The organism is Betaproteobacteria bacterium (assembly GCA_016713305.1).
GTDB lineage: Bacteria > Pseudomonadota > Gammaproteobacteria > Burkholderiales.
Window position 1 is genome coordinate 173,014 of sequence record JADJPK010000031.1, and the last position, 57,671, is coordinate 230,684.

Sequence of the window (57,671 nt, forward strand, 5' to 3'; positions counted from 1 at the left end):
AACGCGATGCTGCCGGTGAGGCCGCCACTGAAGTTCAACGCCATCACACCGAGATCGCTGCCGGCATCGAGCAGATCGAACTGGAGCTCCGTCACCCCGGCGGCCTGGGTCAGTGACACCGGCAGCACCGCAGTCTGCCCGGGTCCACGTACGAGATCGGGCAGGCCGAGCGTCGAGCCATCGGTCGCGCGGACCGTGAAGTGTCCCGTGAAGTCGTCACCGGCCGTGCCGTCGCCGTTCCCGTCCAGCCGGCCGCCGAACCCGCTGCGTACACCAAGTTCGTCACCCCGCACGGTCACGGTGTACGTGTCCGGGGCCAGCGCGCCGCCGGATCGGACGAAGGACAACCCGCGTCCGTCGGGATCGACGATGACCGATCCGCGTACGCGCCCCGACGTGCCCCCCACGAGTTCGAGATCGGTGATACCGGCGGGCCGCCCCGCCTCTCCGAACGGTTGAAGCGTCGAGGGGTCGATCGCCTGATCGAAGGTCATGCGGAATCCGCTGACGGTCGGCGTGAATGCGGTGACCACGAGCGGACGCGGGATCACGTCCAGGGTGACGGTACCCAGCGTGACGTCCCCGAACACGTCCCGGACGCCATACGTGAAACCCGTCGTGCCGGTAAAGCCGTCCGCCGGCCGGAATTCGAAACTGCCATCGGAAGAGACGAACGTCAGGTCGCCCTGGAGCCCCGTGGTGTCCAGCGCACCGAAGTCCAGGAACAGCGCATCACCGTTGGCGTCGGTGTCGTTGCCGAGCATGCCGGGCCCGGCCACCTGCAGCGTGACGCCCGGCTCGGCCACGTAGCGGTCGGGCCGCGCCACGGGCGCCGCGTTCTCCACCTCGACGGTGAAGCCCGCTTCATCGTCCTCGGCCACGCCGTTGTTCAGCGTGCTGTCCGGGTCGGGCGACGTGGACTGCACGATCGCGGCGTGCATCTCGAACGTACCGCGGCGATGCGTGCGTAGTTCCACGTCGAAGGTGACCGCATCGCCGGCCTCTAGCGTGCCGACGTTCCACAGGTAGCCGAAGTCGTCGCGCACGAGATCCGCGTCTTCCGGCAGCGTGCCGAGCACGTCGAAATCCTCGCCGGACAGGGGCAATCTCACCACGACGGCGTCGGCCGTGCCCGGACCGTCGTTGCGCGCCACGAGTCGCAGCGTGAACGTCTCACCGGGATCGAAGCCGAAATGCGCGCCCGTCTGGACCACCCCGCCCACGACCATCTGCATCGCGAGCGACAGGTCGGCGGGCACGATCACGTCTCGCACGACGATCGACACCTCGACCGGATCGGAGAGTTGCCCGGACGCATCGCGCAGCGTGTACACGAACGTGGCGCGCTGGTCGCCCACCACGTGCCGCGGCGGCGTGTAGGTGAAGCTGCCGTCGGACTGGTGCTGCAGCGTGCCGAGTGTCGGCGGCGTGACGCTGTCCACGATCGTGAAGCGCGACTGCCGATCGTTCGAGAGCAGGCCGGTCGCCTCGGGTACCACGAGGGCAACGCCTTCGTCCGTGGTGTAGTCGTCCGGCAGGCCCGAGGGGCGCGGCGGCAGCGGGACAGACCACTGTTCGCGATCCTCATTGTTGTTGGTGTTGCGATCGACGTTGGCCACCCCGTTGACCGTCACGGGACTTGCAAACACGCTCACCAGGACCCATCCGGCTGCAGGACTGTTGCCCACGAGACGCATCCCCACCGCGTCGTTCGGCCCCAAAGTGCCCACCGTCCACACGCCGGTCGCGGCGTCGTAGCTGCCACGTTCCGGCGTGAACGCAGTCACCTGGAAATTCACGAAATGGACCCGCACGACAGCGTTGTCCACCGTGAGACCACTTCCGTTCCAAATGCTCACGGAGGTCTCGACACTCTCGCCAACGATCGGCGTGCGTCGTTTCGACTCACGAAGGCAGCCAGATCCGCGCTCGGTGCAACAGCAGACCACTGCTCGCGATCCTCGTTGTTGTTGGTGTTGCGATCGACGTTGGCCACCCCGTTGACCGTCACGGGACTTGCAAACACGCTCACCAGGACCCATCCGGCTGCAGGACTGTTGCCCACGAGACGCATCCCCACCGCGTCGTTCGGCCCCAAAGTGCCCACCGTCCACACGCCGGTCGCGGCGTCGTAGCTGCCACGTTCCGGCGTGAACGCAGTCACCTGGAAATTCACGAAATGGACCCGCACGACAGCGTTGTCCACCGTGAGACCACTTCCGTTCCAAATGCTCACGGAGGTCTCGACACTCTCGCCAACGATCGGCGTGCGCGTCGTGCCTCGACTCACGAAGGCAGCCAGATCCGCGCTCGGTGCAACAGCAGACCACTGCTCGCGATCCTCGTTGTTGTTGGTGTTGCGATCGACGTTGGCCACCCCGTTGACCGTCACGGGACTTGCAAACACGCTCACCAGGACCCATCCGGCTGCAGGACTGTTGCCCACGAGACGCATCCCCACCGCGTCGTTCGGCCCCAAAGTACCCACCGTCCACACGCCGGTCGTGGCGTCGTAGCTGCCGCGTTCCGGCGTGAACGCAGTAACCTGGAAATTCACGAAATGGACCCGCACGACAGCGTTGTCCACCGTGAGACCACTTCCGTTCCAAATGCTCACGGAGGTCTCGACACTCTCGCCAACGATCGGCGTGCGCGTCGTGCCTCGACTCACGAAGGCAGCCAGATCCGCGCTCGGCCGGCTCACGGTCCAAGTGGCCGTCGCCTCGTCGTCCTCGCCCCGCCCCGTGCCGTTTCCGGCGGTGCTGTCGGGATCGAGCACGACCTCGCCCGTGCGACGCACCTGCATGATCTCCGCCGTGAGGCGCGGCGTGACGCCGCCCATGGCCGTTCCCGTGGTGATCACGAGATCGGTGCTGGCGCCGGCCGCAAGCGGTCCCACGGTCCACGATCCGATGCCGGTGTCGAACGCGAACGCGCCCGAGGCCGTGATGGCACTCACCACCGAGAAGTCCTGGTACCCGAACGCCACCTGCATCTCGTCGACCGCGCTCGGGCCGTCGTTGCGCACGCGCACCGTGACCGACTGCTGCGTCGTGCCGAAGTCGTACACCGATTGTGCAGGCAGGACCTCCACCGACACGTCGGCGTACAGCTGGCGGTTTGCGACGAGCACGGTCACGGGGATCGGCGCCGAGCGTTGCCCCTGCGCATCCACGAGCACGTAGTCGAAGGTGGCGTAGGTGTCTTCGGTCACCGCGGCCGGCGCGACGAAGGTGAACGCGCCATCGGAATTCACCGTCACCGTGCCGACCGATGGCGCGGCTGTGGCTGGCGACCTGCGTGCCCGGCGCCGGCGCGTCGTTGGCGAGCAGACCGAGCAGCGCGGAGACATCCAGCGTCTCGCCTTCGAACACGACGTAGGCGTCGGACTGCCCGATGGGGCTCGGCCGGTCGTCCACCTGCACGGTGATGGTCGCCGGGGCGCTGGTCTGTCCGAACGCATCGGTGACGGTGTAGCTGTAGACGTACACCGACGTGGCCGTGATGCCGCTCGGTGCGACGAACGTGATTCCGCCGTCGGCGGCGACGTTCAACGTGACGCCCGGGTGGCTACCCGAGACGGTGATGATGCTGCCACGGAGCACATCGTCGTTGACGAGCAATCCCTGGCTCGGCGGCAGCGTGAGCGTGCCGCCTTCCGCCACCGTGAAGCTGTCGGCGCGCACGACGGGCGCCGCGCCAGGGGTGCCGTAGAACACGACCTTCACTTCGTCGTCCTCGGCACCGAACGCATGGCCCGCCCCGTTGCCCGGCGTGCTGTCCGAATCCGGGACACTGCTGCTCACGATCTCGGCGCGGAACAGATTCTCCAGCGGCACCAGCGGCGACACGACGAGATCGAGTGTCGCGGAGGCTCCCGCATTCAGTGCCCCGGGTCGCCACGTCAGCACCTGCACTCCGTCGCTGCCGACCGGCTCGTACGTCAGGTCCGCCGTCTCGGGCAGGACACCGCGCAGGTCCAGCGCCCCGATGGGGAACGTGAGGCGCACTGCGGATTCCGCCGCGCGCGCGATCGCCGCGTTCTCCGCGACGAGCCGGAGCGTGAACTCCGTTCCGGCCGCGACGCCGATCTCATCGATGCCCACCGGGGCGCCGTCCACCAGCAGCACTGTGGACAGCGACAGGTCCGCAGTCGGCGGAATCACCGTCCACGCGGGGCTCTCCAAGATCAAGCTGTACTGACTGGCGGAGAGCACGTCGCCGTCGATCGTGGCGCCGGTGATCTCAAGTCCGACCCGCCCGACGCCACCCCGCGGACTGAAGCCGGTGAACACCACCTCGGCGATCTCGCCGACGGCCAGGTCGGTGAAGGAGAAGGTAGCGGTGTCGGGAAGCAGGCTCGCAAAGACGGCGGCGCTGCCGGGAAGCAGGGTCACGACCCCCGTACTGCGCACGTCCGTCACCGTGAAGTTGTCGAATCCGAGGCGCAACGACCCCGCCTCGATGGTCTCGGTGCCGACGTTCTCCAACCAGAAGCGCAAGGTCTGGACGCCAGTGATGGCGTCGATCGTCGGCGATGCGACATCGATCCCGACGGAGTAGTTGAAGGTGTGCGGACGATCCTGCACGTGGAACGTGACAGCCGTCGGCGCGCTCGTCTGTCCGAACGCATCCGTCACGACATAGGAGAACGCGTAGTCCGTGTCGACCGAGTCCACTCGCGGCGCGTCGAACGTGAAGCTGCCGTCGGCGGCGACGTTCAGCGTCGCGCCCGGATGGCTTCCCGACACCTGGAAGGTGCTTCCGGGCGACAGCGTGTCGTTCGCCAGCAGCCCCTGGCTCGCCGGCACCGTCAGCGTGCGGCCCTCGCCGACGGTGTAGGTGTCCGCCCGCGCGATCGGCGGGTCGCCCGGCGTCGCGTACAGCACGACGGCAAGCGCGTCGTCCTCGTGAGCCCCCACGCCGTTGCCCGGCGTGCTGTCGGCGTCGGGCGCGGTGCTCTCCCACACCTCGGCGAGCAATTGCACTTCCGTCGGCAGCAGCGATGCCAGTTGAAGGTCGAGGTCGGCGGACTCGCCGGGCGCGAGCGCGCCCACCTGCCACCAGAGGGTCTGCATCCCGCTCGCCGAGATGTCGTCGACCTGCACGTCGGCATCCTCGGGCAGCAGGCCACGCCAGTCGATGGCCGCGTCGGGGAAGGTGATGCGGACGCGAGCGTCCGCCGCGGCATCCGCATCCGCCGCGTTCCGAGACGTGAGGCGCAGCGTGTAGGTCGTGCCGGCCCGCGAACCGAATTCGTCGACGCCGACGATGTCGCCGTCCACCAGGATCCGCGAATCCAGCGAGATATCCGAGGTGGCAGGATCGTCGTTCGTGATCGTCACGACGCGGGAGCTGCCGGCACCGATCGTCCCGCCCTCGACACTCGTCACCCTGACCACGAAGGTCTCGTCGGGCTCGCGGATCCGGTCGGCCGTGGTGGTGAAATCCACCGTCCATTGGTCCCGGCCCGCGGGAATCGTCACCGTCCGGGTGCCGAAGCCATCGACCAGATCATCCGCGCTCGCGCTCGATGCGCCCGCACGCGCATCCGCCTCCAGAACATACGTGACCGTCGTCGGTGCGCTCAGGTCCCCCGAGCGGTGGAACACGACGGTCCCGGCCGCACCTGCGCCCGGTGCCGTGCCTTCGAGCACTTGTTCCGTCACGGTCGCGATCTCGACCACGGGGGAGTCGTCATCGAGCACGTGACCGATGGCAGCACCCTGTTCGAACCAGTCGACGTGATGGAACACGAGCGAAAAAGGCAATCCGACGCCGGTGCTCCGGATCATTCTGAGACTGATCATCTCATCCGGCTCCAGTGCCGTATCCGGTGCGGTCACGACTTCGATCACTGCCTCCGTCTGACCGACGGCGAATGTGACGAAATAGTATGGAAACTCGTCGAATGACATGGGGTCCCGGGTCGCTCCCCGCACCTCGGCAACGTCGGTCAGATCCGCGGGGGCGGTGTCGAGGTCGATGTTGCCCACAAGATCGAGGGTCACAGTCGCGATCGAACTGGTATCCCCGGATCGCACCAGAGTGAAGAACAGACTGCCACCACCCGACACACCGGGCGTGCCCTCCCGCACGGCACCGACATTCCGGTTGCTCCAGGCGAGCTTCGGACCAGTGACGTCGACCGTGATGGTCGTCACTTCCCCAAGGGCGGTGCCGTCGAAGGGCTGGTACCTGATCGTGTCGGTGCCGACGAAACTGGCATCGGGCGTGTAGAGCAGCGACCTGGAATCCTCGGACATCCGGACCACCCCACCGCCTCCGGGCCGGTCCAGCAAGAAGATTAGAAGCGCATCGCCCTCGGCGTCCGTGTCGTTGACCAGCGGCGTGATCGACACGAGTGTTTCCAGAGTCGTCGTGACATGGTCCGGCGTACCCACCGGCGCATCGTTGACGGGGGCGACCTGGAGGGTGATCGTCGCGCTGTCCATGGCGCCAGTCGCATCGGTGACCGTCCAGTCGATGCGGGCGACCCCGTTGAAGTTGGTTGCGTACCGGAAGACGCCGAGCCCCGTGAGGGGATCGAAACTCGCGAGGGTGCCGCCCGCGACCGCGCTGACGGTCCAGCGGGCGACGTTGCCGTCGGCATCGGTCGTCAGACTCGCCAGCGAGAAGTGCAGGTCCGGTCATCCTCGAAGACCGCGAGCACGAGGTCCTCGGCGAAGGGCGCCACGGACGTCACCGGAACCGACGCGGCCGCGCTGTCGTCCTCGCCGTTGGTCGTGCCATTGCCAGGCGTGCTGTCGGGGTCCAGGACCGAGGCCGTGATGATCTCGGCGACGACATCGGGCGTGCCGACCGTGGCGAAGATCGTCTCGATGGCGATCTCGACGAAGCCGCCGGCCGCGATCGGGCCGAAGGTCCAGAGTCCCGTGGCGGGGTCGAAGCCTTCGCTGGTGCCGAGGAAGCTCACCCCGAGGCCGGGCGTGAGCCGGACCGTGCCGCCTGCGCTTGTCGGGCCGGCGTTGTCCACGCGCACCACGACGTCGGCGGTGCCGCCTGCCACGACTTCTTCGGCGTTGACGACAAGGCTGAGGGAAAGGTCGGCCGGCGCCAGATCGTCGTTGACGATGGTGAAGTCGTAGGGCGTCGTGTCCGTCGTGCCGTAGGTGCTGCCGTCGAGCGTGATGCGTACGCTCTCGTCGGTCTCCAGCGTGCTGTCGGGCGCAATCAGCACGCTGCCGGTCCCGGTCAACTGACCCTGCGCGAAGTCGACCCAGAAGAGGTTGCCCATCCCCTCGACCAGGTCGTCGAGGACGGCCGACGGCGCAGGGCCGCCCTGGGTCGAGAAGAACACCTGCGCTGCGCCCAGATCCCCGCTGACCCGCGAGACGGTGAAGGTGAAGACTCCGCCCGTATCCGCCGCCGTCCCCTCGGCCACGCTGCGCGGGCCGGTCGAAGTGATGGCAAACACCGGCGGCGGCAGGTCGTCGTTGAGGATCACCGCGGTGACCGGCGTCGTATCCACCGTGCCGAACGTGCTCGACACGAGCGCGACCGACACGCTCTCGTCGGGCTCGAACAGCGCATCGGGCACGAACGGCAGGGAGAAGGTGAGGAAATCCGCCCCCGCGGGGAATTCGATCTGCCGGACCGCGAAGCCGTCCACCAGGTCGTCGGCACTTGCGGGGTTCGTCCCGGCCGCGGCGACCGCGACGGTGACCGTCGCCGCGCTCAGGTCGGTCACAAGACTGCGCCGGATCAGGAAGGCGGCCGTACCGCCATTGCCGGCCCCGGTGCCCTCGGTCGTCACGTTCTCCGCAAGCTGCAGCGTGAACACCGGCGGCGGCGCGTCGTCGTTCAGGATCACCGCGGTGACCGGCGTCGTATCCACCGTGCCGAACGTGCTCGACACGAGCGCGACCGATACGCTTTCGTCGGGCTCGAACAGCGCATCGGGCACGAACGGCAGGGAGAAGGTGAGGAAATCCGCCCCGCGCAGGAATTCGATCTGCCGGACCGCGAAGCCGTCCACAGGTCGTCGGCACTTGCGGGGTTCGTCCCGGCCGCGGCGACCGCGACGGTGACCGTCGCCGCGCTCAGGTCGGTCACAAGACTGCGCCGGATCAGGAAGGCGGCCGTACCGCCATTGCCGGCCCCGGTGCCCTCGGTCGTCACGTTCTCCGCAAGCTGCAGCGTGAACACCGGCGGCGGCGGCGCGTCGTCGTTCAGGATCACCGCGGTGACCGGCGTCGTATCCACCGTGCCGAACGTGCTCGACACGAGCGCCACCGACACGCTCTCGTCGGGCTCGAACAGCGCATCGGGCACGAACGGCAGGGAGAAGGTGAGGAAATCCGCCCCCGCGGGGAATTCGATCTGCCGGACCGCGAAGCCGTCCACCAGGTCGGCGGCACTTGCGGGGTTCGTCCCGGCCGCGGCGACCGCGACGGTGACCGTCGCCGCGCTCAGGTCGCTCGCAGGACTGCGCCGGATCAGGAAGGCGGCCGTGCCGCCATTGCCCGCCCCGGTGCCCTCGGCCGTCACGTTCTCCAGAAGCTGCAGCGTGAACACCGGCGGCGGCGCGTCGTCGTTCAGGATCACCGCGGTGACCGGCGTCGTATCCACCGTGCCGAACGTGCTCGACACGAGCGCCACCGACACGCTCTCGTCGGGCTCGAACAGCGCATCGGGCACGAACGGCAGGGAGAAGGTGAGGAAATCCGCCCCCGCGGGGAATTCGATCTGCCGGACCGCGAAGCCGTCCACCAGGTCGTCGGCACTTGCGGCGTTCGTCCCGGCCGCAGCGACCGCGACGTTGATCGTCGCCGCGCTCAGGTCGCTCGCAGGATCGCGTCGGATCAGGAAGGCAGCCGTACCGCCATTGCCCGCCCCGGTGCCCTCGGCCGTCACGTTCTCCAGAAGCTGCAGCGTGAACACCGGCGGCGGCAGGTCGTCGTTGAGGATCCCGCCGCTGGCGCTCAGCGGCCCCGTCGTGGACAGCGTCACGCCCGTCCCGCCCGTGAGCGTCAGGCGCACCGCCTCGACGGCCTCCGTCACGAGATCGCCCGCCGCGAAGACGGACACAGTGACGCGGTCCTGCCCCGCCGCGAAGTTCGCGGTGAACTGGCCGAGACCCGCGCCGACGCTGTTGCCCCCCACCGTCACCCGCCCCACGTCCGCCGCCGTGAGCGTGCTGCCCGGCGCGGCGTCCAGCGCGAACTCGACGCTGCCCGCCGAACCGAGGTCGCCGCTGCGCACGATCACGAAGTCGAGCCGTCCGTTCGCGGCCGGGTCCGCAGCGTTGCCTTCCAGCACGCTTCCCGCATCGGCCGCCGCGAGGGCGACCGTCGCACCGCCGGTGGCCGCGGCGAAGCGCACGAAGGTCGCCCCTCGTCCGCTGCCGCCGTCCGCGCTCAGGTCGATGAAGCCGATGAAGAACGCATCCTGGCCGAGCACCGTGTTCACGTCGGGCGTATAGGTGAAGCTCAGGTAGTCGCCCGTGACGGGATCGACGTTCGCCGACAGGACCCCGCTGTCCTCGTCGAAGCGGATGGCGTAGCCCGAGAACTTCACCGGCCCGCCGACCGTGGAGTTCGCCAGCAGTGCAGACACCGGGAATGTCACGCTCGTCGCGCCCGCGGGGACGGGGATCACGGTTTCCGGGATCACGGGCCTCGGGACCGACACATCGAACGTGAGTGTCGCGGCGCTGCGCCGGCCGAACTCGTCCACGAGGTCGTAGGTGACCGTGTCCTGACCCGAGAACCCCACATTCGGGATGTAGCTCAGCATCAGGTTCAGCGGATCGGTCGTGGGGACGACGCTGTTCGGGTTGCCGGGCTCCACGTACAGGATGCCGTGGGCCGGCTGCGTGAAACTGGCGAAGTCGGCGAACACCCGGGTGCCGGGCGCGATCACGTCGTTCGCGAGCAGGCGCGACAGGCTGAGGGTGCCGAAGGCCTCACCCGGGCCACCGCTGACCGCCCACCGCAGCGTGTCGGCCACGGCCACCGGCGCGGCAGGCGTCGTCGTGAGGAAGCGGAAGCGTCCCGCGTCCTGCGCGCCCGTGGGGTCGGCGAGTGCGAAGTCCAGTGCGTAGTCGTCGGCATAGCCCGCGGCGAACGTGAACTCGATGCGGTCCTCGAAGCCCTGGAGCGTCACGGTGGACGGCACGGCCGTCGCGTAGAAGGCCATCGACAGCGCATGGCCGTTCTGATCGAACGTGCCGGGGAACGCCGCCAGATCAGCGAAGCGCAGCGTGTAGGTGCCGCCGGGAGCCACGACGGCGGCACCGTCGGCGACGACCGGCGCGCGGTTGAAGACTTCGACCGTGACGTTCGCCGTGGCGAGGTTGCCGTAGGCATCCTCCGCCTCGTACGCGAAGCCGACGCTCGTGGGCGTCGTGCCGAAGCTGGCGACGCGCAGGGTGCTGCCGTAGTCCTCGACCGCAACGTTGTCGCCCAGAGTGACGCTGCCGGGCACGATGCCCCGGAACGTGAGCCCCGGGCTGTCGTTGGCAAGCAACGCAGCGAAATCGAAGTAATTGTCCTGACCGAGCGTCGCCCGCAGCGTGTCGTCCGCCGCGGTGGGCAGCGCGCTGGGCCGGATCGTCACCGTCGCCGCATTGCCGATCACTGCACCGGTCGCGGCGTCCGCGAGGCGATAGTCGAACGTCACCGGCGCCGTGAGCGGTGCATCGAGCAGCACGCGCACGAACCCCTCCGGAAAGTCGGCGGCGAACTCCGCCGGCACGTCGGGCAGCAGGCTCGACGGATCGTTGTCGAAGCCCTCCACCGTGACGCCCGGGGGCCCGATAAGTTCGGCGAGGACGAAAGCGTCGCCGTCGAGATCGAGGTCGTTGCCGAGCAGCTGCGGCAGCGGGATCAGGATCTCGCTCGCACCGCGTCCGCCGGTGATCGTGTCGGCCAAGGCGATGGGGGCGCGGTCCCCGGCGAACCCCGGCACCAGTTGCGCCACGTCGACGATGGCGAGCGCCGCCGCCGAGCCGTCGGCGTAGTCCAGCAGGGCACGCCGAAGGCGACGCGTTCCACCTCGAAGGCGGCCACCTGCCCTTCCGGCGCGTTCGACCCGATCGCATTGGCGATGAAGCCGCCGCTGTAGTCGAAGAAATCGTAGTCGGTCGGCGCGCCGCGCAGGAACAGGGTGTCGGTGCCGTCGCCCCCCCTGACGGTCTGGTTCGCCGTCACGGGCGGATCCATGGGGCCGGGTTCGAGCCAATCGTCGCCGTCCTCGCCGTCGAGGTAGTCACGACCGTTGCCCCCCACGAGGATGTCGTCGCCGCCGCCGGCCCCGCTGCCCCCGCCCCCGTCGGCGTAGATCGCGTCATCGCCCGCAAGCCCGTCGATGATGTCGTTGCCGAGGGTCCCGTAGATCGCCGGGTTCCCGGACACGTCGTTGTCGTCGAGAATCGTCCCGAGCAGTGTCGGGGTGGCTGACAGCAGCAGGCGCGGTTCGAGCGTTTCGAAGACGGCCCGACGGCGGAACGGGATGCCCGGAGGCACGGCCGGGCGAACAGAGCGAGAGCGCCACCGATCGAACCAGTGCCGCAGCCTCATGGCCTGCTCCCGGACTGGCAATCGGCAGGCACGGCACATCGGTCGTGCGGACGCACTGGCATGGGGGTCTCCGTTGTTCTTGTGTCGACGGCGCACGAAGCCCGGTAGCGAAATGCATACCGGAACGCGCGCCTGAATGCTATGCCACCCGGCGCGGAAAGCCCATCTGCACAAGCTCAAATCACCCATCGTCGGTCCGGTACATACCAAGGTCTGCCCACCTTGGTATGTGCCTGCTGCAACTTCGTGGCTTGCGCCCGGACCTGTCATCACCGACCATGCGCCGGACCCTTCGTGACGACATGGCGATGCCGACCGACAACGAGGCAGTTTCCCCGCGCTTGCCCGACCTGAACCTGCGCATCGAACGGGAGATCACGCGCCTGCTCTACGAGCAGGACATTCCGGGCATCGTGACGAACTACGGGGCGATGCTGCTCGCCGTCTGGCTGCACTGGCGCGGTGCGCCCGCTTCCGTGCTGCTTTCCTGGCTGGGCCTGTGGCTCGCGTGCAACACGGTGTATCTCGGCTTCCATCTGGTGCAGCGCCGGCACGGGGCCGGGGTCCATGACGATCCTGTGTTCTGGCGGCGGCTGCACGTGCTGTTCGCGAATGTCGTGTCGGTCGCCCCCGCCGGATGGATGCCGTGGTTCCTCCGCGACGTGCCCGATGTGCTGTTCCTCAACACTGCGCTGGTCATCGTCTACGCCGCAGGCGTCTACGCGTCCAATGCGATGCTCTGGCCCCTGTCCTATGTGATCGGCGCGGCGACGGTGCTCGCGCCGCTCGCCGCGGTCCATGCGGCACAGGGCAGCCGGACCGCCCTGGGTGTGGCGCTGGCGCTCGGCGCGTTCTACGTACTGCTGATTCCGTTCGCGCAGGTCCAGGCCCGCGCACTGCGACGTGCGATCCGTGTGGGCTTCGAGAACGAGGAACTTGCGGCCCGGCTCGCACGCCAGACGGCGCGCGCCGAACGGGAGAGGGAAGCGGCGGAATCCGCCCGTGCCGAGGCCCTTGCGGCCAATCGGGCGAAGGCACGGTTTCTCGCCGCGGCAACCCACGACCTGCGCCAGCCTCTGCACGCCCTGTCGCTGACCCTGTCGGCGATGGAATCGCCCGCCGCGAACACCCCGGACGCAAACGCCATCGCCCGTGCCCGCGACTGCACGAACCGGCTCGCGTCCATGTTCGATGCCTTGCTGGACCAGGCCCGGCTCGATGCCGGAACGCGCACGGCGCAGTTCGAGTGGATCGAACTGGGTCCCTTCCTGCGGCAGGTGGAGATGCAGTTCCAGCCGCTGGCGGAGGAGCGCGGTCTGTGGTTCCGTTGCCGTCCCGCCAGTGGACGTGTCAACGGCGACCGCCTGGCCCTGTGGCGCATCGTGTCGAACCTCGTCACCAACGCGCTCGACGCCACGGAGGAAGGCGGGGTGCTCGTCGCGTGGCGGGCGCGCACGCATACGCTCGAAGTCCGCGACAGCGGCCGCGGCATCGAGGCTATCCATCATCGCGCCGTGTTCGAGGAGTTCCGCCGCTTCGATGGTGGCCGGGCGGGAGTCCAGGGCCTCGGACTGGGGCTCGCGACGGTCGACCGGCTCGCCCGCCTGATGAACGCCCGCGTGGCATTGCGATCGGCTCCCGGGAAAGGCAGCGTGTTCGGCATCGTGTTCGCGCCGGAATCCGTGGCCGCGTCGCCGGACGTGACGGACACTCCCGTTCCTGCGGATGCAGCGGCGCCGGTGCGGCGTTCGCGTCCCGGGGCCCGCGTGCTGGCGGTGGACGACGATCCGGCCGTGCTCGACGCCCTGGAATCGCTGCTTCGTGCAGAAGGATGGGACGCGCGATTGGCCAGGGGCGCAGCCGATGCGCGGGCCCAGCTTCAGGACGGCCGCTGGCGTCCGGAACTGGTCATCCTGGACCGGCGCCTGGGCGACGGGGACGGATTGGAACTCGCCCGGCAACTCGGGCGCGAGATCGAGCCTTCGCCGGTGTTCCTGATCGTCACGGGAGACACCGCGCCGGAAGCGCTGCAGGAGCTTCTCGCCTCGGGCCTGGAGATCCTGCACAAACCCGTGGTGCCCGACCGCTGGAACGCGTCGCTGGCCAGGCTGGGATTCTGAGCGCCGCGTCTGCGGCCGGATTCAGCGGATCTTCGCGAGCAGTGCCGCCCGTGACTGCACGCCGTGGGCGCGCAGGATGGCCGTGACGTGCATCTTCACCGTGGCTTCGGCGATGTTCAGCCGGGCGGCGATCACCTTGTTGGGCAGGCCTTGCAGGAGCAGGTCGCGGATCTCGTGCTGACGTTGCGTCAGCAACCCCGCGGCCCCGTCGCCGGTTCCTGCCGGATCCGCGCGAGGCCCTCCCTCCAGCGCCTCCGCCGGCACGTATCGCCCGCCTGCGAGAACCAGTTCGATCGCTTTCAGCGTGAGGCGTCCATCGGTGGCCTTCGGCAGGAATCCGGCCACGCCCAGATCGAGCGCGCGCCGCATCACCGCGGGATCGGTGTTTCCGGAGACGATCAGGATCGGCAGATCCGGCGCCACCTGCCTCACCGAGCACAGATCAGCGTCCGGGTGGAACCCCGGCATGGCGAGATCGAGCACCAGCAGATCCCATGGTCTCCCGTCGCCGAGAAGCGCTCGCAACGCCGGGCCGTCAGCCGCCTCGACCACCGTGACGGAAGGATTCCAGCCGCGCAGCAGCTCGCGCATCCCGATCCGCACGAGGTCGTGGTCGTCGGCGACGATGATAGCCACGGTTCCCGACCCGACTCCGGCCGAAGCCACATCCTGGATCACGATCGCGAAGGGACCTCGCCGATGGGCGGCATGGGAAGGATCTAGAGCGCACCAACGAACGCGGCGAGCGCATCGCGGTCTTCCTTGCTCAACCGGGCGAACCGGTCCCGCGAACGCTGCGCCTCGCCGCCGTGCCAGAGAATCGCTTCCGTGACGTTGCGGGCACGCCCGTCGTGCAGCAGGGCCGTGCTGCCGCTCACGGTCTTCGACAGGCCCAGGCCCCACAGGGGCGGCGTGCGCCAGTCCTGACCGCCCGCTTCGAAGTCGGGCCGCCCGTCCGCGAGATCCGGTCCCATGTCGTGCAGCAGCAGATCGGTGTACGGATGGATGACCTGGCGGGACGCCTCAGGAAGCCGCGGGAAATACTCCGCGGTGACGAGCGTCGGCACGTGGCACACCGAACATTCCAGGGCCTCGAACAACCCGGCGCCGCGCTGGACCGTGGCGTCGTTCCACTGCCGGCGTGCGGGCACGGCAAGCCCGGTGGCCCACATCTCCATGTCGTTCCAGGCGGCATCGGAGAGTTCAGGATCGTTGCCGGGCACTTCCCGCCGGCAGTGGTCCTGCACGTCGGGACAGTTCTGCTTCGGAAACAGGGCGGACGTCACCCCCATGTCGCCGATCGCGGCGGCGGCGATCTGTTGCCGGAGGGTCGGCTGATTGGCCTTCCAGCCGAAACGGCCCATGGCCACCCGCTGGTTGATGCCGTCCCACACGCGGTTGGGACGGCCGTTGTAGCCGAGCGTCCGCTGCCGGTCCGCGATCGCCAGGAGGGCATCTTCCGGCACCGCCTCGAGCAAGCCCAGCCCGATGAGCGGCGAAGCATTGCGCAGCGACGTCAGGATGTCGTCACCGAGCGCTCCAAAGGCCAGATTCGCGATGCGGATCCTGGGGCGGCGCAGCGGAACGGCAGTACCGTCGGCGAGCGCCACCGAGGTCTCGTCCCAGTCCAGGCGAACCGACGCTTCCGCGGGGATGGGTGCGTAGGCGGGCATGAGATCCAGCGTCTGTCCCTGCAGCGACCGGTTCTGCAACTGGTCGCCGTAGTGCGGATGCGGCTTCGGTCCGCCGTGGAAATCGGTGCCGGGAACGCTCAGCCGCACGAGCGTGGACAGGAGTTCCTCGTCCGGATCTTCCGGCGGCTCGCCCCGTCCACCGCGCGTATGGCAGCCGCTGCAGCGGTCGGCGATGAATGTCGGCCCCACCCCCCAGTCGCCCGTGCTGATGCTGAACACCACCCAGGGGCGGTTGAAACCGGCCTTGCCCCGCTGGAACGCGTCCAGCTGGCGTTCGGACAGGACGGGCGCCGGATCGAAATAGGCGCCCTTGTCGGCACGCCTGATCGTGAAGGTTCCGGCGGAGAGCTCGTCGAGGCTGTTGTCGGCGACACCGAGGACGCTGAATCCGCCCGCGGCGAGGGCCATCGCTGCCGCCCGGGCGATTCTCTTGAACGAGGGCTGCCCCACGCCAGTGGTCGCGACAGAGGTCCATCTGGCGAATGACGCGAAGGTGCGTGCCGCGGCGTGCTTGAGAGGTCTGGAACGCTTTGTCGAGTGCATGCGAGTTCGCTGGCGCGGGTACGCGATCTTGGCGGTGCCGGACGATCCATGCCACGCCCGTACCCGCGTTTCGTTCGTCGTGCGCCTGACGTTCCGGACGTGCGGATACGCGAGGCGCAACCGGGCTGCACTTTACACCAGTGTCCCGGTCGCCCGGCTGCTCTCGCGCCAACTTGCCGCACCACGATGCTCCGGAGTGCGGGCGAGCCACCGCTTACTTCCGCGTCAGTGCCGCGAGCAGGGTCTTGAGCATTCCTGTCTTGCCCTGGGCCTGGGGCTGGGCCGCCGCCGCCGGGCTCAGCTGCGCCAGCCGCTGCGTCAGGTCCTTCGCCCACGCCGTCTTCTTCCAGTCGTCTCCCGTCGTGACCGTCACCGGGTTCGGGGCCGTAGGCTCGGTCTGGGCGAGCGGTACGCTCCAGTTCACCTGCGGCGCGACTCCGCCGTTCGTCTCCGGTCCCGGCACCGGCAGCACCAGGTTCGTCGTCTCCACACTCGCCGTCGTGCTCCTCAGCATCACCGGCGCCGGCGGCTCGACCGCCACCACGGTGATCTGCGCATCGGTCCCGTCCACCCCCACCTGGCTCGCCGGACTCTGGCTGAGCTTCCCGTCGTTCAGGGTGAGCACCTGCAGGTCGATCGCCGCTCCCCCTTCCGCCGCTCCCGCCTTCACCTGGAAGTCGATCTCCAGCAGTTCGCTCAATCCACTTCCCAGAGCATTCAACCGCGCCAGGTCCAGCACGATCTCCCCCGCCACATGCTTCACCAGCCGGTACGGGAAGTCGGTGGCCAGTCTCACGCCCTTGTACTCCAGCCGGCTGGCGTCGTAGACGATCTTCGCCGTCAGGCTTTCGATTCCCTGGGCGTTGTCGAGGGTGAGCGGGATACTCACCAGATCCCCGGCACTGGCGCTGCCGCTTCCCCCCAGTCCGACGTTCCTCGCCGGTCCGCCGAACGTGAGCGGACTGCTCCCCGCCGGCAGGGCCGGAATCTCCGGCCGCGCCTGCCCTTGCACGAACTGCATGAACCGGTTCACGTCCAGGCTGGTCAGCTGGCCGTTGCCGTTCAGATCGCCGATCAGCACCGGGTCGACCATGGGGTACGCGGCATAGCCTGTGTCCAGCCCGGACACCACCCGCTGCAACCTCTGCACGTCGAGCATGCTGTAGCCGCGGTTGCCGCTGGTATCCATGAAGTAGGCGGCAACGATGACGCTGCGGTCGGCCACAGAGTTGGCCACGCTTCCCTGGGCACCGCGGTCGATCTGGACGTTGGCCAAGCGTGCGACGCCGGTGCGCTGGTACGCCGCTGCCGCCGGAATGCCGGCGGTCAGCGTGAGCGGGCTGACGGTGCCGGCCCCCAGGGCGGTGGTGAAGACCGCTTCGATGCGGGTGCCGCCGGCAATGGCGCTGCGGGTCACGCTGCCGCTGGCACCGTTGGCGAGCTGGACGCCGTCGATGCTCAGCAGGCCAGTGTCGTGCAGCACGTCGAAGGCGATGCGGGTGACGCCGCCGGCGTTGGTGAGGGTGAGCGGCAGCACGGCGCTCTGGCCGGGACCGCGTACGAGGTCGGGCAGGCTCAGGACGGGTGCGGACGACGGGCCCACCGTAAACACTTGAGAGAAGTCGTCCCCCTCGATGCCATTCCCGTCGCCGTCGAGCGCCCTGCCCGAGAGATCGCGCAGGCCACCCGCGCCGGCGCGCACCGTCAACGTGTAGGGGTCCGGCGCGAGCGCCCCGCCCGTCTTCACGAAGCTCATTCCCTGTCCGTCTGCGTCCAGCACCAGCGAACCGCGCACCGCACCGGTCGTGGTACCCGTGAGCGTGACGTCGGCCGGGCCGTAACGAAGATCAGCGTATTCGTAGAGATTGAGCACGGCCGGATCGATGGCGCGATCGAAACGGATCGACACGCCGCTCGGCGTGACCGTGGTGCCTTGTACGTGGAACGCGGCGGCACGCACGTCGATGGTCGCCCTACCTTCGTCGGTCAGATCGCCGTCGGTCAAGATGTAGGAGAAGCTGGTGCTGCCCGTAAATCCGGCCTCCGGCACAAATCCGAAGGTGCCGTTCGCGCCGACGAACGTGATCTGTCCGCGCAGCCCGGTGGTGTTCACGAAGGGAGGCCTCAAACGCAATGTGTCGGCGTCGGGATCCGAGTCGTTGGCCAGCAAGCCCTGGTCGGCCGACACCTGGAGCAGTTGTCCCTCCTGCACCACATACGTGTCGTCGACCGCCACGGGGGACTGGTTCGGAATCTGAATCCGAACGGTGCCCTGCGCCGTTCCCCCTCGCTGGTCCGTCGCGGTGTAACGGAAGCTGGTCGTCCCCACGAAACCCGCCTCCGGCACGAAAACGAACGCACCGTTCGCGCTGATGGACGTGAGCGCACCGCGAAGGCCCGTGGTATCGGCGACGGGCCACATACGGACCGTATCGCCATCGGGATCGGAATCGTTTGCGAGGACCCCGGGCGCCGTGATCTGCAGCGGCTGCCCGCGCACGGCGATGAACGTGTCGTCGACGGCGACCGGTGGCGAGTTTGGCAGGACGATCGTGACCCGGCCTTGGGCAGATCCACCGTGGCCGTCCGTTACTGTGTACACGAAGCTGGTTTCCCCTGAGAAGTCGAGCGCCGCCTCGAAGAGGAAGGAACCACCTGCCCCCCAGGACCAGAGCGTTCCGCGCAAACCGGTGGCGTCGGCCGGGTGAAGGAACATTTGCAGCGTGTCGCCATCGGCATCGGTATCGTTGCCGAGCACACCGGGACCGGGGACCGAGAGCGACGTGCGATCGGTCATCACGTAGCGATCGTCCCTCGCCTCAGGAGGATCGTTCACCGGCAACACGTTCAGATTGACGCTGGCGGCGGTGGAGTAGGCCTGGCCGTCGTAGACGCGGAAGCTGAAGCTGTCGGCACCGTTGGCTGTCGGACGCCGGGGTGTAGGTGACACGATGGGTGACCGGGTCGAGGGCGCCCAGGCTTCCCTTGCCTGCGCCGGTCACGACTTCGAAGGCCAGCGCATCGCCGTCCGGATCGAAGCCGCCCAGGGTGATGACCGAGCTGCCATCCTCGTTCAGCGTGACGCTCTGGGCGAACGCAGTGGGCGCGCGGTTGGGCCGGATCACCTGCACGGCCAGCCCTTCGGAGAGGTGGCTGCCGTCTTCGTCGACGGCGGTGACGGTGATGACGACGTTGCCGCCGACGCCGTAGACGACGGTGGCCGAGGTGGCGCTGGCAGGCAGCGTGGTGGTGCGTCCGTCACCCCAGTCGACGACCCACTGCAGCAGGGTGTCGGCACCCGGATCGGTGGCCCCGAACTCGATGGTGTAGGGGGTGTTGGTCCCGACCGATGCATCGCCGGTCAGGGTGATCACAGGGGCCACGTTGCGGACCTGCACCTCGAAGCTGGCTTCCGAGGTGCGCTGCCCGTCGCTGGCGCGAACGGTGAAGGTCTGCCGCAATGCTCCGTCGGCCGGCTGCCAGCGGAATGCGCCGGTCTGGGCATCGATCGCCGCGCCGGCCACCGGATCGAGCAGAGAGAAGATGATGGCGTTGCCGTCCGGATCCTCGGCCGGCACGGTGAAGGCCAGCACGGCACCTTCATCGACCTCCTGCTCCGGGATCTCGCCGATGCGCGGCGCGTCGTTGCGCGGCGCAATGACGATGGACACGCTGCCGCTCTGGGAGCTCAGTGCATTGCCGACCGCGCCATCGGGATCGCCCCGGTCGGTGACACGGTAGGTGAAGCTGTCGGCACCGGTGTAATCCGCGGCAGGCGTGTAGCTCCACACTCCCCCCGCCCCCGGGGTGACGCTGCCGTGCTCGGGCGCCTGCAGCAGTTCGAAGATCAGACGGTCGCGCGGCGTCTCCAGGTCGGTGCCCGGCAGCACGACGCTCACCGGCGTGTCTTCGGACGTGGTGACGGCCACGCTGCCGGCGGCCGGCGCATCGTTGACCGCCGTGATGGTGAACGTGATCACGCCTTCGTCCGTGCCCAGGCGTCCGTCGTCCGCGAGGAAGCGGAAGCTGTCGCTGCCGTTGTAGTCACCGTTCGGCGTGTAGGTGACCCGTCCGGTGACAGGATCGAATCCGCTCAGGGTGCCGTGGGTCGGCGCAGTCAGCAGGCTGAAGGTCACCGGGTCGGCGTTCGCGTCCGCAGCCCCCAGGTTGAAGGTGACGCTGCCCTCCTCCACCGCCGTGTGACCCGCATCCGTGGCCACCGGCGCGATGTTGCTGCGCCGGTCGACGCGGAAGTCGTGCACGTAATCGTCCCCGGCCGTTCCGTCGGCGTTGCCGTCGAGCGCATTGCCCGCCGTGTCGAACACGCCGCGAGGGGCCGTGCCCGAAATGGTCAACCGATACAGGCCTTCGGGCAGGACGCCGTCGACGAGTTGCAGCGCGAGATCGGTCTCGGGGAACGAATACAGCGGCCGCAGGGCGATGCGCGCGTCGTCTGGCGTGAAGAACGCTTCGTCCGCACCGGCCGACAACAGCGAGTAGTTGGCGGGACTGCGGGCGGACACGCCGTCGAGCGATTCGCTGAACGCCACCCGCAACGTGGTGAACGCCTGGGCCGTCGTGCCCCCCTTGGAGGGCAATCCGGCAACGCCGCTCACCTGCGGCGGCGTCACGTCGCCGGAATCGCCCTGGAATTCATAGGCACCCACGTCGTAGTAGGTGACGTCCGGCTGCGGCGTCCAGACCAGCGCCTGGGCACCGCCGAGACTCGCCTCGCCGTCGTAGTCCGCAGCCAGCACGAAGGCCAGCCCGTTGCCGCCGGACACGCCGACCGTCGGCGTGAGGCCGGCGTTGCCCGCGCCGTAGTCGAAGCGGAAGGTGCCGTCCGCGAACAGGGTGACCGCGAAGCTCACGGCTCCGGTGGGCGTGACGCCCTGGGTCTGACCCACCCAGCGGAAGCGGATCTGGTTCGCCACCGACCGGTCCACGAACACGTCGCCACCCGTGACGGCAGTGTTGAGGTCGTCCCACAGCGGGGCAATGCGGACATTGCGGAGGAACACGGCGGTGTCGTTGCCGTCGGTCCCCGTACCGTCCGGACCGGCGAAGTGCAGATAGCCGTTGCTGTTCACGGACACCTGCGTGTACATCGTCCCGTACAGCCCGAACCCGAAGCCCAGCGCCTGTGTGCTGGAACTGTTGGTGCTGCGCAGGTTGAGCGCCGTCTCGCCAGCCCGCGCGGCCACGTCGCTCGCGCCTGCCTGGGCCGGCACATAGAGCGGCCAGCCCTCGCCCGTGTCCACCGTTCCGGGGTCGCGCTTGCGCAGCCGCCCCTCGATGTCGGTGGCGGGGGCCACGTACGCGTTGGCCCCGTCGATGGCGGGAGAGCCCCGGCGCAGGCCGAAGTTGTCGTCGGAGCCGTTGCCTTCGGCCGACCCCGTCTCGCCCAGCACGTTGTCCGCACCGTTGATGTCGAGGTAGTCCGGCGATGCGGCATCGGAGTGCGCATCCAGTCCCGTCGCCGTGCGCCAGGCGTCCAGCGTCGCGCGCTGCACGCTTCCCCAGACACCCACCAGCGCGTCGCCCGTCATCAAGTGGAACAGGTTGTAGTCGGACCGGAAGCCCGCCACGGTGGCGGTGGTGGTATTGATGGCCGCACCCGCGCCGATCGAGAAGATGTTGTTCGCGATCAGCGTGTGGTCGGCATTGCCGCCGGCGAATCGGATGGCGTCGCCCACCGGCTGGTAGAACGTGTTGTTGACGATGCGCCCGGCGTCGTCGTACGGATAGTTCTCGACAATGCCGAAGTTCGTGTTCGAGTAGATCACGTTGTTCTCGATCACCGAGCTGAAGACGCCATCGATGCCGATCGGGTTCGAGTGGATGCGGTTACCGCGGATGATCGCGTTGTCGACCTCCACGCCGGCCTGGGTGTTCGAATAGATCTCGTTGGCACGAATGATGGCATCGGTGCCGGCGTAGATGCCTCGCCTGTTGCCGTGGACGTCGTTGCCTTCCACGATGGCACCGCTGTGGGCCTCGATGCCATGGGAGCCGCTCGCAGCGTGATTGAAGACCTCGTTGTTCCGGACCGCCACGTTGCCCGAAGCGTAGATACCGTCGCTGGAGTTGTCGCGGACGGTGTTGCCTTCCGCCACGATCGTGAACGCCGCGCTGGCGGTGCTCTCGGAAACGTAGATTCCCGCGCCCCCGTTGTCAAACACGAGGTTGCCCGCGATCCGGGCATCGCCCTCCCGCACGTCGATGCCGTTCGCCTTGTTGGCGTGCACGGTGTTGTTCTCGATCGTCCAGTGCTCGTTGGAGATGTCGACGTAGATCCCCGTGCTGTCGTTGGAGACGATCTCGTTGTTCCGGACGGTGATCCGGTCCGAATCCCAGCCGTTGGCACCCAGCACGGCGTGCTCGCCGCCGCGCAGCGTCATGCCCTCGAGCGTGACGTCGTCGGCGCCCATCAGGTCGAAGACCCTGGCGGTATTCGTGATGTTGCCGCGGTCGATGATCGTCTTGCCCTGACCCGCGCCCTGGATCGTGACGCTGGAATCCTGCAGGTCCAGCACCACGTTGGTCGCGAGGTTGTAGAGGCCGGTGTCGACGTAGATCACGTCGCCCGCATCGAGGTCGTAGGCCCGCAGCAGCGCCGCGAGACTCGCCATCGGCGCATCCGCACTCTTGCCCGTGTTCGCGTTGCTTCCCACCGCCGTGGTGTACTCGTCCCCTGCCAGTGAACCATCGTTCACGTAGTAGCTCTGCCCCGCGTTCGCAATCTCGAACCCTTCGTCCGAGACATCGCTCACCTGCAGTATTCCACCCGTCAAACTGTTGTTCACCGTTGCGATTGCCCGGATCCGCGCCGTATTCGACGTTGTCGTCGCCGCATCCACTGTCCAGTCGTAGTGCCCCTGCCCCCGCCGGTCCAGCGTCAACCCGCTCGCAATGCTGCGCCAGTTCGCCCCGTCATCCGTGCTCACCTGCAACTCCACCGTCGGCGTGTCCACCCCTCCTCGTTCACCCGCACCAGTTCGATCCCCTGCAGGATCGCCGCCGTATTCGTGCGGTTCACCAGATCCAGTCCGATCCCCGTCCCACCCGAAACCACCACGTCGTACTCGGCCACATATGCCTTGTTCAGCGCCCCGGCACGCTGGCGGATGTCCACGTTGTCGTCCACGTTCGTGCCATTCACCACCACGTCGAAGCGTCTCGCCCCCACCGCCTGCCCACCTGTCTCGGCGAAGTGCAGCCGTACCTTGTACGTCCCATCCGAAGCCGCGATCTGATACCCCAGCGATTGACCCACTCCATTGGCCGCATATACGTAGCTCGAGTACACCGCCGCCGGTGCCGCATTGGCCACTCCATTCACGTCCACCGCCGCGCCGTTGGCACCCACGTTCCCCGACACCTGATAGGCGTTGGTCACCCACGTCCCCACAGCCACGCTCGCATTTCCAGAATTGATCTGTGCCACCACGTCCTGGCCCAGCAGACCCGCACTGCGCCAGTCGATCCCCACCGTCTGACCGACTTCGAACTTCTCCAACCCGTTCGGACTGAGCACCTGCACCAGCGGCTCCGCACTGACCGTGGACTGTGCACTGTTGCCGTAGGCCCCCAGATCCAACCGCCCCCCATTCGGCTGCAACTCCTTCACCGACAGCGTCGCCGGGTCCCCGCGGTCGATCGCCGGCGAGCCCGACTGCAGGTGCCAGTCGTCGTCCGCCCCGAAGTCCCCTCCGATCCGGTCCAGCCTCAGCGCATCGGCCACCGTCGCCCGGCCATCTCCGGTGGCTGTCAACGTGACGCTCAGCGTCCCACCCTCGATGCGCAAAAGCCCCAGTTGCCGCCACCCCGAACCATCATCGGCCTGATAATCGTTAGGCGTGTTGTAGTACTGGCTCACCGTATTGATAGTCGCCAGTTTTCCACCCACATTCATCCTGTAGGTGGCCGCCGTGTTCAGATCGGTATTCGGCCACGTCGCACCCAGCCGGTAGATGCCGGGTGCCAGCCCATCGAAGGTCCAGGTCGCTGTCGACGTACCACTCGGCGCACGCAGGTAGTCTCCGCCGCGGCCCGCATTGGCACCGCTGCCGGTCACGCTTGTCCAGGTCCCGGTGGTGGTGAAGCCCGCATCACCGTCGTCGATCACGATCCCGCTCGAAGTCACGACACCACTCTGGTAACCAAACTTGTCGTCGGCTCCGTCGATGTCGACGAACTTCGGATCGCCACTGATGCCGTGACCATCGAACCCCACTTCGTAGAACCAGTCACCGCGCGTCGCCAGCGGCCGGTCCTCCCCAGTACGCCGCCTTTCCGTTCCCCGTCAGATGGAACAGGTTGTAGTCCGATACGAAACCGCTTTTGCATATCGGAGTTGACGTTGATCGCATAGCCGCTGTCGACCCACAGAATGTTGTTCCTTACCGACACGGACAACGCCTGTACCCGGATCGCATCTCCCGTGGGCGCATACACCGTGTTGTTCTCGATCTGCGTCTGGCCGTACGTGTGCGACTGGATCTGCGCAATCCCGCGGTTCCTCCACACCACGTTCCCACTCACCACCCGTACACCCCGTTGATCCCTATCCCGGCGTTGTCGTACACCCGGTTCGACTCGATCCTCGAACTCCACTGCCCGATCCCGTCACCACGATTTCCGTAGACGACGTTCTCGCGCACCGTCGCATTGCTGGCGTCCACCCCATGACCGTTGTTCCACACGTCGTTCCACTGCGCCACCGCTGCGTCGTATACCCCCAGACCATTGAAGTTGTTGCTCCAGGTCCGGTTGCCACTCCCCAGAACCGCATTGCCACTCAACGCGATTCCATGGCGGTTCCCCACGGCCACGTTGTCTTCCACCAGCACCCGGTTGGCCACGCCACCGCTTCCACCAACACTGAAACCCCAGCTGTTGTTCGCAAACGCCTCGTTGCCCACGATGCGCGTGCGCACCCCCGCGCTGTGCAACCCTTCGCCATTACCAACGAAGGTGTTGCCCTCGAACACCGCATCCATCGACCGTGACCAAAGCCCATACGACGAATTGCTCTCGAACCTCGACCCCACCACCGTCCACGCATCGTTCGACGTGTCCATCGCCACGCCCGAATGGCTGTTGCCAATCGCCACAATGTCGTTCAGCACCACCCCGTCGGAGTCCGCTCCATTCGCCGCCCCGATCCCGTGCTGCCCGCCCCGGAATACCAACCCCTCAACGTCACATCGTCCGCACCCGCAAACTGCAACGCCCACGCCCCATTGGTCGTGTTGCCCCGGTCCAGCACGCTCCCATGCCCCGACGCACCCACTATCGTCACACCACTGTCGTCCGATGAAAGCACCACGTTGGTCGCGAGGTTGTAGAGGCCGGTGTCGACGTAGATCACGTCGCCCGCATCGAGGTCGTAGGCCCGCAGCAGCGCCGCGAGACTCGCCATCGGCGCATCCGCACTCTTGCCCGTGTTCGCGTTGCTTCCCACCGCCGTGGTGTACTCGTCCCCTGCCAGTGAACCATCGTTCACGTAGTAGCTCTGCCCCGCGTTCGCAATCTCGAACCCTTCGTCCGAGACATCGCTCACCTGCAGTATTCCACCCGTCAAACTGTTGTTCACCGTTGCGATTGCCCGGATCCGCGCCGTATTCGACGTTGTCGTCGCCGCATCCACTGTCCAGTCGTAGTGCCCCTGCCCCCGCCGGTCCAGCGTCAACCCGCTCGCAATGCTGCGCCAGTTCGCCCCGTCATCCGTGCTCACCTGCAACTCCACCGTCGGCGTGTCCACCCCCTCCTCGTTCACCCGCACCAGTTCGATCCCCTGCAGGATCGCCGCCGTATTCGTGCGGTTCACCAGATCCAGTCCGATCCCCGTCCCACCCGAAACCACCACGTCGTACTCGGCCACATATGCCTTGTTCAGCGCCCCGGCACGCTGGCGGATGTCCACGTTGTCGTCCACGTTCGTGCCATTCACCACCACGTCGAAGCGTCTCGCCCCCACCGCCTGCCCACCTGTCTCGGCGAAGTGCAGCCGTACCTTGTACGTCCCATCCGAAGCCGCGATCTGATACCCCAGCGATTGACCCACTCCATTGGCCGCATATACGTAGCTCCAGTACACCGCCGCCGGTGCCGCATTGGCCACTCCATTCACGTCCACCGCCGCGCCGTTGGCACCCACGTTCCCCGACACCTGATAGGCGTTGGTCACCCACGTCCCCACAGCCACGCTCGCATTTCCAGAATTGATCTGTGCCACCACGTCCTGGCCCAGCAGACCCGCACTGCGCCAGTCGATCCCCACCGTCTGACCGACTTCGAACTTCTCCAACCCGTTCGGACTGAGCACCTGCACCAGCGGCTCCGCACTGACCGTGGACTGTGCACTGTTGCCGTAGGCCCCAGATCCAACCGCCCCCCATTCGGCTGCAACTCCTTCACCGACAGCGTCGCCGGGTCCCCGCGGTCGATCGCCGGCGAGCCCGACTGCAGGTGCCAGTCGTCGTCCGCCCCGAAGTCCCCTCCGATCCGGTCCAGCCTCAGCGCATCGGCCACCGTCGCCCGGCCATCTCCGGTGGCTGTCAACGTGACGCTCAGCGTCCCACCCTCGATGCGCAAAAGCCCCAGTTGCCGCCACCCCGAACCATCATCGGCCTGATAATCGTTAGGCGTGTTGTAGTACTGGCTCACCGTATTGATAGTCGCCAGTTTTCCACCCACATTCATCCTGTAGGTGGCCGCCGTGTTCAGATCGGTATTCGGCCACGTCGCACCACCGGTAGATGCCGGGTGCCAGCCCATCGAGGTCCAGGTCGCTGTCGACGTACCACTCGGCGCACGCAGGTAGTCTCCGCCGCGGCCCGCATTGGCACCGCTGCCGGTGACGCTTGTCCAGGTCCCGGTGGTGGTGAAGCCCGCATCACCGTCGTCGATCACGATCCCGCTCGAAGTCACGACACCACTCTGGTAACCAAACTTGTCGTCGGCTCCGTCGATGTCGACGAACTTCGGATCGCCACTGATGCCGTGACCATCGAACCCCACTTCGTAGAACCAGTCACCGCGCGTCGCCAGCGGCCGGTCCTCCCAGTACGCCGCCTTTCCGTTCCCCGTCAGATGGAACAGGTTGTAGTCCGATACGAAACCGCTTTGCATATCGGAGTTGACGTTGATCGCATAGCCGCTGTCGACCCACAGAATGTTGTTCCTTACCGACACGGACAACGCCTGTACCCGGATCGCATCTCCCGTGGGCGCATACACCGTGTTGTTCTCGATCTGCGTCTGGCCGTACGTGTGCGACTGGATCTGCGCAATCCCGCGGTTCCTCCACACCACGTTCCCACTCACCACCCCGTACACCCCGTTGATCCCTATCCCGGCGTTGTCGTACACCCGGTTCGACTCGATCCTCGAACTCCACTGCCCGATCCCGTCACCACGATTTCCGTAGACGACGTTCTCGCGCACCGTCGCATTGCTGGCGTCCACCCCATGACCGTTGTTCCACACGTCGTTCCACTGCGCCACCGCTGCGTCGTATACCCCAGACCATTGAAGTTGTTGCTCCAGGTCCGGTTGCCACTCCCCAGAACCGCATTGCCACTCAACGCGATTCCATGGCGGTTCCCCACGGCCACGTTGTCTTCCACCAGCACCCGGTTGGCCACGCCACCGCTTCCACCAACACTGAAACCCCAGCTGTTGTTCGCAAACGCCTCGTTGCCCACGATGCGCGTGCGCACCCCCTCGCTGTGCAACCCTTCGCCATTACCAACGAAGGTGTTGCCCTCGAACACCGCATCCATCGACCGTGACCAAAGCCCATACGACGAATTGCTCTCGAACCTCGACCCCACCACCGTCCACGCATCGTTCGACGTGTCCATCGCCACGCCCGAATGGCTGTTGCCAATCGCCACAATGTCGTTCAGCACCACCCCGTCGGAGTCCGCTCCATTCGCCGCCCCGATCCCGTGCTGCCCGCCCCGGAATACCAACCCCTCCAACGTCACATCGTCCGCACCCGCAAACTGCAACGCCCACGCCCCATTGGTCGTGTTGCCCCGGTCCAGCACGCTCCCATGCCCCGACGCACCCACTATCGTCACACCACTGTCGTCCGATGAAAGCACCACGTTGGCACCGAGAACATACGTACCGGTATCAACGAGAATGGTGTCCCCCGCGCCCAGGTTGTAGCGCGAAAGCACATCAGCGAGGGAGGCCATGGGCCTGTCTGGCGAAAGACCATCGTTGTTGACGGACCCGGCGGCCGTGGTGAACTCGTCGCCCTCCGTGGAGGTGTCATTCACGTAGTAGAACGAAATTGGCGTGATCACCTGGACCGGTGCGTCGGAGGTGTCGGCAATCGACGCATCAGCGACCGAGGAGATCCGGATCGTGTAGTTGCCGACCGGGAAGTCGGCCGCGTTCACCGTCCACACATAAGAGCCGTCGTTGCTCTCGCCGACCGATAGGGGCAGGAACACGTCATTGGTCGAAGGACCGGCGATCTGGATATCGACGTTCCCGGAGAATCCGGACGAGCGCCAACGGATGTCGACTGTTCTGCCCTGTGCGATGCGCTCGCCCCCATTCGGAGAAAGCACGGTGACGTACTGTGCCGGGCTGAGAGATGCCTGTGTCGTGCCTCCATAGGCGCCCAGGTTGACGTAACCGCCGTTGGGGGCCGGCTCCTGACTGAAATCGGTAGAGGACCGGCCACGGTCGATTGCGGGTGAAGTAGCGCCAAGGTGGACCGGTGTCGGCACGGCAACTTCGGAGGGCAAGCCGCTTCCCGGATCGAGCACCGGCACGAAGGATCCCGCGGCGAAGGTTCCGTAGGCGCTTTGCAGATGGAAATCGTCGTCTCGCCCATCCGACAGCGGACCGCTGTATCCCAGCACGTTGTCTGCACCATCAGTATCGACGAACAACGCATCGCCAGTAAGGCTGTTGGTGTCCTGCAGGCTGCCGCTGCGCCACGCCGCCAGTGTCGAGCGCGGCATACCCTGCCAGAAGCCGACCTGACCGGCACCGGTCACGTCATAGAGATTGAAATCGGACTGGAAGCCGGTGAAGCTGTCGGCGCTCACGTTGATCGCGATTCCGTCTGTCGACACAAGAATGTTGTCGAAGACCTTCACTCCGTTCCCGGTCACCGACAAGACATTGCCGGCGCCTTGCTGGATCGTGTTTCCCAGAATCTGCGAATCCGGGGCGCTGGCGAGAACGACTCCTGCGGTCCCGTTCGCGTAGATCAGGTTGTGCTTCAGGGTAGATCCGGAATTTCCAGCCGCCCGTACACCGGTGCCATTGGAATACACGACGTTACCGAGAAGGATCGAGGCCGAAACATCGATGCCGAAGGAGCCGTTGGCCATCACGCGGTTGCGTTCAACGGTAGCGCCAGAAGCCGAAATTCCGGTGGCGTTACCCGTTGTCACATTCGACACCACTCGTGTCCCTGAAACGCTGATGCCGGAACTCACATTCCCCGACGCAGTGTTACCTGCCACCACCACGTTGCCACTGGCCTCGATGCCATTGGCTCGATTCGAATTCGCGCGATTGCCGTTTCCGGCCGACAGGTCGGTATCCCCGACGAGTGTCGTGCCGGTGCTGTTGGAAACCGATAGGCCCACCCGGTTGCCGGTCGCAATGTTGCTTTGCACCTTGGCATTGCCCGCGTTCACGACGGCAAGCCCCAGTGACGTGTTGCCAGTCACGACATTTCGCGACACCACGCTAACCACACCTGCGATACGGATTCCGTTCCCATTGCCCGTCGCGATGGAATCCATCAACGACGCAATAGGCCCATCGATCCAGATGCCCCAGCCGCCGTTGCCGCTGGCGGTCAGGTGCGAGAAATCGGAGAACTGCGCGCTGGTGTCGATGGTCATGCCGTCCACCGAGTGGCCCGTCGCCGTGAGATAGGACGCGGAGAAGCTCTCCGACCCGTCGTGCACGTACAGGCCGCGGCCGCTGTTGACCAGCGAAAGATGCTCGACGGTGACGAAGTCGGCGTCGTTCAGTTCGATGAGACCGGCAAACCGCGTGTTGGGAATGGCCGGGAACAAGGTCGCGACGCGGGAGGCGTCGAGCGGACCGGTGATGCGAAAGCCCTCGTCGAGCCCGAGCCCGAGGTCGAGCGAGCCGGACAACGTGAGTGCGTCGATGAGCGGATAGTCGCCGGTGTCGATGCGCAGGACCGCGCCGGCATCGAGCGTGTAGGCCCGCAGCACGTTGACCGGGTTGGGCTTGGGTGCGGCCGCCGTCTTGCCGGTGTTGCGGTTGGAGCCGGTCGCACCGGGCGTGAACTCGTCGTTCGCGTCCGAGGCGTCATCGACCCAGTAGTCCTTGCCGTCCTCCGGCACCGAGAACACTTCCTGGCTGCGGTCCAGGACTTCCGGCGCATCCACGAGCGACACCTGGATGCGCAGGCGGTGGGTGCCGAAGTCCACGCTGCTCGCCTCGGGCGTCCAGATGAACTCGCCGTCGTCCGGCGTGGCCTCCACGATGCTGCGGTACAGCTTGGGACCGTCGGCCGTGTCCTGCAGCAGATCGATGCGCACGGCCGAGAAGCCGGTGTTGTTGGTGGTTTCCCAGCGGATCGTGAGCGGTTCTCCCTTCTCCCAGTCCGTGTAGAGATCCGGGAAACGCAGCGCGATCCGGCGCGCGGTTTCGGGCTGCGATTCGTGTGTGCCGAAGCCGTAGGCCCCCAGGTCCGGTGCCCAGGCCTGGGACACCACGCGCAGGAACGCGCCGTCCAGCCAGGCGTCGTTCGCGCCCGAGCCGACCCGCTCTGCCTCGAAGCGGAACACGACGGAGCGCGCGCCGACCGGAATCGACGCGCGGCCCCCCATCAATTCCCAGCGGTCCGCGACGTCCGATGCATCCACGGTCCTCTCGCCGACGAGATTGCCGGTGCCGTCGAGGAACCGCAGGACGATCTTGCCTTCGTCACGAGTGCCGTCGTCGGCACGCCGCACGCGCCCGCCGAACACGATGTCCAGCGCCCCGCTGTCGAGCGCCTGAGCGCTGTAGCCGGCCGCCACGAGATCGACGCTCTGCTGCGCGAAGCCGCCTTCCGTGTCACCGGCATAGAAGCGGTTGGAACCGTCCCACGCCGCAGGGGCGCCAGCCTTCACGCCGCCGCTGACGTTGACGGTCCAGCCGGTCGTCCCGGACTCGAAGCCCGGGTTGGTCAGCAGGTTCGCGTAGCCGGGGGGCAGCGCGCGATCAAGACGCACGTCGGCCATGTCGACCGACGGACTGGTGAAGCGCAGTCCGGCGACGGGGTCCCGCAGGCGGAAGTCGTCCGCGTGGAGGTCGAAGAACGCGGGCCGCGCCCACTGCGGATTGACCACGGTCGCGCCGATGGAGTGCAGGTCGAAGCGGGCGATGTCCGCCTGCCAGTCGAGCACGTCGGTGAAGTCCTTGGTCCAGTAGCCGACCTTGCCCGTGCCGCTCGCGTACAGATCGTTGTAGTCGCTGAAGAAGCCGGCCTGCGAGTCGTTGGCCACGTACAGGTCGTAGCCGGACTCCGCCCAGAAGATGTTGCCGATGACCTCCACACCGCTCGATGCGGTCTGTATGCGGACGTTGTCGCCCTGCGGCGCGTAGAAGGTGTTCTGATACAGCCCGACGCCGCTCCTGCTGGAGATCAGCACCCCGGCCGTGGTGTTGCGGTAGACGAGGTTGTGGTGGATCTGCTGACCGGTCTCGGCGCGGATGCCCATGCCGTTGCCGGCGATACGGCTGTACTGGATCGTGCCCTGGAATCCGCCGATCCCGGTCTCGTTCTCTTCGATCAGGTTGGCCGTGTCCAGCGAATCTCCGCCGATGGTGCCGGTACCCCGTACACCGGTCACGGCACCGGTCACGTGCTGATACTGGATGCGGGCATTCACCATATCGACACCGGTCTGGCCGCCTTCCACGTGGTTCACGCCGCTGCCGGCCACGAAGCCCAGGGCCCCGGCGCCTGCGACGGTTGTCCGGACGCCCGTCGTCGTGCCGCGGATCGTGTTGCCGATCAGTGCCGCGGCGGCGTCGTACTGGACGCCCAGCCCGCTTTCGATGAGGTTGTCCGCGATCAGGCCGTCGAAGGCCGCCGAGATCACCAGGCCGATGGAACCGCCGGAAACGTGGTTGCCGCGGATGTTCCCGCTTGCCGCTGCGCCCAGCGTGATGGAACGCAGCGTGTTGTTGCGGACACGCAGATCCGATGCCCCGATACCGCCAGGCGCCGTCACTTCCAGGGCGGATGCCGTGTTGCCGTCGATCAGCGCGTGAGCGACCGCATCGACGACCCGGATGACGCCGCTCACGTCGCTGACCGTCACCTGGGCACTGTCGCCGCCTTCCAGACGCACGTCTCCCGTGACGTGCGATTCCGTCAGCGTGAAGCGTGCCGCGCCCTGCACCGTCACCGCACCGTTGATCCGCAGGCGCTGGAACGTCACGTCCGCAGCGCCGGACGCGACGGTCACGGGTCCATTCAGCACGGCGCCTTCCGCGCCGACGATCGTCACGCCGGCATCCTGTGCCGAGATCGTGAACGGACCGCCGTGCGCACCGTGCACCACGATCAGGTCGCCCAGCCCGAGGTCGTTGCTGTCGAGCACCTGCTGCAGCGTCACGCCGGTAGAGGCGTCGGCGATGAATGTACGAGAGACGGCGACGGAACTGCCGCGCGCGAGGATGCCCGGCACGCCGGACGCGGCGTCCTGCCACGCGACGATGGGCAGTCCACCGGCGTTGGTCGCTGCGGCGAGCGCCTGCGCGGAACCACCGGTGAGGCTCAAGCCCGCACCGCTGGCATCGCCCGGCACTTCCTCGATGAAGCCGGCGCCGGTGTAGCGAACCGCGTAGAGCTGCGTCTGCGACGATTCGTAGGCGGCGCGGGTCCACAAGAGCCGCAGCACGCCGCCGCCGCTGGTGAGCACGGGATCCGAACGCAACTCCGGCGTGTCGAACGTCCCGCGCACCTGCGCGGCTGCGTTGCCGGCGTATTCCACCACCGTGATCGCGGCCCCTTCGTCCGAGAAGGTCTGCCACGCGGCGAACAGGGATCCCGCGTGATAGGCGAGCGTCGGACGGGCGTTGTACGACAGCGTTCCGGCGTAGGCGCCGTCGGTGGAGCCGCTCATCCCGGACCCGGTGCCGGAACCTGCGCGCTCGGTCCAGTTGCCGGACACCAGTTCGCGCAGATACGCCTGCCGCGCTCCCGTCGACGCGTCGATCTGCGTCCAGGCGACGGCCACCCGGGTGCCGTCGGTCGCGGCCGCCAGATCTTCGACCTGCACCGTGACGGCGCCGCCCGCGATCCCTGCGCCGGAAGCCCCGTTCGCGCCGAGCGCCTGCCACGTGCCGCCCGAGAAGGTCTTCGCGTAGATGCGCTTGGCGTCCGCCGCGCCTTCGAGCCAGATGACGGCCGGGCCACCGGCGGTGATCACCACCCTGGCGCTGTCGGCCTGCCCGCTGCCCGAGATGCCGCCGGCAGCCAGCGACGTGCCCAGCGATTCCCACGCACCCGCTCCGCCCTGCGCCGCGGGGTCGAACCTTGCCACGCGGATTTCGCGGCCCGTGGCCGTTTCCTGCGTCCAGGCCACGACCACGCGGCCTTGAGCATCGATCGCCACGCTCGGTGCGTAGGCGGGCGTCGCCGCGTCGCTGACGCCTCGCGCCGACGCGCTGGTTCCGAGCTGGATCCAGCCGCTCGCTCCGTGCCTGGCAGCGTAGATCTGCGGCACACCGGCCCGGGTGTCGGTCCACACGACCACGGCGCTGCCGTCGGGTGCGGTCGCCACCTGCGGTTCGCGGGAGAGGATGCCGCTGCCCGACACGCCGCCATCGCTTGCCGAACCGCCCAGATCCGCCCAGCGTCCCCGGTGATCCGTTCCGTCCGGCAGCGTGGCGGCTTCGCGTGCAACCGAGAAGTCGATGGCCTGGAGCGCGGGCGCCGCAGTTGCCGTGGGTGCCGAGAAGGCCGCGTTGTCGAGCGCGTCGCCGAAGTCGATGACGTTGCCGGAACCGCCGCTGGATTCCACCGCCACGAAGCCGGCCACGCCCTCGATCAGGTCGTCGCCGCCTTCGCCGAACAGCAGGTCGTTGCCGCCCTGCCCATACAGCCGGTCGCGTCCGGAACCGGCTTCGTTCAGCCCCGTCCCGAAATCGCCGTAGAGGGTGTCGACGGCGTTGTCGTCCTGCGCACCCGCGTCGGGGAAATGACCGTAGAGCGTGTCGTGATCGGCACCGCCCACCAGAACGTCGCTGCCGCCGGCACCCTGCAGCAGATCGTCCCCTGCGCCACCTTCGAGGATGTCGTCGTCCGCGCCGCCGTCCAGCGTGTCGTTGCCGGCGTACCCCCAAAGACGGTCGCGGCCAGCCCCACCCAGCAGCGTGTCGGCGCCGTCGTCGGAGCCGTGGATCTGGTCGTCGCCTTCGCCGCCGTCTGCCGTGTTGAGACCGAAGCCCGTATGCAGCACGTCGTCGCCGCGTCCGCCGAACAGCTGGTCGTTGCCGAAACCGCCCTCGATGAGATCCAGACCGCCCTGGCCGTGCAGAACGTCGTCGCCCCACTCGCCGAAGATCCGGTCGGCCGCATCGTCGTCCCCGGCGTCCGTGAGGCCGTGGCCGAAGATCGCGTCCGCGCCGTGGCTGCCATACAGCGTGTCGGCTCCGGTGCCGCCCACGATCCGGTCGCCGCCGAGTCCGCCGTCGACCCAGTCGATGCCTGCGCCCGCATCGATGTCGTCCGCGCCGCCGAGACCTTGGATGACGTCGTCGCCCTCACCTCCCTCGATGCGGTCACCGAAACGCAACGCATCGCCGAAATCAGGATCCGCCTCGGCCCCGTCTTCCGACCCGAAGAGGCGATCGTTGCCGGCCCCTCCCCGGAGCACATCGCCCACACCCGCGTCCGCCACGAGCAGGTCGTCGCCCTCGTCGCCGTCGATCTCGTCCGCGCCCTCGCCGCCGTAGAGATCGTCGTCCTTGCGCCCGCCGCGCAGGATGTCGTTCCCGCGCCGGCCCCAGCCGGTGACGGCCATGGTGAGGCCCGTGGCGATCAGCACGTCGTCGTCGTCGTCGCCCAGCATGGTCAGGCGGGACCCGGCAATCTCGCCCGTGAGGGACAGATGTCCTCCGGCACCCGCATCCGCGTTGCGGTGATCGACGGCGAACACGAGCGGGTCGTGCGCGAAGACCCGGCCCGTCACGGCGATATCGTCGCCGGACTGCAGCGTCACCGAACCGAGCAGCGCGGTCACTTCGGCGCCTGCGCCGACCACGATGTCCTCGCCGGCGGCATCGCTGTCGCGGGTGGTCAGGCGGATCTCGCCCTGTGCCGCATCCACACGTTCCACTGCCAAGGGGCCGGCGGTTTCCACCAGGAAGACGTCGGACTGCGCCAACGCCAATACGAGCGCGCTGCCCGACAGCTGCGAATCGATCTCCAGATCGTTGAGGTGCGAGCCGATGCCGCCACCGTTGGCGCGCAGCACGATGCGGCGTCCCACGACGTCGGCTTGGGCGTCACCCAGTGCATCGACGATGCCTGCCGGTGACGTCAGGAATACGTCGCCGGTGGTGGACACGATCCGGCCCACGCGCATGTCGCCGGCGAGTTCCGCAAGCGTGATGTCGCCATTGGTGTGGACATCGATCGCGCCGTCGCCGGTGAGATCGGTCGTGCCCACGAGGGTCATGCGAGTGCTGCCGAACGCAGCCGCGATGCGGATGTCGCCGCCGGCGCGCACCAGACCGAAGGTGGTGAGACTGTCCACCGCCGTGGCGCCCGTGCCGAAGATGCCCATGGACGGCACGAACATGGGACCGCCGACGTTGGACTGGTAGTGACCGAGGTACGTGCCCTGCGAAGCCGGTCCGGGAGTCCCTGCGAGCGCATCGATCGTCGGCTGGTACCACGTGACCGTCACGGTGTAGCCCGACGGAGCGGCGGACACGGTCGTCTGCTCCAGAGCCGGCAGCAGCAGCACGTCCACGTCGCCGCCCGCGTCCAGCGTGCCCAGAGCCAGCGCGAGGGGGCCGGCGGCCGCATTGCGGTCCAGCAGGCGAAGCTGCAGCGCCATGTCGCCGCCGGCATCGGCATCGAGCGTGGGCGTGCGGCCTTCGCTTTCCACCAGTTCCACGGCAAGACGAGCGGCCGTCGAGGCGATGTCGCCTTCGACCTCGATGTTCGCGACGTTCGTGCGGATGAGCGCGGAAGCCGACGAGCGGATGTCCCCGCGACGGTTGATCACTTCCGTGAGTCCCAGCGGGTTGTTCACCACCCCTTCGAAGACGATGTCCGGCGTCCCCGCCGAGCCAAGATTCGCGATGTCGATGCGCGTGGGGCCGTACTCGTGCGCGATGTCGAAGTGGAACTCGTTCTCGTCGGCATCGATCCTGACCGTGGCGGTGCCCGAGCGGTCGACCGGATCGATGTCGTTGATGACGAGATCCTTGGTCGACAGGTTGGTGATGTTCACCGTCTCCCACGTGTGACGCACGGTGAGCGTGCCCTGGTCGCCATCGATCTTGCCGTTCACGCCGCCCTTCAGCTGCGTGCCGAGGACGTCGATGGCGTAGTAGGACGGATTGACGCGGAACCGCGCCGATCCGGCGTTGCCATCGTTGCTGATGTCGTTGACGACGATGCGGTCGCCCAGGTCCACGGCATCCAGTCCACGCTCGACCACGATGCTGCCGGAGGCATTGACGAGCAGTTCCGGCGTCGGCGCGGACAGCAGCACCGTGTCGGCGTTCCAGGTGATGTACCGGTCCCATCCCAGCGGCTGGAAGTGCGACGTGGCCTTGGTGCTGACCAGACTCAGGTCGGGCTTGTCCGCGCTGGGGGCCGCGATGGGCAGGCCCAAGCTCACGTTCGCGAACACATCGACGTTCTTGGAAGCGACCACCGCGTCGGGTTCGCCGATGATCCGGGACATGACGCGGTGCATCGACCAGGCATCCGCGTCCGCGCTTCCGACGGCACCCGCTCCCCAGGAAGTCGGGCGGGCTTCGGTGGCGATGCCGGTGTGCGTCGCGACGATGCGGGCGTTCTCGACCCCGGTGAGGTGCGCGCCCGAATCGATGCGCGTGACGGCGAGCGTGTTGACGATGGACACGGCCACGGCATCAGGATCGACGCCGAAGCCGCCGGCGCCGGCGTACGACGTGGTGACGAGCTGCGTGGCGTCCACACCCGCATCGACAGTGAGATTGCGCTGCGCTCGCACGTCGGCGTTGGCACCCACGCCCACCGTGATCGTGCGCGGGGTCACCGCATCGGTGGAGGACGCTCCGATGGTGTACCGGGCATCCGCCGTGCCGCCGCCGATGAAGGCGCCGCCGCTTGCATTGGCATCGGCGCTGCCACTGGCGCCCGTGCGGGCGCGCAGATCCACATCGTTGTCCGCAAGGATGTGCGCCCCGGCGCCGATGTCGACGGTGGTGGTCGGCAATGCCTGCACGTTCGCATACGCGCCGCTGGACGAATAACCCAGTGAGACGGCACCGGCCACCGCCTCGGCGATGGCGGTGTGACGGCTGTCGGCCGTCACGTCCACGTCGCGCCCCGCCGTGATGAAACTGCCGTCGGCCACGCGAGCGGTGACCGTGTTGCCGAAGGTGACGTTCGCGTTCGACGTGCCCAATCCTGCGAGGCCTGCACCGCCCGACGTGCCGGCGGAGACGGAACCGTTGGCGAACGACTGGGAAATGACGCCCACGTCGCTGCCTGCCGTGAGCTGTGCCGACACGCCTGCACCTGCGGTCACGGTCGGGGAGACGGTGACGTTCGAGTCCGCACCGCCGCCCGAGATGAACAGGGAGTACGACGGCCCCTGGCTCGACGCACGCGAAACACCGTCGGCCCCCAGGGCATCGAGCGACGCGGAGATGCCTCCAGCGCCGAGAAGGCGCTGCATACCCGCACCCGCCGACGTGATGTCGTACGCCAGCCATTGCTGCCCGGTGAGCGGCGCACCGTCGAGTTCGATGCCTTCGGCGCCGATGCGGTGCGTGCCGCCGGCTCCGGTCGCATTGATGTCCAGCGCCGGTCCCCCGGCCGTGGCAGCGAGACGGAAGCTGTCGGCGTCGTTCACCAGCACGTAGTAGGTCTGGCCATCGACCAGCCCGGTGATCGCACGTTCCGCCGCCTTCTGCAGGCTGTGCTTCGTGAGCTGTGCGGCCGAGGACACGGAGAGGTTCACGAACACGCCGTTGGCGAGGTTCTGGGCGCTCGTCGCCAGCTTCACCGTCGTGGCGTCGACCGCCTTGACGAAATAGGTGCCGTTGGCACTCAGGCCGCCCAGGGCGGCGGCCGGCTGGTTCGTGGGGCGCTCGAGGACGATGTCCTCAATGCGGTAGACGACCTGGTCGCCGTCCACGAGACCGTGCGGCTGGGACTCCGTCCCCAGCGCGATGGTCTCGGCCGTGACATCCACCCCGTTGGCGTAGAAGTCGAGCTTGCGCGGCCCCCGGTAGGTAACGGCCTGGTTGGCGGCGAATCCGTGTCCGGCGAGCGTGACGAGATCGGTCGACGCATTCACGGCCCCCGCCGCGAAGGTCTTCGTGGTGGCGAGTGCCTCGGCCTGTGTGCGTGCGAGCTTGACCGTGCGGTCATCGATCACCCGCACGTAGACGTCCTGGCCGGAAGCGAGACCGCCCGTCAGAGGTCCGCCGTCGTTGCCGATCTTCAGCCGTTCACCGTCGTTCAACCCATGCGGGGCGTCGAAGCGGATCACGTCCTGCGTGCTGTCGACGTTCGTTCCCTTGAAGGGAACGCCCAGCTTGATGGTCGTGCCGTTCACGTAGATGACGCCGTAGCCGCGCTCGTCCTGCAGTCCGCCGATGACCGTGCCGCCGTCGGCGAGGTAGGTGATGCGATCGCCGGTCTTGAGACCGTGGGGCTTCGTGGTCGAGAGCGTGTCGTCCTGCGTGCTCACTCCGGACCCCGCATCGAACGATCCATCACTCACCTCGGCGTTGCGGCCGTGGGTCGCTTCGAGGGTGATCGAACCGGTGCGGGCGGTGACCGACGAGGGCCGGACAGCGCTGGAGAGGACCTGCGCCGACACCGTGGGCGTCACGCGCGACGTGCCGTCGATTCCCCCGAACGAACCGAGCAGGCCGATGGACATGCCTTCGGCCACGGCGTCGCCGTCGGTGCTGGAATCGGCCCGCACGACGACGTTGGAGCCCACGTCCACGTGCGCGCCTTCGCCGATGCTGGCGGTCACGGTGGGGTCCACGGTGGACACCACCTCGGAAAATCGCGCCACGCCCAGCGCGCCCAGGTCGGTCGTCTGGCCCTTGGCATCGGCGCGGTCCACGCCCTTCGCATCGATCACGAGGCTGCCCGCGTCCACCGTGGAGTTCATTCCGACCGTGGCACTCACGTCGCCCGAGGCCTTGGCCCGCGTGTCCATCAGCCCGCCGCCCACCAGCGACGCGGAGAAGCCGTTGCCGCGCGAATGGGAGAAATTGAGCGCACCGGCGCGGATGGAAGCCACGCCGTTCACGTCCAGTGTCGTGCCGTCCGCCAGGCCGGCGCCGACGTCCGTGTCGTTGATCGTCTCGGCGAAGGAGACGGAGACCGCAGTGATGCCGCCCGTGGGCGCATCCACGGAGGCATGAGCGCTGCGCTCGGAGCCGCCCATCACCTGGTGGATGGGATTCATCGTCGCCGAGTCCACGTTGTGGCCTGCCGCGACGTCGACGCTGCCCGCCGTGATCGAACCGCCCAGGGACGCGCTCACCGAGGCATCGCTGTTGGCCCTGGCGCGGTTGTCACCGAAGGCAAACGCGAAACCGATGGTGAGACCGAAGACGTCCGACTGGACGTCGTGGTCGGTGTGCGCATGGACCGACACGTCGCCGCTGGCGTGGATGGCCGTTCCGGAATTCACGCGGGCGCGGACCTCCGGCGTGACATCGGCGAAGGCGAAATTGACGTTGGTGGCGGTGCCGCCGACGGACGGCGCGAGCGTCGTGAGATCGGCGTTCACGCGCGAGATGGCCGTCACTTCCACGCGTCCCACCGCGTGGTCGGCCGATCCGATGGACGCGGACGCACCGATCGCGGCCACCGTATCCTCGGCCGAATTGTTGTCCACGCCGATGCGCGTGAACGAGGCGCCGGACGTGCCGGCCCCGGAGACGAGCTGGCCGGTCAGCGCGACGATGTCCTGGTCGCCGATCGAGCGCACCAGCACCTCCTGCGCGTTCGGCACTGACGTGCCATTGGCGAGAAAGGCGGAACGCGTGCTTGCATCGCTGATCGAGGACACCGAAGCGCCCACGCTGAATGCGCCCCCGGCCGACGAGAGCGCCTTGTGATCGACGTCCTGCTCCTGATCGGCGAGAACCCACACGTTGCCGCCGGCATCCAGCACACCGCCAGCCGAGGCGCGCACGTTGAGCCCCAGGGAGAGGGTGCCCACCGAGACACCCACGCCCACGAAACCGCCGGCAATGCCGCCCAGCCGCAACGCGATCTCGTCCTTCTCGTTGGCGTGGACCTCGATGTCCTCACCTGCACGGATCTCGGCGCCGGCCTGGATGACGGCCTCCGTGCCCTGCGTCGTCGCCGTGCTGTTGATGGCTTGCGTGATGGCGGTTGCCGACGGGGCGGCGTTGTTCATGCGGGACGCGGCGCCGCGCGCGGCGCCTGCCATGCGCTCGTTCGCGCTCGTCTGGTTGTCCGACGTGTCGCCCTGGTTGTACGAGGTGAGCATGTCGTTGACCTGGTTCCGTCCGGCCGCGGCCTGGGAGCCGGCGTCGCCGTCGGCCGTGGCCCCGTTGTCGCCGCGCATGGCGTTGTAGGACCGGCCCTGGGCGTCCGTGTAGTTCTTGCTGATTGGCGTGCCGAGCGACCACACGGAGATGGCACCCTGCACCCCGACGAGACCGCCTGCGGCGCTGACCGTGTAGCCCTCGAGATCCTTGATCGCGACGGCGCTCACCTCGACGTCCCGGCGTGCCGCGACCTTGGCGCCCGCCTGGATCGTGGCACCGACATCGTTGTTCACGTTGCCCACGCTCACCGCGCCGCCGACACCGACGAAGCCGCCGCCGACGCCGCCGCCGATGACCAGGGCGCGCATCTCGTTGGACGCGCCCACGAACACCGTCTGTCCGCCCGAGGCCGACGCGTTGTCCGCCGCCTGGTTGATGAGGGCGTTGCCGCCGATGAAGGCGTTGGTATCCGAATCCACGAGCGTCACGCCCACGGCACCGCCCACGCCGACGAATCCGCCGGCGCCGGCAATCGTCAGCTGCAGGATGTCCTCCTTCGATTCCGCCTGCACGGTGAGGCCGTGTCCCACGCTGCGCCCGAAGCCCGTGGCCTGGCCCGCGGCGTCTTCCAGGATGTCCCCGTTCAGCGAGGTCGCGAAGCCGTCGTTGCGGCCGTCGGCATCCACGGTCGCGCCGGTGCCGACGAACGCCATCGTGTCCTTCGTGATCATCATCACGCCCACGGCGGCGCCGGCACCGACGAATCCGCCGGCGAGCGACGCCGTGATGAGATCGATGTGGGTGTCGTCGGTCGCCAGGACGACCACGTCGCCACCCGCATCCACACGGGAACCGGCGCCGATGTAGGCCGTCGTATCGTTGTCCAGGCTGGGCACGTTCACCGAGCCGGCCACGCCGACCACGCCGCCGGCGAAACCACCGCCAAGGATGAGCAGATCTTCCGTGGCACGCGCGGCGACGTTCACGTCGTCCGAGGCGAACACGGACGCGCCGTCGGCGACGAAGGCCTCCACGAGGCCCTTCAGCACCGAGACGCCGACACCCGTGGCCACGCCGACATATCCGCCGGCGCCGCACGCTTCGATCGCGAGGTAGGAAAAGTCGCTGCCCGCACCCACCAGCACCGACTGACCGGCATGAGCCCCCGTGCGGTCCTCGTTGACCTTCGCGTTCTGGCCGATGTACGCGCGGGTGTCGGCGTCGATCACGTTCACGGAGGCGGGAACGGCCACCGCCACCTGTCCGCCCGCGATGGAGAACGTGAAGGTCTCGATGTCGTCGCGGCTCGTCGCGGTGACTGCCAGACCGCGGAAGTTCGTCGCTTCCTTCGCCGTCGGTGTCCGCTGCCCGCTGAACGATCCGTTCGTGCGGTAGTCGCTTCCGTCCTGACGCGGATCGAGCTCGGCGATCTCGGGAATGCCCACTTCGCCATCGGCTGCGGAGACCTGGCGGCCTTCGCTGATGTCGACGTTGCCGATACCCGTGGCGCTCGGCGCGTAGGTGATGCCGAACTCGCCGGTCTTCGACGTGACGGCGGACTGGCCGTCCGCCGTGACCCGCGCGCCCGCTCCGATGAAGGACTCGGTGAACTTGTCGATGACCGCCACACCGGCGGCACCGCCGACTGCGGCCGTTCCTGCGCCCGCGGCACTTCCGACGATGAGGTCGATCTCGTTGCGATCGTCCGCGGCGACGACGATGCTGCCGACCGCGTGAACGTCTCCCGCGCCGGCCGAGGCGATGCCGTCCGACGGATCGTCGCCGATGAACGCCCGGGTGCGGATCGTGTAGACGGGAATCCCCGCGCCGAACATCACGGCCACCGTGCCGGCGCCGCCGGCCGCCGCGGTGATGTTGGTCAGATCCTCGGAGGAATCCGCCAGGACGCGGATGTCGCCGTCGGTGAATGCGGTGACATTCGAACCGATCGCGGCTTCCGTGCGCTTGGTGAAGGTGTTCACGGACACGCCGGCACCGATGCCAGCCGGTGGAACCGGCACCGATCGCCCCGGCGACGACGATCGCCGTGGGGTCGTCCTGTGCGTCGACCAGGATGCCGCCGGTTGCCGCGCCTGCCGCCTGCGCCGTCACGTGCGCGCCGTTGTCGATGAACGCGCGCGTCGTCTCCTCCAGCACATTGACGACGGCGGACGCACCGATCCCCGCAGAGCTGCCGCCACCGCCCGCCGCCGCGATGGTGATGAGGTCTTCCGTCGACCACGCGGCCACGCGGACACCCGCCACGCCGGCAGCGGTCACCTCCGCGCCCTGGCCAATGGACGCCAGCACCTTGTCCTTGTGCACGAGCGTCGTGTTGGACACCCCCACGCCGGCATCCGGTCCGAAAGCGATACCACCTGCCACCAGCTTGGCCGTGAAATCGCCCGTCGCGGACACATCCACGCCCTCGCCTGCGTGGACGATGGCGCCGATGCCCGCGCCGCCTTCGATCGCTGCGAGCGCGGTGGTATCGAGTACCTGAACCGATATGGATCCGCCCACGCCCACCGAGCCGCCGGTGACACCCAGCGATGCGGCGACCGAGACGATGTCCTCCGACCCGTCCGCCAGCACGACGACGTCACCGCCCGCCTCCACGCGCGCTCTCGGGCCGATCACCGCGCGCGTCTCCTTGATCAGCACCGTCACGTCGAGCCCGATGCCCACCCCGGAGCCGTCGAGACTCCCCGCCAGCGCGCCGGCGATGTTGGTGATGCGCGTGTCATCGATCGCGCGCACCGAGACGTCCTGGGCCTGGCCACCCGCGGTCGATCCGTTGACCACGGCACCCGCGCCGATGGCCGCTTCGGTCAGCGTGTCGAACACGTTGATGACGACGGAGCCGCCGACGGCGGCGTCGCCCTTGCTGATGCCGCCCGACACCGAAGCCGCCGTGAAGCCGGGATCGGCGTCGTCCGGCAGCAGCGGCGCGTCGGCCTGGAGCGGCACGAGCGCAGCCTGCGCCGTGACGTTCGTGGCGCCGGTGGCATCGGTGGTCGAATCCGTGCCGATGCGGGCGAGCGTGTCGTGCTTCGGCACGATGTTGATCGCCACGGCCGCGCCCACGCCGGCTTCGTCCTGACCGAGGGCGCCCGCGCCCGCGAGAAGCTGAAGACCCAGAGTGTGATGCGCGGTGACGTCGATGCCGCCCCTGGTCGCGCGCACGTGCGTGTGGCGCCCGTGGAGGCCTCGTTGGTGAGGTCCGAGACGTTGATGGCGACGGAACCGGCCACGCCGTAGTCCGAGCCACCCGCGGCGGCAAGCCCCCAGGCGATGAACTCGTCGCGCCCGTCCGCGGGCCCGCCCGCGTCCACGGTCACGCTGCGCCCGGTGACATTGGCATTGGCGCCGATCGTCGCGCGGTTGTGCACGACGGCCACGTTGAGCGACACGCCGGCGCCCACGGCCGTGTCGGCGTCGAGATTGATCGCGGAGCCGATGGCCTTGGTGGTGGCATCGGTACTGTCCGTGGCGCGCACGGTCACGTCGCCGCCCGTGCTCACCGTGACACCGTCGCCGATGGAGGCGGTGTTGTCCGCAACGACGACGTTCACGCCGATGGCGGCGCCGACGCTCACCTTGGACCCTTCGGTGCTGGATTCCTTCTTCGAGCTGTCGTTGCCTTCCTTGGTCTTGTCCTCGAACTTCGGCAGTTCCTTGTCGCCCCCGTTGTTGGGGTTGCTGTTGACCTGGTTGGAGGCTTCCTGGTCCGAGTTCTTGGCGTCCTTGTCGTTGCCGCTCGCGCTGCCCTTGACATCGATGGTCGTGCTGGTGAGAGAGGACGACTCGACGATGACGTTCCCGCCCGCCGTCACGTTGCGGTTGAGGGCCGCGAGCGAGCCGTCCGTGATCACCGTCACGCCCACGCTGGCGCCCACGCCGGTGTCCGAACCGGCGGCCTCGGCGTCGGCCTTGTTGGTCACGGTTTCGCGGTGATCGGTCCTGACCGTGGCCGCGCCCGTGAGCGATATGCCCGTGCCCAGTCCGGTGCGGGCCTCGGTCTGGTTGTTGGCCAGCGCGACACCGACCGACACACCGACGCCCGTGGCGCCCTTGGCGCCGTTCTCTGCGTCGACGGTCTTGTCGTGGATGCCCGTGGCCTCGATGCGCAGGTCCCGCGCCGTCCCGGCCACGTTCACGGCGTCCTGCAGCGTCGCGCGGGTCTGCGCATCGCTGCGATCGAAGGCGACCGACGCGCCCACGCCGACGTCCTCGCCGCTGCCCGCTGCGCCATCTTCGTTCTCGGGCTTGGCTTCGGTCTTCGTCGACGTGGCCGACACGGCACGCAGGACCAGATCGCCGCCGCTCAGCGTGAGCGAGCTGTTCGCGCCGATCTCCGCGACCGTATCCACATCGAAGAGATTGACGGAGACCGAACCCGCCACGCCGATCTCCTTGCCACCCGCGCCGGACTTGGTGATCGTGGTCGACTTGTGAACCGTCGAATCAGTGGCCTTCACCGCTTCCACCGTGAGGCCGTCCGCGCGCACCGTGCTGCCCGTGCCCATGGTGGCCGTGTTGTCGCCTTCGCCGTAGCTCACCACGACGGCAGCCCCGACAGCATCGCCGGTCTTGCTCACCGACGAACCGTCGGCGCTGCCCTCGACCGAGAAGTCGGATTGCGAATGCACGGTGACGGTGTCGCCGGCGTCGAGTGTCAGGCCGCTGGCCGTCGCGGCACGCGCACGGCTGAGACTCACGTTCACCGACACCGCCGCGGCCACGCTCACCGTCTCGGACTCGCTGGACCCCTTGGTGTCGGTGTTGGCCACCTCCGCCTTGGGCGTGGCGGTGTTGGACGATGTGTCGCGCGCGCCCTGGTCGCCGGCGACCGTGTCGGCGAGGCCTCGCACGGCGTCCATCTGCTTGTTGACGCCGTCGTCGTCCTTGGTCCCCTTCTCGCCGTCGTCCTTCTTGGTGCCCTTGGCACCGGCCTTGGTCGTGGCACGCGTCGACTGGCGGCCGTCGGCCCGGACCGCGATCAACCCCGTGACGGCCAGGGACCGGTCGAGCAGCGCCTCGGTGCGATCGTTCGTCACGTTGACGCCGACCGCCGCGCCCACGGCCGCGTCGCCCGAGCCCGAGGCATCCCCTTCCGCCTTGGCGCTGGCGGAACCGCTCCGCGCCGCCGTGATCTCCACGCTGGCCGCGGACAGCGTCGCGCCCGTGCCGACGCGCGCGAGCGTGTCTTCGTTCACGACGTTCACGACGACGGACGGAGCGATGGCGATGCCGCCCTTCGCGCCGGCCTTCGCCTGCCCGTCGACCGTGCTCGCCGCCTGCGCATCCACCACGACCGCGCCGGCGCCCGTGACCGTGGCCGCGTCCTCGATCTCCGCCCGGGTGATCGCATCGAAGATGTTCACGACGACCGCGGCGCCGACACCGTAGTCGCTGCCGGAGGCCGGCTCGTGCGGGAGCGCCTTGCCGATCTGCGTCCCCGTGCCGGTCGCGCGCAGCAGGAAGCTGCCGCTGCCGATCACCGTGACCGTGGCGCCGCTTTCCACCGTGGCCTCGCTGCGCAGGATCGAGACGTTGACGACCAGCGAACCGGCGACGCCGGTGTCCTTGCCCGTGGCGCCGGACGTGGCCTGGCCGCCGAAGCGCTCGCCGGTGGACATGGCGGATTCGATGCGGATTTCCGGCGCCTGAAGACGCGCGTTGCCCGAGACGAAGGCGCGCGCATCCGCGTCGATGACCGTGACGGCCACCGCGACACCCACCCCTGTGTCGGCATCCTTCACCGTCGAACTGCCATCGGCCACGGTCGTCAGGCGGTCGGCGGTCTTCGGGTTCGGGTGCCGCGCCGTCGCCTTGACGTCCAGCGACTCGGTGCCGTGCACGAGACCGGTCGTGGCCACGGAAGCGATGCTGTCCCCGCTGACGGCGGTGATTGCCACGGCCGCGGCGAACGAGAGATCCGTGGATTGTCCTTCGCCCGTCGCGGCGTTCTCGCTGGTGCCCTTGGCCTTGTACTCGTCGAGTTTCTTCTCGCCTTCGGTGTTCTTCGCGATGCCGTCGTCCTCGGCGCCCTTCTGCGTCGCCTTGGCGAAAGTCTCCACCGTGCGTTCGCTGTTCGCCTCGATGTTGACGGCCGCGCCCGTGACGGTGGCCGCACCGGTGACGGTGGCCTTGGTGTCGCCGTACAGCAGTGTGAACGCCACCGTGCCGCCGCTGGCGCCCTCCGCCTTGTCGCCCTGGGTCCCGTCCGCGGAGACCAGCACGCTGTCCTTCTGCGAGGCGAGGATGTTCACGTTGCCCTGCGCCGTCAGGGCGGCGGAGTCGAGAACGATCACGTTCGCCATGCTGCCGAGAATGGCGGTGGCGACGGCGGCGTCACGGTCCTTGTCCTTGCTGGAGTCGTCGGGGGCGGTGACCACGCGTACGGTCACCGTGGATTGCGCGGCCAGCTCGATATCGGCTGTCGCGTTCAGCACCGTCGTACCGAGCACTTCGACGTTTGCGTGCGACTCTCCCTGCACCGCCGCGATCTTCACCGGACTGCCGAAGAAGTCGATGCTCTCGCTGTCGATGTTGATGGAGCTCTCGGCGCGGATGGAGATCGACGAGCCGGTGATACGGCTGTTGGTCAGCACGACGCGCGCCTCGGCGTCGGCCAGGATGTCCGTGAAGAGCAGCCCGCCCTGCGCCTCGCGCCTGGAGCGGATCTGCACCATCCCGCCCTCGATGTTGGTGAGATCGCTGCCGAGGATGACGCCGCCGGCCTCGATCACCACCGCGCCCGTCGCGCGGATCGCGCTGTTCAGCGTGACGCGATCGGAGCTGTCGAGAAAGAAGCCGCCGAACCGTGCGTTGTCCGCGCCCGTGCTGTCGAACAGCACACGGTCGTCCGCGGTGAGCCCGGTGTCCAGACCGCCGTCGAAGGCGACGAACACGGAGACGGGATTCTCGAAGAACTGGTCGCTGTCGTTGTAGCCGAGATCGATGCGCAGCGTGTCGACGCCCGCTCCCCCGGTCACCTTCACCTTGATGTTGTCGACCAGGGAATGCTGCGCCAGCACGGTGCCCGTGGCCGTGCTCTTGAGACGGAGGATCGGCGCAAAGCCGCCGCCGTCCACCACTTCCAGCGTCACGTCCTGATCGTTGGTGGTGATGCCTGCGTCGAATACGAGTTCCGCGTGGAATTCGGGCAGCGACGCGAACGAGGACACGTGCGTAGGCAGCGGATCCGCATCCGCCGTGGAGGTGGGATCGGACGACGGTGCGTCGCCCATGTCGGGAAACTGCTGCGCGCCGTCCTGCCAGTCGTCGAACAGGGACCGGAACACGCTGCGCAGCCTCGCGCTCTCCCACAGTGGATGATTGCCGCCGCCCGTGTGGTACTTGAGATCGACCCACGCCGTGCCGGTCTCGCTGTAGGGGCCGGCCAGCATTGCGCCAGAGGAGCTGTCGCGGTTGATCTTGAGAACCTGCGTGGCCCCACCCACGAGCGGTATGACGCGCACCGGTCCGGAGATCACGTTTCCGTCGGCGCCGGCATTGCCCAGCTCGATGCGCAGGTGCCGCTGGTGATCAAGAAGTCGCCGAGATTCGCGTAGGCGACGGGTCCGTCCTGGTCGTCCGTGGGAAAGAGCCGCTGATTGCGCACCACCGTCGCGATCTTGGTGTTGCCGTCCCAGATCGAGTACGTGGCATTCGTGGCCGGGAGAATGGGCCGATCGGGCTGGATCGAATTGTCCAGGTTGTCCACGAGCTGCGTGACGTTCGCCACCCAGGAGGCCTGGACACGATAGGTCCGGTTCGGCACCACCGTCGTCGTCCACACGCCGGTGGACGCGCCGTCGTCCGGCCGTGTTGACGCGATAGAGCCCGGAGGTGGTGGTGAGGCTGTCGATGCGCCACATGTGGTCGCCATCGATGGAGGACAGCCACGGCTGCCCGTCGGCCACGCCCGGCAGCGTCATGGTGAGGATGTTGCCGCCGTGCGAACCGTTCAGGTTGAGCAGCGCGGCGTTGTAGTTCTGGGTCACCCCGTTCGCCAGCACCGTGAGCTGGTCGGAGAAGAGCTTGCTGAGCTGGCCGGCCCCGACGGTCTCGCCATCGATGGGCTGCTCCATCAGCAGCAGCACCTTGGAGAGCGTCACGCTGTTCTTGTAGGCAGCGAAGTTTTCCTTGCTGAAGCTCACGCCGTCGTTCAGCGGTCCCAGCACGTCGGGGTAGAACGTGTAGATGTTCTGGTCGCCCAGGTCGGACGGCGCGGCCGTGTGATCGGTGGGCAGCAGGCCCATCAGCGCATCGAGGCGTTCCCGGTCTCCGGGCTGAAAAATGGGAATGACGGTCGTGCCGAGCGTGATCGACTTCAGATCCATCTTCGAACCCGTGTCGGTCAGGAACTCGAAGATGTCCAGGTCGATCTTGAAGCCGCGCCGGATCTCGTCCTTCATGAACTCCTTCACCTTCTCCGCCAGCTCCGCCTGGAGATTCCGGATGGGATTCAGGATCGGGTCGAGCGGCTTCAACGCTTCGTCGATTCGGGTCGACAGGCCCTGCATGCGCGGTGCGCACCTGGGCGAGCTGCTTCGGCACACCCAGCATGGGGAGAAGGTGATTGTTGATGTAAGAGTCGTCGGTGAACCCATCGTCGTTCGGATCGTCCAGCTCGTCGAACACGGCATCGATGGCGCTGACACCCTTCTCGGCATTGATGCGAGCCTGATCCGTTTCGGCCCGAGCGCCTCGCCCTCCTTGTTCTGCAGGTCCCGTTTGGACTGGGCATCGAACAGGCCCTTGGTGATCGCGAGGCCCACCGTGGGCCAGTTGCGCAGGCCTTCGTCGAGACTGTCCAGCCACTGCTGCAGGTAGGCGGTGAAGACGTCCTCGAGGAACAGGCTCGAGAACGGAGTGCCCGTCGCTGCCTGGACGATCATGTCTTCCACCAGGGTGCCCCAGTCCTTGGCGGGCGCCCGGCCCTGGAGCTTGTCGGCCACCCATTCGCGCAGGGCGAAGAGCTTGTTGAGCAGCGGCCCGCGCTCGCCCAGCACCATGAGCTGCTCGTCGCCGTTTCCGTGCGAATCGCCGGACGCCAGCGTCTCACGGACCTTCAGCGTGAGATCGCCCACTTCCACGACGGTGAAGTCGCCGTTGTTCACGACGAAGCCCGACGCGCTCAGGCGCATGCCCTTGGAGAAGCCTTCCTCGAGGAAGCTGCCCGTGGTGCGCACGAACGCGTTGTCCGCCAGATTCGCGGCCAGCGTCATGCGCTCGGTCTGCGGCACCTTCTCGACGATGCGTTCGTCGCCGGTCGCGGCTTCGTCAACCAGCGCCGCTGTATCCACGACGATCCGCGTGGCGGTGGCGGAGACAACGCGGAACCGGCCGTTGTTGGCTTCGTTGGCAAAGCCCGAGACGGTGATCCAGAGATTGCGGCCGGCCGTCATCTCGAAGCCGTCCTTGAAGAAGTCGCCGCCCTCGTCCTGGCGGACGAACGTGTTGCCACCTAAGGTATGGATGGACACCCACGGGGAGGGTGCGAACAGCGACAGATAGGCGGGCTGCTGGACCCCGGTGCTGTGCAGGACGGTCGGATCGTTGGTGATCGGCCTGACGAAGGATTCGTAGATGAAGCGCACGGGCGCGGCGTATTCGATGCCAGGGGTGCTGTCGTTGCTCACGTCGCCGTCGGGCAGCGTCGTGCGGTCGGGGTTGTTGTCGTAGCCGGGCGTCGCGTCGCCGAGGTAGCCTTCCACGAGATAGTGACGCAGGAAGTTGGCGAGTTCGCGCTGCTCGGAGGTGATGCTCTGGACGATGTCCCCCACGGCCGGGAACACGCCCTCGGCGAATTCGTTGACCAGCGTGTGCGCCCAGTGGTCGGCGGCCGCGTGCGTGGCGAAGCCGTAGGCCCACGCGAGGATCTGGCCCTTCTCGGTGTCGGAATAGCTCCAGTCGGATTGGGCCTTCCACGCCATGTCGAGAATGCGGGTGACCCACGTGCCCGTCATCTCGGGGTGGATGACCGCCTGGCCCATCAACAGATCGGGAAAACCGTCGGGACCCACTGTCCCGCCGTAGTAGTACGCGGCATGGTCGCGCACCGCCGCCACGATCTTGGGATGTACCAGGTACTCCTGGCCCTCGAGCGTGATGTCGCCGACGCGCCCGCCTGCGCCGTCCGCCGCGAGCAGATCGTCACGGACGTCCTTCGCGATCTCCACGTGCGTGTAGGGCTTCCACGCGACTTCGGCGAGCGGGTCGGCCTCGTCGTGCACCTGATGGGCGTGCTCGAAACCGAGCAGGTGCCCGGCTTCGTGGGCGATGTGCTCCGCCAGCATCGCCCCGAACGCCTGGGCGTCAGTCCCGTGGCGTCGAGGTTCGCGCTGAAGACGAGCGCCTCGTCGGACCGGTCCGCGTTGCCGGCATCGACCTTTTCGGCCAGACCCAGGTAGATGCCGTACTGCGCGAAGGCCTCGCCGCGTCCGCCTACGTAGACCGTGGACCACGGACCTTCGGCGGGAGGCGTCAGGCTGAACGTCACGCCCAGACCCGGGTATTCGCCAGCAAGCGCCTCGAGCATGGAGGCGACGATCGCCTCTTCCCGACCCGCCAGGGCCGCGGGTGCGGCGAAGGCTTCGACGTCGATCCCGTCCACACGCACGGGGCCGTCGTAGGAGACGTCCTGTGCTCCGTCCAGATCGATGACGAACCATTGACCGGACATAGCCGACGAGGAAGGTGCGGCAATGTCGACGGTGACACGGGTCCCGCTGTCGGCGGGATCGCCGTCCGCCGGAGCGGTGGAGGGGGAAACCGCGGCAGTTGCCGCGGGGACGGAAACAGGGGTGACGTCAGCGATCGTGGATGCCAGCTCGCTCTGCGCGGCGGAATCCGCGACGAGAGGGACGCCCGGAGGAGAGGCAGACAGCAGCAGACGGGCTTCGAGTTGTTCGAAGAGGACCTTGCGGCGGTGGGGAGGCTTGGCGCCCCCTCCCGTCTGGCCGCGGCTCCGCCAACGCTTGATGAGATCGCCCTTGAACATGCCCCTTTCCTTTTTTGGCCGTTGTTCTGTCAACCGGCTTGCGGAAAGGGCGGCACGGACGACCGGATGGAAAGCGATATCACGGTCGAGATCCGCAATGCCGCCGAACGTCCCCACGCCGGACTCGACCGGGCGAGCGTCACGGGCCGCCTCGGGTCGGATTGCCTTGGTCTTGCTGTCCGAGGGGAGGGCGGTCGGTCCGCCCGTTGTTGGATGAGGTCTCCTCAGGACTGCTGAAACATACTACCGCCGCCAGATGTTGTCCATGTGACCGCGCAACAGACGTTACGATCCGGGATCGGCCTTGCAGTCGTGGCGCCCGGGCCTCGCCCATCTGCCGCAACGCCCCCGTATTGCCGCAACGCCCCCGTATTGCCGGAACGTTCCGGCCGGTGGGATCAGGTCCGGCGCTTTCCTCTCCGGCCCAGCGCCAGCATCCCCAGTCCCGCTCCCAGCAGGACCCACGTCCCAGGTTCAGGCACCGGTGCCATCTCGCCGGTCACGCCCGTCTCCAGCCAGAAGGCGTCCCAGACGTTGTTGACGGAATAGCCGCGCATCTCGATGGTGTTGACGCCGTCGACGAAGACACCGGTGCCGGCGCCGACCGAGAAGGAAAGATCGGCAGAGAACGTGTAGCCGCCGCCGTAGTCGGTCCCTGCGACCAGCTGGCCGTTGATGTAGATGCCGCGGGCCGCGTCCGCCACGCGGAATTTCCCTGCCAGAGCGACCGTGTCGATGTCGTAGTCGGAGAGGTCGAAGGTACGGCGCAGGTACACCATGGTGCCCATGCCCCATCCGGTCGTGGGGCTCGTCGCCACGACGCCCGGCGTCGTCACCCATGCCGCCGTGCCGGGAACCGTCTCCATGCCGCAGCAGGTCTGGCCAGACGAATAGTCGGGGTAGGACCCCGGATAGGCCACACGGGCAGCGTCGAAGTCCACCCCGTCGGTGGAGATGGTCCAGAAGGGATCGAGCGATCCCGCGGAAAGGACGGCTCCATTGGAGTCCGTTCCGGTGTTGAGCTGAATGTCGGCGTAGGCTACACCGGTCGTGACGGCCATCGTGACGACGGTCCCGAGCAGGAACTGCTTCATGTGCGATCTCCCTGGAAAATCAGCGGCCGCCGGTTCGTGCGTGCCGGCGATCGTGCGGGAGAGACCGCACGGCGCGTGCCTGCCGGCCTGCCCCATCGGGGTGGCGGCCGCGAAGCCGCTGCGGAGGAAATCCGCTCTCAGTGTGGGGATGCCGCGGAGGATTCGGCAGGCCGGGCCGCGTCGTCCCGCGGCGCCCTGCGCAGTTCCAGGATGCCGTCCCGAAGATGCAGGTCCCGCTGGGGAAAGGGAATCTCGATGCCTTGTTCGTCGAAAGCGCGCTTGAGCCGGCGCAGATACTCCCGCCGCACGTTCCACTGCTCGAGCGGCATCACGCGGAACCTTCCACGGATCACGATGGCCGAGTCATCCCACTTCTCCACGCCCGCCAGCTCGAAGGCGTCCAGGATCTTCTGCCCGAAAACCGCGTCGTCGCGCATGGACGCTGCGACGGACTGCATGACGGTCATCACCCGGTCGACGTCCTCCTTGTAGGCGACGCTCACATCCACCACGGCCTGCGCGAACCCGCGGCTCATGTTGACCACGGTCCGGATCTCGCCGTTGGGAACGAAGTGCACGTTGCCGTCGTAGTCGCGCAGACGCACGAACCGCAGCGTCACCTCCTCCACCAGGCCCGAATGGTCGCCGAGCTTCACCACGTCCCCCTGTCGGATCTGGTTCTCGAGCAACAGGAAGAAGCCGGTGAAATAGTCTTTGACGAGACTTTGCGCGCCGAAGCCGATGGCGATGCCGGCCACGCCGGTCGCGCCGAGGATCGGGGCGATCGAGACGCCCAGTTCCGAGAGCACCAGCACCCCGGCGACGAGCGACACGGCCACTGCAACGAGATAGCGGAATGCCCTTCCGAGGGTTTCCGCGCGCTTGACCGCCTCGGCATCCTCGAGCCGGCTGGCGATCCGGATTCGGACCTTGCGAATCATCCTCTGCAGAAAGAGGGTCAGAGCCCAGGCGACCAGGAGAATGATCAGCACCCGCACGGCCGTCACGCCCCAGCTTCCCATCCCTGACAAGGATGCCCTGGCCTCTTCCACCCACGACGCCCCTCTCATCACACCACCTCATGCCACGAGCGGGACAACCGCACGGCACCGTTGACCACCCCCACCATGGAATACGTCTGCGGAAAGTTGCCCCACAGCTCGTGCGTCTCGCGGTCGATGTCCTCGGAAAGCAGTCCCAGCGCATTGCGGCTCGCCAGCATCGCCTCGAAGATCTCTCTCGCCTCCTGCGTCCGGCCGACACGCGCGAGCGCATCGATGCGCCAGAACGAGCACACGTTGAACGCGGTACGCGGCAGGCCGAAGTCGTCCGCGCCCTCGTATCGCCGCATGTAGGGGCCGTCGCAGAGCGTCTGCTCCATGGCCTGCACCGTCTGCACGAAGTGCGGGTCGCGTGGATCGATGAAACCGACTTCCGCCATCAGCAGCACGCTCGCATCCAGTTCGTGACCGCCGAAGACGGAGGCGAATGCCTGCCGCTTGCTGCTCCACGCTCGCTCCAGGATGCACGCGCGGATCGCATCGGCTCTTTCCCGCCAACGCGCGACGGAGGCTTCGGCATTCAGCCGTCCGGCGATCTTGGCGAGCCGGTCGCAGGCGGCCCAGCACATGAGCGACGAGGACGTGTGAACGTTGGCGCGGGTGCGAAGCTCCCACATGCCTGCATCCGGCTTGTCGTGGAGCAGCCATGCCCGCTCGCCCACCGCCTCCAGTGCATGGAAATCGTTGGCGTCCGCGGGCCGCAGCAACCGGTGATCGAAGAACGCCTGGGCCGCGCCGAGAACGATGTTGCCGTAGACGTCGTGCTGGTGGTGTTCGAACGCCTGGTTGCCGACACGTACCGGGCCCATCCCGCGGTAGCCCGGCAGCGTGGGCACGATGTCCTCCGGAAGCTCCCTCTCCAGGCCCACTCCGTAGAGAGGCTGCACGTGGCCCCCCTGTGAATCGCGGACGACGTCCTGCAGCCAGCGCAGGTAGTCCTCCATGGTTCCCACCTCCGACAGGCTGTTCAGCGCGCGCACGACGAAGAACGCATCGCGCAGCCAGCAGAAGCGGTAGTCCCAGTTGCGCCCGCTGTCGGGCGCTTCAGGGATGCTCGTGGTCATGGCGGCGACAATCGCGCCGGTCTCCTCGAACTGGCACAGCTTGAGCGTGATGGCCGCGCGGATCACCGCGTCCTGCCACTCCAGCGGCACGGCGAGCCTGCGCGTCCATTCGCGCCAGTGCGACACCGTGTGTTCCTCGAACGCGCGTGCCGTGTCCTCGATGGAGCCGTCGAGCGTCTCGTCGGGTCCGAGAATCAGGCTGACGGGCGCATGCAGCGAGAACCAGTTCTGGCGGATGACATACGTGAGCGGTACGTTGGCGGTCAGTCGCAGCGTCTGCCCCGGCAGGACGAATCGCAGATGATTGCTGCCCCGGGTGATGGATGGCGCCACGGCGTTCCATTCCCCTCGCGGTTCCAGTCGCACGCGGACGCGGGGGCGCCCGCTCACCGCCCGAACGCGGCGCACGAGCTGGGCCGGCCGGAACATCCGCCCGTGCTGCGGAAAGCGGGGCGCGAAATCGACGATCTCCACGCCCTGTCCCGCTTCATCGAAGAGGCGGGTGCGCAGCACGGCTGTCCCGGGCACGTATTCCTGCTCACTGCGCGCGAAGCGTTCGATCTCGATCGCGAAATCGCCACCAGCCCCCTGATCCGGGGTTGTGGAAAGCAGCGCGCAGAACACCGGATCGGCATCGAACCGCGGCATGCAGGCCCAGACGATCCGGGCGGTCCGGTCGACGAGCGCGCCCACCGTGCAATTGCCGACGAGCCCCAGTTCCAGGCGAGCGTGGGCACGCTCCATCCCGTGGCCGGGCCCGATGACGGCTCGACCAATGACGAGTCGGTGTTCTGTCATTGAGTGAAGGGTGTGCCGGCCCATGGTCGTCGCCATGCAGGCGGCAAGGCAATCGCCGTGCCGCAACTTTGCCCGCCTCGCAGCGGAAACGTTCACGGTTCGCCGGAACTGCGCCGACGCCGGATCTCGCCCCTGCTCCTGTCGGGCATCGCCCGACAGGTCCCGGCCTCGCCGGCATCAACTGGTCAACACGGAATGCAGGAGAACCTCGCGATGAACACCCTTGCGTCTGCAGATGCGATTTCTCGTGCCGCTCATCCTGCCGCTCATCCTGGCGCCTACCTCGCTCTTCCTCTCATGGACCGCCTCAACTGCGGTGGTTCTCGCGAGACCTGAATCTGCGCGGCACCCTGGTCACCAACACCCTGTCCGAACCGATCAGCGAGGCGCTGGCGCGGACCCGAAGCCTCCGGCGCAAAGCTGGATCCGATCATGCGCCGCGGTGAAGGACGAGCGGCTGCTGGGGATCGGTCTGTGCTCGCCCGAAGAGCAGATGCTGAGGAGCAGGTCCGGGATTCCTCCCGAGCTCGACTGCGCCCGTGCCCGTCAGACCGCGACGCAGGAAATCCCGCGCCTGCGCATACCGGGCGGCAGCGCACGTCGGCTTCCATCTCTTGTCCACCGAGGATGGACCGATGGCGGATCTGGTGCTGCTCCACGACATGAGCTTCATCGAAAGGCGCAGTCACGACACGCCAGTACCTCATCGCGCTCATCGCCGTACTGGGCGGCGTCATCGCCGTCATCACGATGATCGTCGCGCAGTTGAGCTGGCGGGGCTGGATCGACGGCGCGCGCTCGGTGCTGCGCGGCGAAGGGATGAGAAGGGCATCGTGGTCAAACGCCCGGCCAGCGGACTCGTCACCGCCGTGGAACCGGTCATGCGCGCCTGTTCCGGTACCTGGATCGCCCACGGCAGCGGGGGCGCCGATCGCGATGTCGTCGATGCCGGCGACAGGGTCCTGGTCCCGCCCGACAGCCGGGAATACGTGCTCCGTCGCCTCTGGCTCTCCGCCAAGGAGGAACAGGGCTACTACTACGGATTCGCGAACGAGGGCATCTGGCCGCTTTGCCACGTCGCGCATGTGCGGCCGGTCTTTCGCGAATCGGACTGGAATCACTACCGCGCGGTGAACGCGCGCTTCGCCGATGCCATCGTCACAGAGGCCAACCGCGAAGATCCGGTCGTGCTGATCCAGGACTATCACTTCGCGCTGCTGCCTGCTCTGTTGCGCGAGCGCATGCCCCGGGCCACCATTCTCACTTTCTGGCACATCCCCTGGCCGAATCCCGAATCGTTCGGGATCTGTCCGTGGCGGCGCGAGATCCTCCAGGGGATTGCTCGGCAGCACGATCCTCGGATTCCATACCCGCTACCACTGCAAGAATTTCATCGAGACCGTGGATCGGTACCTGGAAGCGCGGATCGAGCACGAGCATTCCATCGTCGCGTACGGAGGAGACGAGACGCTCATTCGTTCTATCCCGATCTCCATCGCGTGGCCCACGCCTGAGCCGTGGCAGCGCGCGGCCGGCCCAGGCGAATGCCGCAAGGCCGTCTTCGACCGGCTGCACTGGCGGCCGACGCCCGCGTGGCGCTGGGCGTCGACCGCTTCGACTACACCAAGGGTATCCTCGAGCGGCTCCATGCCGTGGAACGGCTGCTCGAGAAACATCCCGGGTGGGTAGGCACCTTCGTCCTGGTGCAGGTGGCCGCGCCCACCCGCAGTTCGCTGGAGGAATACCAGTCGTTCCAGGAGCGCATCCGCCAGGTATCGGACCGGATCAACGCGCGCTTCGGCCGCGAGGACTATCGGCCCGTCCATCTCCTCGCGGAACACCATGGTCCGGAGGCCGTCGAGGAACTCTATCGCGCGGCCGACGTCTGCCTCGTGACGAGCCTGCATGACGGGATGAATCTGGTCTGCAAGGAGTTCGTCGCCGCGCGCGACGACGAACAGGGCGTGCTGATCCTGAGCCGGTTCGCCGGGGCGGCCCGCGAACT

The 57,671-nt window shown here is 67.6% G+C and carries 16 protein-coding genes and 4 pseudogenes (2 of these 20 only partly in view); 2 read left to right on the forward strand and 18 right to left on the reverse strand.

Annotated elements, in window-relative coordinates:
• The 4 genes from IPK20_22625 to IPK20_22640 form a co-directional block, all read right to left on the reverse strand.
• Positions 1-6,455, reverse strand: partial view of a cadherin-like domain-containing protein gene (locus tag IPK20_22625; protein MBK8019189.1) — the 5' portion only. The gene continues 1,192 nt to the left of window position 1, outside the view; 6,455 of the gene's 7,647 nt are visible here — the first part of the coding sequence; the start codon lies at positions 6,453-6,455; the stop codon falls past the left edge of the window.
• Positions 6,456-6,619: 164 nt separating this feature from the next.
• Positions 6,620-7,927, reverse strand: coding sequence for a hypothetical protein (locus IPK20_22630; protein MBK8019190.1), 1,308 nt, complete (start codon positions 7,925-7,927; stop codon positions 6,620-6,622).
• On the reverse strand, positions 7,831-10,944 hold the full coding sequence (locus IPK20_22635) for a hypothetical protein (GenBank protein MBK8019191.1): 3,114 nt from the start codon (positions 10,942-10,944) through the stop codon (positions 7,831-7,833). Before IPK20_22635 ends, IPK20_22630 begins: the two co-directional genes overlap by 97 nt.
• Positions 10,851-11,489 (reverse strand): LEPR-XLL domain-containing protein, encoded by a 639-nt coding sequence (locus IPK20_22640; GenBank protein ID MBK8019192.1) that lies wholly within the window; start codon positions 11,487-11,489, stop codon positions 10,851-10,853. Before IPK20_22640 ends, IPK20_22635 begins: the two co-directional genes overlap by 94 nt.
• A 332-nt stretch (positions 11,490-11,821) precedes the next feature.
• Between IPK20_22640 and IPK20_22645 the strand changes: the two genes are divergently transcribed.
• On the forward strand, positions 11,822-13,663 hold the full coding sequence (locus IPK20_22645) for a response regulator (protein ID MBK8019193.1): 1,842 nt from the start codon (positions 11,822-11,824) through the stop codon (positions 13,661-13,663).
• A 21-nt stretch (positions 13,664-13,684) separates the two neighbouring features.
• On the opposite strand, the gene IPK20_22650 is transcribed toward IPK20_22645, so the two are convergent.
• The 14 genes and pseudogenes from IPK20_22650 to IPK20_22715 all read right to left on the reverse strand — a co-directional run bounded on the left by IPK20_22650 (position 13,685) and on the right by IPK20_22715 (position 55,666).
• Positions 13,685-14,299 (reverse strand): response regulator transcription factor, encoded by a 615-nt coding sequence (locus IPK20_22650; GenBank protein MBK8019194.1) that lies wholly within the window; start codon positions 14,297-14,299, stop codon positions 13,685-13,687.
• An 83-nt stretch (positions 14,300-14,382) separates the two neighbouring features.
• A complete protein-coding gene (locus IPK20_22655; protein ID MBK8019195.1) occupies positions 14,383-15,765 on the reverse strand; it encodes a c-type cytochrome in 1,383 nt (460 codons plus the stop codon).
• 349 nt (positions 15,766-16,114) lie between these two features.
• Complete coding sequence (locus IPK20_22660; GenBank protein MBK8019196.1) at positions 16,115-18,850, reverse strand: tandem-95 repeat protein; 2,736 nt, start codon at positions 18,848-18,850, stop codon at positions 16,115-16,117.
• Between the two features lie 472 nt (positions 18,851-19,322).
• A pseudogene (locus IPK20_22665) lies at positions 19,323-21,008 on the reverse strand (cadherin-like domain-containing protein).
• Positions 21,009-21,494: 486 nt separating this feature from the next.
• A pseudogene (locus tag IPK20_22670) lies at positions 21,495-22,532 on the reverse strand (right-handed parallel beta-helix repeat-containing protein).
• A 311-nt stretch (positions 22,533-22,843) separates the two neighbouring features.
• Complete coding sequence (locus tag IPK20_22675; protein ID MBK8019197.1) at positions 22,844-24,136, reverse strand: hypothetical protein; 1,293 nt, start codon at positions 24,134-24,136, stop codon at positions 22,844-22,846.
• 304 nt (positions 24,137-24,440) lie between these two features.
• The gene (locus IPK20_22680; GenBank protein MBK8019198.1) at positions 24,441-25,139 is read right to left on the reverse strand and encodes a right-handed parallel beta-helix repeat-containing protein; all 699 of its coding nucleotides are present in this window, start codon (positions 25,137-25,139) and stop codon (positions 24,441-24,443) included.
• On the reverse strand, positions 25,025-26,110 hold the full coding sequence (locus tag IPK20_22685; protein ID MBK8019199.1) for a hypothetical protein: 1,086 nt from the start codon (positions 26,108-26,110) through the stop codon (positions 25,025-25,027). Before IPK20_22685 ends, IPK20_22680 begins: the two co-directional genes overlap by 115 nt.
• A gap of 1,144 nt (positions 26,111-27,254) precedes the next feature.
• Positions 27,255-42,623: a right-handed parallel beta-helix repeat-containing protein gene (locus IPK20_22690; protein ID MBK8019200.1), complete on the reverse strand. Its 15,369-nt coding sequence runs from the start codon at positions 42,621-42,623 to the stop codon at positions 27,255-27,257.
• Between the two features lie 25 nt (positions 42,624-42,648).
• Positions 42,649-43,296 (reverse strand): annotated as a pseudogene (locus tag IPK20_22695) (hypothetical protein).
• Positions 43,297-43,466: 170 nt separating this feature from the next.
• A complete protein-coding gene (locus IPK20_22700; GenBank protein ID MBK8019201.1) occupies positions 43,467-50,945 on the reverse strand; it encodes a hypothetical protein in 7,479 nt (2,492 codons plus the stop codon).
• A gap of 1,102 nt (positions 50,946-52,047) precedes the next feature.
• Positions 52,048-52,743, reverse strand: a complete 696-nt coding sequence (locus IPK20_22705; GenBank protein ID MBK8019202.1) for a PEP-CTERM sorting domain-containing protein — start codon at positions 52,741-52,743, stop codon at positions 52,048-52,050.
• 137 nt (positions 52,744-52,880) lie between these two features.
• Positions 52,881-53,813: a mechanosensitive ion channel family protein gene (locus IPK20_22710; protein ID MBK8019203.1), complete on the reverse strand. Its 933-nt coding sequence runs from the start codon at positions 53,811-53,813 to the stop codon at positions 52,881-52,883.
• Complete coding sequence (locus IPK20_22715; protein MBK8019204.1) at positions 53,813-55,666, reverse strand: glycoside hydrolase family 15 protein; 1,854 nt, start codon at positions 55,664-55,666, stop codon at positions 53,813-53,815. Before IPK20_22715 ends, IPK20_22710 begins: the two co-directional genes overlap by 1 nt.
• Before the next feature lie 235 nt (positions 55,667-55,901).
• Between IPK20_22715 and IPK20_22720 the strand changes: the two are divergent.
• Positions 55,902-57,671 (forward strand): annotated as a pseudogene (locus IPK20_22720) (trehalose-6-phosphate synthase); it runs 235 nt beyond the window's last position.

Coding starts and splice junctions, on each gene's coding strand:
- IPK20_22715 (MBK8019204.1), bottom strand. CDS start 55,666: ATGACAGAACACCGACTCGTCATTGGTCGAGCCGTCATCGGGCCCGGC.
- IPK20_22700 (MBK8019201.1), bottom strand. CDS start 50,945: ATGCTGGCGGAGCACATCGCCCACGAAGCCGGGCACCTGCTCGGTTTC.
- IPK20_22705 (MBK8019202.1), bottom strand. CDS start 52,743: ATGAAGCAGTTCCTGCTCGGGACCGTCGTCACGATGGCCGTCACGACC.
- IPK20_22655 (MBK8019195.1), bottom strand. CDS start 15,765: ATGGCCCTCGCCGCGGGCGGATTCAGCGTCCTCGGTGTCGCCGACAAC.
- IPK20_22645 (MBK8019193.1), top strand. CDS start 11,822: ATGCGCCGGACCCTTCGTGACGACATGGCGATGCCGACCGACAACGAG.
- IPK20_22710 (MBK8019203.1), bottom strand. CDS start 53,813: ATGAGAGGGGCGTCGTGGGTGGAAGAGGCCAGGGCATCCTTGTCAGGG.